43 protein-coding genes and 6 pseudogenes (2 of these 49 only partly in view) are annotated in these 57,671 nt (G+C 61.5%); 16 read left to right on the top strand and 33 right to left on the bottom strand.

Annotation, left to right across the window (positions count from 1 at the left end; all coding sequences use genetic code 11):
• Positions 1-1,763: the 3' portion of a cellulose binding domain-containing protein gene (locus ACD578_RS28800; protein WP_404294301.1), read on the top strand. The gene continues 733 nt to the left of window position 1, outside the view; 1,763 of the gene's 2,496 nt are visible here — the last part of the coding sequence; its start codon lies beyond the left edge, outside the window; the stop codon is at positions 1,761-1,763.
• Positions 1,764-1,972: 209 nt separating this feature from the next.
• A pseudogene (locus ACD578_RS28805) lies at positions 1,973-2,908 on the top strand (transposase); the annotation flags it as partial.
• A gap of 142 nt (positions 2,909-3,050) precedes the next feature.
• Here ACD578_RS28805 and ACD578_RS28810 read toward each other — a convergent pair.
• From ACD578_RS28810 to ACD578_RS28820, 3 genes and pseudogenes are all read right to left on the bottom strand, one after another.
• Entirely contained in the window at positions 3,051-3,719 is a 669-nt protein-coding gene (locus ACD578_RS28810; protein WP_404294303.1) for a peroxiredoxin-like family protein, read from the bottom strand.
• A 19-nt stretch (positions 3,720-3,738) separates the two neighbouring features.
• Positions 3,739-6,756: an ATP-binding protein gene (locus ACD578_RS28815; RefSeq protein WP_404295514.1), complete on the bottom strand. Its 3,018-nt coding sequence runs from the start codon at positions 6,754-6,756 to the stop codon at positions 3,739-3,741.
• 144 nt (positions 6,757-6,900) lie between these two features.
• Positions 6,901-7,026: pseudogene (locus ACD578_RS28820) on the bottom strand (zinc ribbon domain-containing protein); the annotation flags it as partial.
• Between the two features lie 424 nt (positions 7,027-7,450).
• Between ACD578_RS28820 and ACD578_RS28825 the strand changes: the two are divergent.
• The 3 genes from ACD578_RS28825 (at position 7,451) to ACD578_RS28835 (ending at position 11,509) form a co-directional block, all read left to right on the top strand.
• Complete coding sequence (locus ACD578_RS28825; protein WP_404294304.1) at positions 7,451-9,631, top strand: PAS domain S-box protein; 2,181 nt, start codon at positions 7,451-7,453, stop codon at positions 9,629-9,631.
• Between the two features lie 8 nt (positions 9,632-9,639).
• The gene (locus ACD578_RS28830; protein ID WP_404294305.1) at positions 9,640-10,005 is read left to right on the top strand and encodes a response regulator; all 366 of its coding nucleotides are present in this window, start codon (positions 9,640-9,642) and stop codon (positions 10,003-10,005) included.
• A gap of 1,219 nt (positions 10,006-11,224) precedes the next feature.
• Positions 11,225-11,509, top strand: a complete 285-nt coding sequence (locus ACD578_RS28835) for a DUF6894 family protein (RefSeq protein WP_404294306.1) — start codon at positions 11,225-11,227, stop codon at positions 11,507-11,509.
• Positions 11,510-11,726: 217 nt separating this feature from the next.
• Here ACD578_RS28835 and ACD578_RS28840 read toward each other — a convergent pair whose 3' ends face one another.
• The 19 genes and pseudogenes from ACD578_RS28840 to ACD578_RS28930 form a co-directional block, all read right to left on the bottom strand.
• Entirely contained in the window at positions 11,727-11,963 is a 237-nt protein-coding gene (locus ACD578_RS28840) for a hypothetical protein (protein WP_404294307.1), read from the bottom strand.
• Between the two features lie 24 nt (positions 11,964-11,987).
• Entirely contained in the window at positions 11,988-12,707 is a 720-nt protein-coding gene (locus tag ACD578_RS28845; RefSeq protein WP_404294308.1) for a Crp/Fnr family transcriptional regulator, read from the bottom strand.
• Positions 12,707-14,311, bottom strand: a complete 1,605-nt coding sequence (gene nikE, locus ACD578_RS28850) for a nickel ABC transporter ATP-binding protein NikE (protein WP_404294309.1) — start codon at positions 14,309-14,311, stop codon at positions 12,707-12,709. Before nikE ends, ACD578_RS28845 begins: the two co-directional genes overlap by 1 nt.
• Positions 14,308-15,177: an ABC transporter permease gene (locus ACD578_RS28855; protein ID WP_404294311.1), complete on the bottom strand. Its 870-nt coding sequence runs from the start codon at positions 15,175-15,177 to the stop codon at positions 14,308-14,310. Before ACD578_RS28855 ends, nikE begins: the two co-directional genes overlap by 4 nt.
• Before the next feature lie 3 nt (positions 15,178-15,180).
• Positions 15,181-16,143: an ABC transporter permease gene (locus ACD578_RS28860; protein WP_404294313.1), complete on the bottom strand. Its 963-nt coding sequence runs from the start codon at positions 16,141-16,143 to the stop codon at positions 15,181-15,183.
• The gene (locus ACD578_RS28865) at positions 16,130-17,596 is read right to left on the bottom strand and encodes an NAD(P)-binding domain-containing protein (protein WP_404294315.1); all 1,467 of its coding nucleotides are present in this window, start codon (positions 17,594-17,596) and stop codon (positions 16,130-16,132) included. Before ACD578_RS28865 ends, ACD578_RS28860 begins: the two co-directional genes overlap by 14 nt.
• A 23-nt stretch (positions 17,597-17,619) precedes the next feature.
• Entirely contained in the window at positions 17,620-18,864 is a 1,245-nt protein-coding gene (locus ACD578_RS28870) for an acyl-CoA dehydrogenase family protein (RefSeq protein ID WP_404294316.1), read from the bottom strand.
• Entirely contained in the window at positions 18,861-19,940 is a 1,080-nt protein-coding gene (locus ACD578_RS28875; protein WP_404294318.1) for an NtaA/DmoA family FMN-dependent monooxygenase, read from the bottom strand. Before ACD578_RS28875 ends, ACD578_RS28870 begins: the two co-directional genes overlap by 4 nt.
• A complete protein-coding gene (locus tag ACD578_RS28880) occupies positions 19,937-20,173 on the bottom strand; it encodes a hypothetical protein (protein ID WP_404294319.1) in 237 nt (78 codons plus the stop codon). The genes ACD578_RS28875 and ACD578_RS28880 overlap by 4 nt, the downstream gene beginning before the upstream one ends.
• A gap of 46 nt (positions 20,174-20,219) precedes the next feature.
• Entirely contained in the window at positions 20,220-20,504 is a 285-nt protein-coding gene (locus ACD578_RS28885) for a hypothetical protein (RefSeq protein ID WP_404294321.1), read from the bottom strand.
• Positions 20,505-20,599: 95 nt separating this feature from the next.
• Positions 20,600-21,955, bottom strand: coding sequence for an IS1380 family transposase (locus ACD578_RS28890; RefSeq protein WP_404294322.1), 1,356 nt, complete (start codon positions 21,953-21,955; stop codon positions 20,600-20,602).
• 76 nt (positions 21,956-22,031) lie between these two features.
• Complete coding sequence (locus tag ACD578_RS28895; RefSeq protein ID WP_404294324.1) at positions 22,032-23,483, bottom strand: ABC transporter substrate-binding protein; 1,452 nt, start codon at positions 23,481-23,483, stop codon at positions 22,032-22,034.
• A gap of 57 nt (positions 23,484-23,540) precedes the next feature.
• Positions 23,541-24,800, bottom strand: a complete 1,260-nt coding sequence (locus tag ACD578_RS28900) for an MFS transporter (protein WP_404294325.1) — start codon at positions 24,798-24,800, stop codon at positions 23,541-23,543.
• Between the two features lie 36 nt (positions 24,801-24,836).
• Complete coding sequence (locus tag ACD578_RS28905) at positions 24,837-25,082, bottom strand: hypothetical protein (RefSeq protein WP_404294326.1); 246 nt, start codon at positions 25,080-25,082, stop codon at positions 24,837-24,839.
• Positions 25,083-25,099: 17 nt separating this feature from the next.
• Complete coding sequence (locus tag ACD578_RS28910; protein WP_404295517.1) at positions 25,100-25,864, bottom strand: thioesterase domain-containing protein; 765 nt, start codon at positions 25,862-25,864, stop codon at positions 25,100-25,102.
• Between the two features lie 1,820 nt (positions 25,865-27,684).
• Positions 27,685-29,037: pseudogene (locus tag ACD578_RS28915) on the bottom strand (amino acid adenylation domain-containing protein); the annotation flags it as partial.
• Between the two features lie 178 nt (positions 29,038-29,215).
• Positions 29,216-29,965: a hypothetical protein gene (locus ACD578_RS28920; protein WP_404294328.1), complete on the bottom strand. Its 750-nt coding sequence runs from the start codon at positions 29,963-29,965 to the stop codon at positions 29,216-29,218.
• Positions 29,966-30,056: 91 nt separating this feature from the next.
• Positions 30,057-30,932, bottom strand: coding sequence for an NAD(P)-dependent oxidoreductase (locus ACD578_RS28925; RefSeq protein WP_404294331.1), 876 nt, complete (start codon positions 30,930-30,932; stop codon positions 30,057-30,059).
• Positions 30,933-31,059: 127 nt separating this feature from the next.
• Complete coding sequence (locus ACD578_RS28930) at positions 31,060-31,641, bottom strand: TetR/AcrR family transcriptional regulator (protein WP_404294333.1); 582 nt, start codon at positions 31,639-31,641, stop codon at positions 31,060-31,062.
• A gap of 116 nt (positions 31,642-31,757) precedes the next feature.
• Between ACD578_RS28930 and ACD578_RS28935 the strand changes: the two genes are divergently transcribed.
• Positions 31,758-31,940 (top strand): hypothetical protein, encoded by a 183-nt coding sequence (locus ACD578_RS28935; protein WP_404294335.1) that lies wholly within the window; start codon positions 31,758-31,760, stop codon positions 31,938-31,940.
• Between the two features lie 769 nt (positions 31,941-32,709).
• On the opposite strand, the gene ACD578_RS28940 is transcribed toward ACD578_RS28935, so the two are convergent.
• From ACD578_RS28940 to ACD578_RS28960, 5 genes are all read right to left on the bottom strand, one after another.
• Complete coding sequence (locus tag ACD578_RS28940; protein WP_404294336.1) at positions 32,710-33,288, bottom strand: RBBP9/YdeN family alpha/beta hydrolase; 579 nt, start codon at positions 33,286-33,288, stop codon at positions 32,710-32,712.
• A gap of 200 nt (positions 33,289-33,488) precedes the next feature.
• Positions 33,489-34,582, bottom strand: a protein-coding gene (locus tag ACD578_RS28945; RefSeq protein WP_404294337.1) for an IS630 family transposase whose coding sequence is annotated in 2 segments (ribosomal slippage) — positions 33,489-34,057 and positions 34,057-34,582 — 1,095 coding nt in all. Because the reading frame shifts where the segments join, the coding sequence is not laid out codon by codon here.
• Between the two features lie 244 nt (positions 34,583-34,826).
• Positions 34,827-35,993, bottom strand: coding sequence for an acyl-CoA dehydrogenase family protein (locus ACD578_RS28950; protein WP_404294338.1), 1,167 nt, complete (start codon positions 35,991-35,993; stop codon positions 34,827-34,829).
• Positions 35,994-36,003: 10 nt separating this feature from the next.
• Positions 36,004-37,038, bottom strand: coding sequence for an ABC transporter substrate-binding protein (locus ACD578_RS28955; RefSeq protein WP_404294340.1), 1,035 nt, complete (start codon positions 37,036-37,038; stop codon positions 36,004-36,006).
• 60 nt (positions 37,039-37,098) lie between these two features.
• Entirely contained in the window at positions 37,099-38,703 is a 1,605-nt protein-coding gene (locus tag ACD578_RS28960) for an ABC transporter substrate-binding protein (protein ID WP_404294341.1), read from the bottom strand.
• 289 nt (positions 38,704-38,992) lie between these two features.
• Between ACD578_RS28960 and ACD578_RS28965 the strand changes: the two are divergent.
• The 7 genes and pseudogenes from ACD578_RS28965 to ACD578_RS28995 all read left to right on the top strand — a co-directional run bounded on the left by ACD578_RS28965 (position 38,993) and on the right by ACD578_RS28995 (position 45,178).
• Positions 38,993-39,980, top strand: a pseudogene (locus tag ACD578_RS28965) (ABC transporter permease).
• Positions 39,977-40,972, top strand: coding sequence for an ABC transporter permease (locus ACD578_RS28970; protein WP_404294342.1), 996 nt, complete (start codon positions 39,977-39,979; stop codon positions 40,970-40,972). The pseudogene ACD578_RS28965 and the gene ACD578_RS28970 overlap by 4 nt, the downstream one beginning before the upstream one ends.
• Entirely contained in the window at positions 40,969-41,964 is a 996-nt protein-coding gene (locus ACD578_RS28975) for an ABC transporter ATP-binding protein (RefSeq protein ID WP_404295520.1), read from the top strand. Before ACD578_RS28970 ends, ACD578_RS28975 begins: the two co-directional genes overlap by 4 nt.
• Positions 41,942-42,892 carry an ABC transporter ATP-binding protein gene (locus ACD578_RS28980; protein ID WP_404294344.1) on the top strand — a complete coding sequence of 317 codons (951 nt, stop codon included), beginning with the start codon at positions 41,942-41,944 and terminating at the stop codon, positions 42,890-42,892. The genes ACD578_RS28975 and ACD578_RS28980 overlap by 23 nt, the downstream gene beginning before the upstream one ends.
• Positions 42,893-42,911: 19 nt before the next feature.
• Positions 42,912-43,969: pseudogene (locus ACD578_RS28985) on the top strand (aldo/keto reductase).
• A 44-nt stretch (positions 43,970-44,013) separates the two neighbouring features.
• Positions 44,014-44,631, top strand: a complete 618-nt coding sequence (locus ACD578_RS28990) for an NAD(P)H-dependent oxidoreductase (RefSeq protein ID WP_404294345.1) — start codon at positions 44,014-44,016, stop codon at positions 44,629-44,631.
• 70 nt (positions 44,632-44,701) lie between these two features.
• Positions 44,702-45,178, top strand: coding sequence for an RrF2 family transcriptional regulator (locus ACD578_RS28995; RefSeq protein ID WP_404294348.1), 477 nt, complete (start codon positions 44,702-44,704; stop codon positions 45,176-45,178).
• Between the two features lie 71 nt (positions 45,179-45,249).
• Here ACD578_RS28995 and ACD578_RS29000 read toward each other — a convergent pair whose 3' ends face one another.
• From ACD578_RS29000 to ACD578_RS29010, 3 genes are all read right to left on the bottom strand, one after another.
• Complete coding sequence (locus tag ACD578_RS29000; protein WP_404294351.1) at positions 45,250-46,203, bottom strand: amidohydrolase family protein; 954 nt, start codon at positions 46,201-46,203, stop codon at positions 45,250-45,252.
• The gene (locus ACD578_RS29005) at positions 46,200-47,297 is read right to left on the bottom strand and encodes an LLM class flavin-dependent oxidoreductase (RefSeq protein ID WP_404294353.1); all 1,098 of its coding nucleotides are present in this window, start codon (positions 47,295-47,297) and stop codon (positions 46,200-46,202) included. Before ACD578_RS29005 ends, ACD578_RS29000 begins: the two co-directional genes overlap by 4 nt.
• A 103-nt stretch (positions 47,298-47,400) precedes the next feature.
• Positions 47,401-48,642, bottom strand: coding sequence for an acyl-CoA dehydrogenase family protein (locus ACD578_RS29010; protein ID WP_404294356.1), 1,242 nt, complete (start codon positions 48,640-48,642; stop codon positions 47,401-47,403).
• Between the two features lie 154 nt (positions 48,643-48,796).
• Between ACD578_RS29010 and katG the strand changes: the two are divergent.
• The 3 genes and pseudogenes from katG to dapA all read left to right on the top strand — a co-directional run bounded on the left by katG (position 48,797) and on the right by dapA (position 54,497).
• Positions 48,797-50,996: pseudogene (gene katG / locus ACD578_RS29015) on the top strand (catalase/peroxidase HPI).
• Between the two features lie 904 nt (positions 50,997-51,900).
• A complete protein-coding gene (locus tag ACD578_RS29020; RefSeq protein WP_404294262.1) occupies positions 51,901-53,256 on the top strand; it encodes an IS1380 family transposase in 1,356 nt (451 codons plus the stop codon).
• Between the two features lie 341 nt (positions 53,257-53,597).
• Complete coding sequence (gene dapA, locus ACD578_RS29025) at positions 53,598-54,497, top strand: 4-hydroxy-tetrahydrodipicolinate synthase (protein ID WP_404294358.1); 900 nt, start codon at positions 53,598-53,600, stop codon at positions 54,495-54,497.
• Positions 54,498-54,667: 170 nt separating this feature from the next.
• Here the strand turns inward: dapA and ACD578_RS29030 are convergent, their stop codons facing one another.
• The 3 genes from ACD578_RS29030 to ACD578_RS29040 all read right to left on the bottom strand — a co-directional run.
• A complete protein-coding gene (locus tag ACD578_RS29030) occupies positions 54,668-55,033 on the bottom strand; it encodes a hypothetical protein (protein ID WP_404294360.1) in 366 nt (121 codons plus the stop codon).
• Positions 55,034-55,775: 742 nt separating this feature from the next.
• The gene (locus ACD578_RS29035; protein WP_404294363.1) at positions 55,776-56,801 is read right to left on the bottom strand and encodes an aliphatic sulfonate ABC transporter substrate-binding protein; all 1,026 of its coding nucleotides are present in this window, start codon (positions 56,799-56,801) and stop codon (positions 55,776-55,778) included.
• A gap of 49 nt (positions 56,802-56,850) precedes the next feature.
• Positions 56,851-57,671: the 3' portion of an ABC transporter permease gene (locus ACD578_RS29040; protein ID WP_404294366.1), read on the bottom strand. Its footprint extends 40 nt past the window's final position; only the last 821 of its 861 coding nucleotides appear in the window; the start codon falls outside the window, past its right edge — the gene reads right to left on this strand; its stop codon occupies positions 56,851-56,853.

A 57,671-nucleotide genomic window follows, 5' to 3' on the forward strand; every position in this document is an offset into this window, starting at 1 on the left:
GCAAGGACGACGGTCATCTCAGCTGGATCGATGGCGCCCTCGGGGTCACCATCGGCGACAATCTCTACGGCAACGATGGACTGGACACCTACCTTTACAAGAAGGGCGACGGCGTCGATCTGATCTGGGATTTTCAGCCGGGTCAGGACGTCATCAGGCTAACCGGCTACGCCCTCGCCGACGTGGATTCCTTCACATTCGTGCGCACGGTCGGCAACCGGATCCCGACCGACCCCCACGACAAGATTGCCATCATCCTCGACGACGGCGGCGATGCGCTCGTCTTCAATGATTTTCCGGGTCCGAGCGCCGACGATGTCGCCATAGTCTTCGCCGACGGCACAACCCTGTCCTCCGCGAGGCTTCTCGAGCTTGCGGCGGCCCATCCGACTGCAGGCGCGCCTGCGGGTGCTTCAGGATTGGCGACGAGGAGCAGCGCTGTCACCTCCTCCGCCAAGCCGCTCGACCTCTATGGCGGCAACGGCGACGATATCTTGATCGGCGGCCTCGGCCACGACCGGCTTTATGGCAACGAGGGCGCGAACGGCCTCAACGGGCGCGACGGCAACGATCAGCTCTTTGGCGGCAATGTGCGCGACACTCTCCTCGGGGATCAGGGCGACGACATCGGCTACGGCAACGGCGGCGACGATCTCATCATCGGTGGATCGGGAGCCGACAAGCTCTATGGCGCCGGCGGTGCCGATCTCATCTATGGCGACGACGGCGAGGGCGTGGACCTGCCGACGACGCTGACCTCCTACACGCCGGCGGTCCCGGGGGAGGAGGTCCATGCGGCGATCCGGATCACCAATAACTGGTGGGGCGGCTTCCAGGGCGAAATTACGGTCACGGCCAACGAGAGCGTTAACGACTGGGGCGTCTTTCTCAAGAGCAAGTTCAACATCGACAGCATCTGGGGCGCCAGGACCGTCGCGGAGGCGAACTGGGACCAGGGCGTGGTCTACGATCTGAACAATGCCGAGTGGAATGGTGCGCTGGCCGCCGGGCAGACCACGACCATCGGCTTCACGGCCCGCACCGGCTTCAACGGCGTCGTGGACGTGCAGACGCTCCTCGCCGGATTGGGGATCGAAAAGCGCATCTCCACCGACGCGCTGCCTAGTGAGAGCCTGCTCAGCGCCCTTGGCAATACCATGCGCGGCTATGCGGGTGCCGATCTCCTGGTCGGCACCATGGGCAATGATACCTACTATGTCGACAATGCCGGAGATCAGGTGATCGAGGCCTATGCGGCTGGCGCAAACGACAAGGTGGTTACGACGGTCGACTACACCCTATCCCAGAACGTCGAGGTGCTCTCGGCGGAAGGCGCCGCTTCGGGCCTCAGCCTCACGGGCAACGGGCTCGACAACGAGGTCACCGGCAGCGCGGGAGCTGACAAGATCAACGGCGGCGGCGGAAAGGACCTGCTCACCGGCGGCAGGGGCAAGGATGCTTTCGTGTTCGACAAGAAGTTCGGCAAGTCCAATGTCGACAGAGTCGCCGACTTCAACGTGAAGGACGACACGGTCCGGCTCGACAATGCGGTGTTCAAGAAGCTCGGCAAGGCCGGCAAGCTGAAGAAGGATTTCTTCAAGATCGGCACCAAAGCGGCCGATGCCGACGATCACGTCATCTACAACAGCAAGAAGGGCATGCTCTATTACGATGCCGACGGCAACGGGAAAGGCGCGGCTGTTCACTTTGCAACGCTTTCCAAGAACCTCAAGCTCACGCAGGCGGACGTCATCGTCATCTGAGGCTTCGGCCTTGAGCCATCGCTCCGCGCCTCCGGCTGGCGGCCCGCTCGGGTTGATAGCAGCGGTATTGAAGCGGTCGAGCGCCACGGAAGAGTAGCGGACGATCCAGTGAAGAATCGTAGCATGATTCACAGCGATGTCTCGCCTAGCCATCATCCCTTCCAGATTCCAGAGTCTCAGCTGCAGGCCAGCTTACTACTGCACGCAAAGCCAGCCTGATCCAGGCTGATGCCAACAAACAGCGTTCCCTCCCTTCCCCGGGGTGAGTGGGTCGCGCAGGACTACACTGAGGCAGCGCCGTGGACCGTACAGGAGTATCTCGCCACCTTGGACGAGGCCGCCTTCGGTGCGGCCACTGATGTTGAGCCGAAGTTCGTCTCGCCCTCTGATCCGGCCGCCCAGTGGACCGGCGCAATGCGCGGTCCGGCGTTCTTGCCTACACGGACAACTACCTCATTGACCTTAAGTCAGCCGTGATCGTGGATGCCGAAGCCTCTCGCGCGGTGCGTCAGGCGGAAGTGGGGGCTGCCCGCACCATGCTCGAGCGCATGGCTGAACGCTTCCGTCTCAAGCCGAAGCGGCTGGCGGGCGACAGCGCCTATGGCGAGGCCGAGATGCTGCACTGGCTCATGGAGGAGCAGAAGATCGAGCCGCATGTTCCGGTGATCGACAGATCCACTCGCCAGGACGGCACCTTCTCACGAGCAGAGTTCACCTATGGCGCTGGGGCCGACACCTACACGTGCCCTGAGGGCAAGACCCTGACCACCAGCGGCCGGATCGTGAACGAGGGCACGAGCAGGCTCTATCTGCGCAGCACCTTTGACTGTGATCCCTGTCCGTTGAAGGAACAGTGCTGTCCTAACACGCCGGCCCGCAGGATCACGCGCAGCATCTATGAGCAGGCCCGGGAGGTCGCCCGAGCTTCGGCCGGTACGCCGGTATTCGAACGATCGCGGCGGGACCGCACGCGCATTGAGATACTGATTGCCCACGTCAAGCGAATCTTGAAGATGGGCCGCCTGCGGCTGCGGGGTCCGTTTGGAGCTCAGGATGAGTTTCTGCTGGCAGCTCCCGCCCAGAACCTGAGAAAGCTTGCCAAGCTGATCACTTCATCAGGGCCTCAGAGGGCCCAGGTGGCCTGAGGCAAGCCCAAACGCTCAGCTCATCGTGGTCCTGACCTCAGCAAACAAAGCCCCGTCGCTGTCTCAGCCAGTCTGAGCGCCGACTTTTTCAACGAAACCCGCCAGGAGCTGACATTCCGCTATGGACTATCCGTCGCAACGTTCAGCTTGGCTCCGCATTCACCAAGGTCCGTGCCGCAGCTAGGATGTCATTGCTCGAGGGAAACTTCCCCACGCCGGCCAAGCCCTCTGTGGCGCATTCGATGTTAGCCCAGCGGACGATGCCATCACGGTCGATCAGGAACTGCCCTTTTAGCTGGGGCCATTGTCGCTCCATATCGGTGTGATCGGTGTCGTTCTCCGTATAGCCGTCAAGCTTTGCCACGGCGGCAGCAGCCTCCATGATCGGCAGAGGCTCCGGCAAAATTCCGTCGGGATTGATGCGGATCTCGCCGAGCGCCTTCATGAGCTCAGGAATCGGGGTAGGCTTCGGAATGCCAAATGCCCGGTGCGTGGTGAGCTCGGGGTCAGCAGCCAAGCGGAATCGGGTTGGCCGAAATTTGAAATAGAGCCGAGCGTTCTCGGGTGGCGTGGCCACGATTCCGAGTGTTTCAATTCCTGACGCTTTGAGCGCCGGTTCGGACATTCCGACCTGGGCGATGGCCCGCCGGCAGAAGGGACACCACAGCCCGACGAACAAAGCGAGGAACAACGGGGTTCTTCCTCGATAGTCCGCCAGCGACACGGTGCCGGACCCGTCCACTGCTGGCAGCGTGAAGTCAGGCGCCCGCTGGCCTGGGGAAATTGTGGGGTGCGCTTCTGAGATGCTCATGGCCTAACTCCTCCCTCTGTTAGGAGAGAAACGGCAGTATCAGAAGGGCGTCGGGCTCGAGGCCGGCCCGCTCGCACACCTCCTGCGACTTCGCCAGATAAACCTCGGCCATCGCTGTATTCCCGGCATCGAGATTGAGCGTGGCGAGCCCATCGTAGCACGGAACGAGGAGCTGCGGATCTCCGATCCGCTCGGCCAGACTTAAAGCCTCCTTGTAAGCAGCGAGGGCCGAGACATGATCTCCATGGCATTGGTGGATCTGGCCCAGGACGATCAGGGGAACCGCCAGATGATCGAGAAGCCCGAGCCTGCGATCGAGGTTGATCGCCGATTGCGCCGCCTCGATTCCCTCCACCTCACAGCGGTCCGTCAGCGCGCAATAGGCGACGGCAAGGTTCGCATGGAGGCGCGACTGAAAGCTGAGATCGCCCACCTTCTTCGCAGTCTCGAGCCCTAGGAGGCAGGTCGCGATGCTCCGGCGCGGGTCGAGTGAGCTGTAGAGTACGCCGAGATTGGCATACCCGCGGCAGGCCGCCTGCAGCAGGTCGTATGACTCGGCGAGCCGGATGCTCTGCTCGATCTGATTGACCGCGTCGTTGAGGCGGCCCGTGTGCGCAAGCGCCACGCCCAACGTATTGTAGGCCTGCACCCGCGTTGCCGCCGTCTGACGGGCGTACTCGGGATCGGCTTTGGTCTCTTCCCCTCTCGCCGTCTCAGTGAGCGCACGCTCGGCCCAGGCGATAGCGCCCGCGTTGTCGCCGCTCCGAAATGCAAGTCGGCCGAGCTCCTGGAAGAGCTGCGCCCGCTCAATGGGGCTGCCGTCCTCGCCCAACTGCTCGAGGCCCGACGCAAAGCAGGCCGCAGCGCTCTCCCGATCGCCGGCCTCCCAGTGGAGGGCCCCAATCTTGCGATGTAGGCGGGCAGCGCCTGCGCGATCTGCTGCCATCTCGAGCGCCTGCCGCACCGCCTCATAGTGCGTGAGAGCCTCGGCCCGCTGTCCAGTGAGCGCCAAAAGCTCTCCGAGCCGCTCGCGCACCGCCTGCACCTGACTGTCGCAGGCCTGGCAACCGGCGAGGGTCTGCAGAGCGCGCTGGTAATGGCGGATGGCGTCATCGTTGGCGTAGACCTCGCGCGCCCGGTCGCCCGCAGCCATAAGGTAGCGTGCACCCTTGGGCTTCTCCCGAGCGAGGCTCCAGTGATGGCCTAGCGCTTCGAGGTCGCTCAGTTGCGAAGGATGAGGACCGACGACGCGCTCGAGTGCGCGGCCCGCCCGCTCATGCAGCTCACTCCGGCGGGACAGGAGCAGGTTCTCGTAGACGACCTCGTGTACGAGCGCATGCGTGAATCGGTACCGCCTGCCCGCGCGGCTTTCTCCGATTTCCTGGATCATCTCGAACGCGCCGAGCCGGTCGAGGGCGGTTCCGGTGCTCGCCCTGTCGGTCGCAATAGCATGGAGCAGCGCTTCGTCGAACACCATCCCCAGTACGGCAGCGTCTTGGAGCAGTCGCCGGGCATTGGCAGGAAGCCGATCGACGCGGGAGAGAAGGAGCCCGTGCAGCGTGGGCGGAATGTTTACTGCGTCGCAGGCTCCGGTACACGTCCACCATTCGCCTTGGCGGACGAGCACTCCCGTGCTCACCAGGTTCCGGACGATCTCCTCAACAAACAGCGGATTACCCCCGGCCCGCGTCGTGATCAAATGCTGGACCCGAGCGAGAGCGGCCTCGTCGAGCCGGCCGAAAAGACCCGTCACGAGGGCCCGGATCTCTTCAGGAGAAAGGGCCGTGAGCCGGATAATGCTCTGAGATGCCTGGGCGACAAGGAGCGGGGGTGCGTCGGGGCGATGCGAGACCAGCATCATCAAAGGCTGATCGGCCAAGTAGTCGGCAATGTCTCGAAGCAGGTCCACCGAGGCTGCGTCGGCCCAGTGGAGATCTTCCACGATCATCAGGACCGGCGTTTGCTGAAGGCGCCGCTCGACCAGCGTGCGCGCGGCCAGCGCAATCTGGCGCTTGAGCTGCTCGGGATTTAAGTCGTGGGGGAGCCCCTCCTTGACCCCGAGCAGATAACTCAGCACCGGAACGATGGCCTCTGTTACGTCGGTCGGTGCTCCGAGCGAGCGGAGACCTATTGCCAACTTCTGCCGTGCAACATCGAGCGAGTCACCCGGTTTCACTTGGTAGCCCTCGCGGAACAGCGCCGCGAAGACACCGTAGGGTGGCTCACCAAGGGACGAGCAGTCGGCCCGGCGGAGGGCCGTGCAGGCCAGCCGGCCAGCATCCTCAAGCCGCCTCAGGAACTCTGTGATCAGCCGCGACTTGCCGGTGCCGGCCTCGCCAATGAGGCTGACGACCTGTGCCCGGCTCCGCTGCATCTGGTCGAAGGCCGCGAGGAGCTGCTCCAGCTCTTCGGTCCGCCCGACCATCGCAGAGACAAGCCCGTAAGCGGCAAGCCCGCGCGCCGATTGCGGTTCGGCGAGCACGCCGAGCAGGCGGTGAACCACCACGGGTCCGGCCTTGCCGCGCAGAGCCAGTTCGCCGGCCGGCTCGAACGCGAAGCAATGCCTGGTGAGGGCATGGGTGGCGTGCGATACCAGGATTGTCCCCGGCGCTGCCGCCCCAACAAGACGGGAGGCCGTGTTCACAGCATCGCCTGTCACGTCATAGGCTGCACTGGCGGCATCGCCGAGGCTGCCGGCCACGACTGGCCCGGTATGCACGGCGATGTGCAGGGTCACCGGCTGGCCGAGGCGCTCCTCCCACTGATTGCTCAGCACCGCACCGCGGGCCAGCATATCGAGCGCCGCGTGGAGCGCCCGCGCTGGATCGTCCTCGTGCGCGGTCGGGGCCCCGAAGAAGGCAAGGACGGCATCGCCGAGGAATTTCGCGACAAAGCCGTCATAGCGGGCGATTGCCTGGCTGAGGGACTCAAATAGCGCGTTCTGAAACGCGCGCACCTCCTCAGGATCGAGGCGCTCGGACAGGGTGGTGAATCCCGAGAGGTCGCCGAACAGCACGGTCACCTGGCGGCGGTCCACTTCCCGGCACGGGGTATCCGTTCTCGCTGCCGGAAAGGTTTCCGTCGGCTCGACTGTGGTCGGCGCGCAGCCCACGGGTGCTACTTTAGCTCTCCCAGAAGCCGCTGGGTCGGAGCCCGTATCTCTGGCCGCCCCGCAACGAGGACAGAATGCGAAATCAGGCTCGCACGAGAAGCCACACGCCGCGCAGGGCGTTAGCTGTCGGCGGCCGCACCGCGGGCAGAAGGCGAACTCGGATAATAGCTCGAAACCACAGCCGACGCACGTCATCGAAAGACCCGTAGCTTGGAAGGCGGCCCTTACCGCAGCAGTCAGGTGTCGGACGTCTCCAGGTGCTCGATGTTAGCACGTGGGCTGGCCAATCGTATGCACTGAGCCCACGAGAAGGGCGGCTTTGGATCAGACTCTGAAGATCCCCTGCCCTTCAGGAGGGGCAGCTTAGGCACGGAGAGCGGACCAAAGCGTTACTTCCGTGACATGCCAATTCCAGCACTTACTGTTCCAGAGTCAATAATCTTGGCGGGCTGTCGAAATCGGCCGAGAACGCCCTACCTGTAGATGTTCGCCGCCGGCCTGAGGACAAGATTCCGATGGCCCCTCCTCGCGGGTGGAGCTGTGTTTCTGCCGAGGCGTCGCGGTGGTAGCCCGGATTGCCGCTGCGAGAGGCGGCTGGCGCAAAGGAAGATGAACTCCGATGACGGTTGCCGCTCTTCCCTCCAGCAGTCCCTTGCTCCGGTCCAGCTTTCAGGAACTCGCCACCGTCACTCAGGCCATCCTGGATGCCATGCCCACTGCCGTGTACGTCTGCTCGGCGGACGGGGTCATCCTGCGCTATAACCACCGGGCCGCCGAGCTGTGGGGGCGCACGCCTCGCCTGGGCGAGACGGATGAACGTTACTGCGGCTCCTTTCGCCTCTATCATCTGGACGGACGTCCGCTGGCTCATGCCGACACGCCGATGGCGCAGGTCCTGCGCACCGGCCAACCCGCCCATGGACTTGAGGTCCTGATTGAGCGGCCGGATGGAAGCCGCCGCACCGTGCTGGTGCACATCGAGCCGCTGCTGGACGATCAGGGCGGCGTTCTTGGCGCGATCAATGGCTTCCAGGACATCTCCGACCGCAAAGCCCTGGAACTCGAACTGCGCCGAAGCCGCCAGGATCTTGAGGACTTCTTCGAGAACGGCGCCGTGGGTCTTCACCTGGTGGCCGCGGACGGCACCATCCTGCGCGCCAACCGCGCCGAGCTTGATCTCCTCGGCTATACGGCGGACGAGTACATCGGCCGGCCCATCGCCGACTTCCATGCCGATGCTCCGGTGATCCGAGATATCCTCCGTCGCCTCGCTCGAGGCGAGACGCTGGACCGCTATCCGGCCCGCCTGAAGGCCAAGGACGGCTCGATCCGCCATGTTCTGATCACGTCCAACGTGCACTTCCGCAATGGGGAATTCCACAACACCCGCTGCTTTACGGTTGATGTGACCGACCAGCACCGAGCCGACGAGGCCCTGCGGGAGAGCCAGCAGCGGCTGGCCGTCACCTACGAGAAGGCTCCCATCGGCATTGCCGAAGTCGATCCCGCCGGGCGGTTTGTCCGCATCAACGCGGCTCTCTCGGCCATCATCGGCTACGCGCCCGAGGAGCTTGTGGGGCGCTCCTTCATCGATCTGACCCACCCTGAGGACAGGGACGATGATGCCGAGCAGTACGCGCGCCAGGTGCGCGGTGAGATCGCCCACTACTCGACGCAGAAGCGCTTCCTGCGCCGGGATGGTGGCATTGTCTTCGTGAATGTTCTCAGCTCGTCCGTGCGCGATCCGCAGGGGCAGTTCCGCTACGGCGTGCGCGTGGTCCAGGACATAACGGAGCAGCTCCAGGCCGAGGAGCGACTGCGCGAGAGCGAGCGCCACGTTCGAGAGCTCCTGGAGGCGTTGCCGGCCGCGATCTACACCACCGATGCGGCAGGCCGGATCACCTACTACAACCAAGCCGCTGTCGACTTCTCCGGGAGGAAGCCCATCCTGGGCAGCGATGAGTGGTGCGTGACCTGGCGTCTCTTCACGCCGGACGGCACCCCGCTGCCGCACGATCAATGCCCCATGGCTGTCGCCTTGAGGGAAGGCCGCGCAGTTCGCGGTGCCGAAGCGATCGCCGAGCGCCCCGATGGCACCCGCGTTCCGTTCATTCCCTTTCCCACGCCGCTGCGCGATGCCTCCGGCAGGATCATTGGCGCAATCAACATGCTGGTGGACATCACGGAGCGCAAGCAGGCGGAGGAGCATCAGAGGGTGCTGATCGACGAGCTGAACCACCGCGTGAAGAACACGCTCGCCACCGTGCAATCGATCGCGATTCAAACCATCCGGACCTCACCTGACCTGGCGACCTTCTCCGAGAATTTTGAGGCGCGGCTGCTGTCCTTGAGCAAGGCGCACGAGCTGCTGACCCGTCGGGCCTGGACCGGCGTCAACCTGCGCGACATTATCTGTCAGGAGCTGGAGCCGTACGATGATGGCTCCACCACGCGTGTTCGGCTGGAAGGTCCCGATCTCACACTGGAGCCTCGGGTGGGCCTCGCCCTCAGCCTGGTGCTGCACGAGCTCACCACCAACGCCGCCAAGTACGGCGCTCTGTCGACGGAGCAGGGTCTCGTCACCGTGCGGTGGAGCGCCTCAGGGTCCGGCGCTTCCGATATCCTAAGGATTGACTGGATCGAAAGCGGTGGGCCCGCAGTGATTCCGCCAGCCAGACGCAGCTTCGGCACCCGCTTGATCGAGCGCAGCATGACCAAGGACCTTCAAGGCATGGCCACGCTCGATTTCGATCTCGCAGGCCTGCGTTGCATCCTCGAGTTGCCGCTCAATCAGCTCTGAGGCCGTCGATGTCCATGCTGAGTGGACTGCGCCTTCTCCTGGTGGAGGATGAAAGCCATGTGGCCATGCTGATTGAGGACATGCTGGCCGACATGGGCTGCGATGTGGTGGCAAGTGCGGCCAGAGTTTCAGAGGCCTTAAGGCTGATTGACGCGACGGACATCGATGCCGCCGTGCTGGATGTCAATGTGGCCGGCGAGAAAGTCTTTCCAGTGGCTGAGAAGCTCCGGGAGCGGGCGATCCCTTTCGTATTTGCAACTGGCTACGGAGCTGAAGGGGTGCGCGAGGATTTGCGTGCTCAGCCTGTCATCGCCAAGCCGTTTCCGCAGTCACAACTCGAAAAGGCCTTGATTAAGGTGGTCAAGCAGCGATGACGGGAACACGCCTGCTCCTCCCGTGAGCGACATCCGTTCCAGTGACCCGTGAGGTTGCTGCCGGCGCGCTCTGTCTCGTCATGCGGGAACTTGGACACCCATTTCAGGTCGATGATCGAGGACGTAGCGCACCGCAGGCCCGGCACGCTACCGGAAAATATGACCGTCCCGACGGCTCTGTCGCGCCTCCGCGACGGTCAGGAGAGTTCCGGCGGGGTGCCGGGAGTGTCGACTAGTACGACGCCAGCATCTCGTCCAACCAGTCTTTGCTGGCATCGTAGATATCCGCGGCGTGCTTGCGGGTGGTCTCGATGTCCTCCATGCCGCCGATGGTGCAGTGCTCCCGGGCGCGATGGCAACCGCGAAGTCGCAGCTGTTATCTGGGCCTCGAGCTCCCGCAGGGTGTAGCGCATCGCGCGGAACACGCCGTCGGTCCAGAGGATCGGCAGGAAGTTGTCATGCGCGAACGCCTCCTGGATCTCCCAAGCGATCAGCATGGTCTCGGCCTAGGAGATGATGAAGACGCGGATTCGGTGGATTCATTGCAAGTCAATGAGACGTGTGGACGTATCTGAGACGATCCCCAGCAGGTTGCTACAGCCATCGGCACAGGATGATTGAGCGGCCGCAAAGGGCTTATTCAATACCCGCAGTCACCCACCTCAGCGGCTGAGGTATGCTTCCCGAAGTGAGATCAGGCGCCGTAAGACACCTACCTGACCTCTCGCCTCATTGGATTAGTTCCATAGCGTTCCGTTCTTGGAATTATGCCGAGTGTTCACGACGCTTCACCTGCGCGCCAGGAGCAGTCAGAGTCCCTTTTGGAAAGTAGCGGAATGGATCAGTTCGCCCGCCCCTGCCACGTCGCACGATCCGGCGCCTCCTCAGCAGGGATCGACAGGCATTGCTGATCTGCTGGGGATAGCTTGCGTCACCGAACAGAGCCGCCGCTATCTCGGCCTCCGTCAGGCCCGGATTACGAGTAACAAGCACCTCGATCTCGTCAGCAACTGGCATTTTAGACCCCTAATCGGCTCGCGACAGAATAGGATTATAGTGCTCACGACAGTTCCATAAATGGCTCATCGGAATTTATGGATAGTATCCTCCTTATGCGCACGGGTCTGAGCTTCAGAGTCTCGTGTCTATTATTGTGAAAATGCAAAATCAGAGGAGAATTATCGAGGGGGGCTGAAGGGGGTCTGCAGGGGGTCTGCCCATGCCCCGTTACTTCTTTCATATCCACACAGAACACCGGATGATTTGGGACAGAACCGGGCTCGATCTGCCGGATATCCGGGGTGCGCCGGCTTCACAAATGGCGATGACCCTTTGGAGCGTAGGCCCTCGATCGAGAGCTTCAGATCGGCCAAATCCTGATGATCACCGACGAGAGGGGCCAAGTCGTGTTCGTAACTGCCGCCTGACTTTTAAAAACGGCGCGACAGACGCATTCCATAGAGGAATCCTGCGAAATTCGTGCGGTAGAACCGGGGTGCCGTGATCATCCCGGTTCTACCGGCTCTTGAGAAATTCGCCACGATAACTGTGCCGAGGCACGCTCCGCGCCCTCCTTGGCCTGCATACTATCTCAGTATAGTGCGCAAATTGCGAGAGTGTCTCACGTTGCTGTGGCTGAAAAGTTCGCTGACCCGGTGGCCATATAGGGTTGAGGCCAAGGCTCCTGTCTCACATCCTATGGATTTTCTCACTCGCTCGCGCTAGGCGCCGATGAGCGCGTTCCGCTGCATGAGCCGGCGGGCCAGCACCTGGGCGATGGTTCGGTACATTTCAGGGTGGCGCGAGGCCAAGTCCGCGAAGTCCGGTTCCGACAGGAAGGCCGCCACGCCATCCTCGGCGGCGAGCACCGAGGCCAACCGCTTGTGCGCCGGCGGGATCGTCGCCATCTCACCGAGATGGTTGCCCTGACTGCGCTTGCCGACCTTCCGGCCGTTCACCACGACGTCGCATGTGCCGGCTAATTAGCTGCGGGGCAGAAGGTGCTCGAAGGTGCGGCGGATGCGGCCGTAGCACTCGCAGGCCCTGCGCTCGAGCCCGGCCCGATTGCGGGCCGTGATTCCGCCCCGGCCCTGCGCAATCAGTCCGGCCCGATGGAGCGCCCGCGTGATGGTGCTGACGGTGGAGCGCTGCACGCCCATCATCTCGGCCAGAAGCTCGTGCGTCAGCGGCAGGGTGTCCCGGTCAACCCGGTCGTGCGTGCTCAGGAGCCAGCGGCAGCACCGGGCCTCGACGTCATGAACCGCGTTGCAGGCGACCGTCAGCAGCGTCTGGCTGATCAGCGCTTCGCTGGCGCACAGGAAGGTGTGCCGCAGGGCCGGACGGGTGGCGATCGCCTCGTGCATGCGCGCGGTGGTGATGCGGGAGGCGGTGCCCGGAAGCAGGACGATGTAGCGCCCCAAGGCTTTGCGGGTGACCACTGCGGTCACGATGCCCACCAGAGCCTCGCGGCCGAACACCCCCATCTCGACCGAGTGGCCGTCCGCCATGACGGTGACCAGCGACACGATGCTGTCATGCGGGAAATAGGTGTGGATGAGCGGAGCTCCTGTGTCATAGAGAACGGTCCCGCGCGCGAGGTCGACGCTCTCGAGATGAGCCTCCAGAGCGGCATAGTCGTCGGGATCCAGGGCCGCGAGAAAGCGGTTGGCCCGGTGGTCGGAGGACGTCGCGCCAGAGATCATCAGGCAACCCGTTCGAGTCCTTGAGCGGTCTCACATTCAACAATCCCGCCGTGAAGCATGATCAACACGCGATTACTAATGTGATCCACGACACCAAGATCATGGGAAATGAACAAATATGCGATGTGGGTCCGCGCCTGCAATTCCCATAGCAGGTCCAAGATCTGCGCCTGAATCGAGACGTCGAGAGCGGATACGGGTTCGTCGCAAACGAGAAGACGCGGTTTGGTGGCTAGCGCCCGCGCTATGGCAACTCTTTGGCGTTCCCCGCCTGAGAGTTCTCGCAATGGCTTGTCCAGATGCTTCTTTGGCAGGCCGACCCAGTCGAGGAGGTTCGCGATTTCCGCAACGCGATGTTCAGGCGTCAGATCGCGGGTTTCCTCAAGCGCTTCATTCAAGCTGCTCCGGACAGAATAACGGGGATCGAAAACGCCGAGCGTGTCCTGTGTCACGATCTGTATGTCTGAGCGTCTTGAGCGGCGTTCCGCTTCCGGAACACCCGACCAGCGTTTGCCCTCAAGCAGGATCTCGCCTTGATCCGGACGCGACAACCCCATGATAAGTCGGGCTAAAGTGCTCTTGCCGGACCCGGATTCCCCGACCAACCCAACCGTCTCACCACGACGAATGTCAAATGACACATCATTGACGACGCGTCTGCGCGTTCCGTCGGCATTGACGTAAGACTTGTCAATCCCGCTCACCTTGAGAACCACTTCTCCGGCTGATACGCGGCGCTCCGGCAACTTGCCCGCCTCTAGCGGAGCCGCCTCTAATTCCAAAGGAAGCGACAACCGAAAGCCGCGGGACCTTTCGGACGGGATCGCGCGCAAAAGCCGGCGGGTATAGGGGTGAGACGGACGACCAAGGATTTCAGTCGTCGCTCCGGCCTCGACAACCTCACCGTCCTTCATAACGATGACCCTGTCCGCGATCTGGCCGACGACGCCGATGTCGTGGCTGATGAGAATCATCCCGGCGCCGCTCTTGACCCGGCTCTTGAGCAAGGCGAGGATCTGCGCCTGCACGCCGACATCGAGAGCGGTTGTCGGCTCGTCGGCTAGGATCAGGTCCGGATTTGCCGCGATAGCCGATGCGATCAAGGTGCGCTGACGGAGTCCTCCAGACAATTCGTGGGAATATTGGCGCGCTCGGAGCTCCGGATCTGAGACGCCGACATCCCGCAGTAATTCGATGGCAAGGCGCTGAGCCATCGTCCTGCGAACGTCCCCGTGTGCGCGGAGCGCCTCGACCACCTCCGCGCCAACAGTTCTCAGCGGATCGAGTGAAACAAGCGCGTCCTGAAGAACAAGTCCGACTTCACGGCCACGGATCGCACGCCAGTCGCGGTCGCCGAGGGGCAGCAAGTCCCGCCCCTTGACCATAAGTCTGTTTGCCGCGACCTTCGCTCCACGCCCCGCAAGACCCACCAGCGAACGGACGGTCACCGATTTACCGGATCCGGACTCGCCTACAATGCCGAGGATTTCGCCACGATGGACATGCAACGAGACGCTTTTGACGGCTTGGACTGTCTGGCCGTTGCTCTCGAAGGAGACGGACAGATTTCTGATCTCCGCCAGAGGTTCCGGTGAAGTGCTCATGGCAGACCCCGCTTCTCGAAGATGGATTGCAGCCGTGTTCCGACGACCGTCAGAGCGATCACCAGCATGGTGATCAAGGCGCCAGGAAAAACACCTGCCCACCAGGCGATACGCAGATTGCTGATGGCTTCCGACAGCATCAGCCCCCATTCCGGCGTGGGCGGCTGCGGGCCAAGCCCCAGGAAGCTCAGCCCTGCGGCGCCCATGATGGCGTAGCCGAGACCCATGGTAGCAAGCACCGGCAGCGACCCCACTGCATTTGGGAGCACGTGACGGAGGATCGTACGGGACCGCTTCTGTCCCAGCGTGCGGACATGCTCGACATAACCGGAAACCATCACGGTGCGGGTTTGCGCACGAGTGACGCGGGCAAACTTTGGCACTGACGCCACGCCGATCGCGACGATGAGGTTCAACAGGCCCGGACCGAGCAAGGCGACGACCAGGATCGCCAGAAGCAACTCAGGAAAGGCGCCGATCACATCGAGGATACGCACGATCGCTCCATCGACTCCGCGCCGGCTGATGCCCGATAGAATGCCGAGCGGCACGGCGAGAAGCAACGCCAATGCCACGCTGCCGGTCCCGATCAGAACCGAGTAGCGGGCCCCATAAATGGCGCGCGCGAACAGGTCGCGGCCGAGCGAGTCGGTGCCGAACGGATAGGTTAAGCTCGGCGGCTTCAGCATCGCGGCGAAATTGGTGGCCGCGGGACTCCGCCGCGCCACCAGCTCCGGGAAGAGCACGACCAGAACGATGAAGGCTAGGAAACCCAATGCGATAATCAATGGTGCATCACCGTACCACGAGCGGATGCGGGACGAGGGACCGGCATCCGGCGAGGTCCTGTCTAGGATCGTCATCATTGATCAATGTTTCCCAAAATCCGGCGCATGACGCAGCCGTGGGTCGATGAATGTGCAGAGCACATCGACGATGCTGCTGACGCCGACGTAGGCAGCGGCGGCGAGCAGCGAGACGCCCATGACCACCGGCATGTCGCGCGACAGTACAGCCTTCACGGTCAACGTGCCGATACCGGGTCGTCCGAAGAGCTGCTCTACGACGAATGTCCCGGTCAGAAGGCTTCCCACGATCCATCCCGCAACCGTGATCGCGGGAATCGCCGCGTGGCGCAAACCATGTCGCAGGCTGAATCCGATGTCGGAAATGCCTCTCGCTTTCGCCGAGAGCGCAAACGGTTCCTCCAGCGCCCGATCGATGGCGCCGCGCATGATCTGGATAAGTTCACCCGCAACTTTGAGCCCAAGGGTCGCGCCCGGCAACAGAAGCGTCAAAAAGCCGTTCGACCCCACGACCGGCAGCAAGCCCAGCTGGAAGGACACAATGAACATCAGAACGATGCCGAGCCAGAATCCCGGCGTCGATACGAGGATGAGCTCGAGCAACGACGAAATGCGCGCGATCACCGGCCGGCCGGTGCCTGTGAGAACGATGACTGTAACCGCGACTGCAACCGCGATGACGGCTGCCGTGAGCGTCAGTTCGAGCGTCGGGCCAATACGGTCGCTGATGACCTTCGTCACGGATTGGGAGAGGATGTAGGAACGCCCGAGATCGCCATGCGCGAGCCTCGCGAGATAGTTCGCATATTGCTCGTGGAGCGGCTTATCCAGGCCCCATTCCGCTGTGGCCGCCTCGCGGGATACATCCGACGCCGCATCGCCGACGAGGGCATCGATGACATTGCCCGGAGCAAGCTGCAGGGAAAAGAAGATCAAAGTGGTCGCCGCAAAGAGGATCGTGGCGCCGGACACGACCTTGCGTGCCAGCAGCGCGACGGCCCCCAGGACGAAGCTATGCGTGCTCATGAGAGTTTTCCCCTAAGAGACCTGTTTTGAAAGCAGTCGGCCTCCAAATGCGGTGCAGGAAATGGTCTTCCGCCAATCCCTCCGGCGGCAAATCCGTTTGCAGCCGAACCACATGGGCTTGACGGTCCTGCTGGAACAGGTCGGCGGCGAGGGCTTCGGAAAGACGCGGCAGCAATCGGCGGATGCTCAAGACATCCCCGAGAATGCGGCCGAAGCTGACGAAGCCGGCGCCGTTGAAGACATGGATGTTGTGGAGATGAGGCGCCCCTCCCGGCATCTTCTCCTCCAGGCTGAAGCTTGGCCGCAGATAGGGGGCCTTCAGCAAGTGCGCGAAAGAGACGTCGGGCGGGCTGTAGCGGTCGCCCCATGTCGCGGCTTCTCCGATGATGGAGCTTAGCTCGGGCCTGCGGTCGAGATTGATCTCGAAGCCGGTCGCCGCCACAAGATAATCGAGCTCGAACTGCTCTCGCCCTGTCGTCAGCATGATGACGCCCCTATCATGCCTGACGCCGTCGACAGGTGCGCCGAGGTGCAGATGGAAGTTCTCATGTCCGGTCGACCGCACCACGGAATCAATCGGCGGCGGCGACCCGCGTTCCAGATAGCGTGTGGCGAGTTCCCAGCGCTCGCGGTCCGAAAGGGTGACGAAATAATCGCCGCCGGGATAGGCCGCCGACATGAAGCGTGCGACGCGCACCAGGTCCTTGCCACGGCTGAACAGGCGGACTTCCTTCGCGCCGTTTTCCAGCGCGGCTCCCGAATGGTCGAAGGCCGATGCTGATGCGCCGACGATGCCCACGCGCTTCCCCTTGAACCGAGCCGGATCGATAAGGTCGATACTGTGCGCATAAAGACCGGACGGCAGGCTCTCTGCGATGACGGCCGGCACGAACGGACGTCCTCCGCCAGCGAAGCCATTCGCCAGCACCAGCTTCCGCGATACGATTTCGCGGCGGCCGTCGGGACCGTCCAGGGTCAGTCGCAAGAATTGGTTTTCCGGCCGAACATCGGAGAGCTGGGTTTCGAAGTCGACGTCAATGGCGAGTGCCTTGCGATACCAGGTCAGGTACTTCGACCAGTCGGACGTGGATGGCCGAACAAGGTCGGCAAAGCTTTCAGGCTCATATTCGCGCTCATACCAGGCTTGGAACCCCAGTTCGCCGATGCCCAGCTCCGGGCCGGGATTGATTTTCGGCGTTCTCAACGTCGGCATGCGGGCACGGGTGGACCAGATGCCTTCATGGCCTTCCCGCGCGGCATCGATGATCCTCACCTTTCCGACGCCGATGCGGCGCAGCGAGAAGGCGAGCGCGAGGCCGCTCTGACCGGCCCCGACGATGGTGACGTTGGCATCGGCGTCCGGCCGACTGGTGACCCAATCGGCATGGAATGGGCCAAGTAATGCCAGTGCTCGCTGCACCGCGGCGGCGTGGATGTCGGATTTATCTGTCATGGATTTAAGTTCGCCAGATGTCGTCAAAAGAAGAACTTCGGAAGCGCCGCGGCGTTGACGAGATGGTCTCCGATGCTCCTCGCCTTGAATACACGCGGATTGTGCGACGCTATCGTGCGCGCATTTCGCCAATGGCGATCGAGGCCGAGACTCGTACTTGTCGCCGATGCCCCGCCGACGTCGAACAGCAAGGCTCCTGCCTTGAAGGCGATCTCGTCTACGGCGAGCTTGGCATGGCCTGCTTCCAGCGCACCGATCTGGTAGGCCGCATGGAAATCGCCGCCGTCGTGAAAGACGTGGCCAACTCTCGCAACGGACGGAGCGGCTGCCGTGACAATGGCCTTTGCGGCATAGGCATAGGAGGAAAGGTAGCCGATCTGCTCGAGGAGAAGCGGGTCTTCCTGGGGCACTTGTGCGGATGCGTGTTGATATGTCCGCTTTCGGGCCCGCAGGAGGTCGACTCCATCCTGCGCGATATCGCCGACAATGCCGGCAGCGACCGTGGTCATATAAAGCTGGGCGAAGGCGCTTTGCTTCGGGCTCATGTCGCCGGTCGAAAGATCCTCTGCGCTGATTTCATCAGGGTAAACGACAACGTTCTCGAAACTCGTCGTCCCGCTGCCGGTCAGCCTTTGCCCAAAGCCATCCCAGTCGTCGACAAGCGTGATCCCTTCGCGATCGGCCGGAATGTGCAGCCAGCGCCGCTTGCCCTCGATGGAGGTGGCGGACACCGCCAGATAATCGGCGAAGATCGCGCCGGTGCTGTAGAATTTCCGACCGTTCAGCACGTACCGGTCGCCGTCCGGCAAGATGGTCGTCCCGATCGCTCCCATTTGGGTTTCATTCCGTTCGGAATTGGCCCCGCCGATCAGCGCGCCTTCGACGATCTGGCGGACTTTTGTTTCTGTTTCAGACGCGTCGGCCGCATGGAGGAAATGTTCAACGTTCAGGTAGTGGTTCCGGAGCGCATGAGCCAGATTGGCATCGGCGAAACCCAGGGTGTAGATGAAGCGCAGCAGATCCTCCAGCCGCCAGCCATGGCCGCCGCACGCCTTCGGCACACGCACTGCGCCGAGACCAAGGTCCGCCAGGGCACGGGCTCCGGCTTTCGGGAGGGTTCGCGTCCGTTCGCGCTCAGCCGCTCCTGCGCGTAAGTGTTCCAAAAACTGAACCACATCGGGATGCGTCTCGAAATCCGGCGAGATCAGGCGTCCGCCGGCCGGCTGGACCACCCGATGATCGCGGGAAATGGTGGAGGCTATGCTCAATCGTCTACTCCCAAACCGTAGTGCCCGCGTAACGTGGTCGTTTCGTATTCGTGCCTGAACAGACCGCGCCTGCGCAGAATGGGCAGCACGTGATCGACGAAGTCCGCAGCACCTTTCGGAAGCTCCGCCGGCATGACGTTGAAGCCGTCGACGGCGCCTTCCTCGAACCAATGTTGAACCTTATCGGCGATCCGCTCGGGAGATCCGACCGCTGTCGCGTGAACGGTAACGGCGGACATCTGCGCGATGAGTTGGCGAACCGTCAGCTTGTGCTCCTTCGCGCGGCGCAACAAGGTCGGCGTGTGGCTGACGCCCTGCAGGGATTCCGCGGGGACGATTTCCCATGGCAGCTCGCGATCCAGCTCGCTGAGGGCCTCCTTCGGCAACCGCACATAATCCGACAGCAGGCTGACACCCGCTTCGGCAGGAATGAGGCTCAGCAGATAGTCGGACCGCGCCTTCGCCTCGGCTTCGGTGGAGCCGACCACAGTCACCAGCCCCGGCAGCAGCTTGATGGTGTCGGGATCGCGTCCGTAGGCTTGCGCCCTTCCTTTCAGCTCCGCGCGATAACGTCTGGCACCCTCGAGCTCCGGCTGCGTCGAGTATACCGCGTGCGCAAAACGGGCGGCAAGATCCGCGCCTCCTTCCGAGCCGCCGGCCTGAACGATGACGGGACTTCCCTGGGGGCTTCGCGGCGTGGCGAGCGGCCCCCTGACCTTGAAGTGCTCGCCGACATAATCGATCGGATGCACCTTCGACGGATCGATGTAACGTCCGCTTTCGGCATCGGCCAGGACACCGCCTGGCTCCCAGCTTGCCCAGAGCGCCTTCACGATCTCGACGAATTCCCGCGCCCTGGCATATCGCTGGTCTTTGGACAGAGCCTGATCGAGCGAGAAATTGCGCGCCGCGTCGTCGCCGGCCGTCACGACGACGTTCCAGGCCGCACGCCCCCTGCTGACCTGGTCGAGCGATAATATGCGGCGCGCAAGATTGTAGGGGGTATCGTAGCTGCTGGAGACTGTTGCGATCAGACCGAGCCTCGACGTAACCGCCGCGACATGGGACAGGATCACCGCGGGATCAAGCGGGCGAAACGGCTTGTACTCCGTGTTCGAAGAATGAGCCCCCCGTTGTCGGCGAGGAACAGGGCGTCCAACTTGCCGCGTTCGGCGATTTCAGCAAGTTCGTTGAAATGCTCGATGGAGATGAAGGATTCCGGCGGTCTTTCACCGGTTCTCCATGCCCCTGCATAGATGCCGCCCGGTATCGGGTTGAGGTTCAGAATGAGATGTCGCGGCTTCGTCATGTTTTTACGGCGTTTAGAGTTGGATGAATGCCCAGCATAAGACCCGTTATTTCAGCCAGATCTCATAGGCATAGGGGCCGGTATAGTTCCGGATGGGGGCGAAGCTGGTTTCAACATTGTGAACCTTGGCGCTCGCCGCCACGTTGGCCAGCGGCTCGACGATCGGCAGGACAAGCTTTTTCTCGTTCACAAGATAATCTTCGATCTTGGCGATGTACCCAGCCCGATCCTCGGCGGTGAGCGCTTCGTTCTGTTCGGCGAGGAGATCGTCTAGCCGATCGTATTCACTGAGTTTGTTGCAGTGACCTGATAGATGGCCCGGGCGCGCCAATCCGTTGCGTCTGTTTCACCGCGGCGAGGTTTGGAACGTGGGGAACGCGTTGCAGAGACGAAATGAGGTGAGCGGGGCGATGGCGGCCCCGTCGCTTATGGCGAGGCCGCCCGGGGCTGGGGTGCCAGAGCGCTCGCAAGACGGCGGACGAGATCCGCTTCCGGACAGCACGAGGCAAAGGCCAGTCGGATGCGGCTGGTGCTTTCCTGCACCCGCACGGCGATCTTGAGCAGGCGCAGCCGCAGCGTTGCGAACTCCGCCCGGGCGAGATCGCGAGTGGCTGGGATGGCCTCCCGCACTGCCAGCATCAGCCAATAGGCGGCCGTGTGCAGCACGAGGCGAACCTGATTGGCCACCGCGCGCCGGCACGAGGTCCGGTCGGAGGCAAGCTGTGCCTTGTGGAACTTGATCCAGTTCTCCGCCTGACCGCGGGCACAGTACAGGCTCTCGTAGATGACTCGCGGGCTGGTTCTGATCAGGTTGGTGACCACAAAGCGGATGTCGAGCCCGAGGCGGGTCGCCTCAATGCGGGCCACCACCCGTCGCTCGCACGACCAGCTTTTGGCCCGGTGCATCGTCTCGGCAAAGCCGCGAACGACCTCGCGATCCTCCAGTGCCCTGTGGGTGCGCACCGCATCCGCCACATCCTGGACTTTGGCGGTGAGCGGCCTCGTGCCGGCCAGCCCAAAGAGGTAGCTGAGGCCGTTCTGCTCGCAGAACTCCATGGCCTCGGGACGGGCATAGTGACTGTCGCCGCGGATGGTGATGCGTGTCGTCGGCCAACGGGTGCGGATGCGCCGCACCAACCGGCGTAGATGCGCCCGCACCTCGATGCCAGACGGCGTCTTGCCCGGCCGCAGCACGATGGCGACGGGGCGGCCGGTGGCGCTGTCGTAGACGTGGATCGGCAGAAAGCAGCGCTCGTCATAATGGGCGTTGAACAGTGACAGCTGCTGATGTCCGTGCACCACGTCACAGGTGTCATCGACGTCCAGCACCGCCCCGTCGGGCGGAGTGGGATAGCTGTCCATCCATTGATCCACCAGAGCATAGGTCAGCCGGATCGCATCGCGCAGGCTCGGGGCGTTCTCCAGGCGCGAGAGGGTCGGCTGCGAGGCCAGATCGGCCCCGGTCTCCGGCAAGTGGCCGCAGGCGAGCTTGAACGCCGGATCCGAGCGCAGCGGGCCGAAGTCGTTGCAATCCTCATAGCCGCACGCGATGGCGAAGATGCGGGCGCGGATCATGTCGGTGATCGCGTGTGTCACGCGGCTCGGATCGCGCCGATCGGGGATGAGGCGCGCCAGCCGCTCGGCGATCCCGAGCTGGTGCTCGGCCTGGGCCAGGAGCATGACGCCGCCGTCCGACGACAGGCGCCCACCGTCAAAGGCGGCGGTGATCTTCTTGCGGGATACGGCTGGAAACGAGAACGTCGGGGTTGTATCGTCCGTCATGGCGGGTGTGGCAGCCTTGAAGGGGTTGCAGGATCGGCTTCAGCAACCAAATCCTACGCTGCTTCAAGCGCTTAAGCTACATCCGCCAGCCTTCTCCAGCCCTCTCGTGCATAAGAACGGTTAGCACCCGGTCGGAGACCTTGGCGAAGTTCATTACGCCGTGGGATGAGAAGAGATTGATTAGGCTCTCGCCGAGGTCGTAGCCGCCGATCTGAGTATGGAAGAGCGAATATTTGTTTTCGGAGCGCTTGGCGAAGCCCTGCGCCATGTCGACCGTGTCGAAGGTGAGCTTGATGCCGGCATTTTCCCGAAGCACCTGCTGGGCGGCTTCGCCGAACAGCTTGTTGCGTCCGAAAAGACCACGGTCGAGCAAGACAAGTTCAAGCGCCTGACCCTTGTCATTGGTGCGGATGCCCTCCGCATTGCGCCCCGTCCAGCCTGCCTCGTCCAGCAGTGCATTGGCGCGTTCCACATTGTTGGAGTATGTGCCTTCGATCCCCTTGTTGTAGTATGTCGAGCCGGATGCGATCTGCGACCATGCGCGCTTCCCCGTCGACTGGTAGATGCCCGACACGAGCGCACCGAGATCAAGTGCTTCGCGGAAAGCCTCCCTCACTCGGATGTCGTTCGTGGCAAAGCCGTTCACGTTGAAGTACCAGGTCCACGGAACGCTGTTGTCCGGGCGGGAAATGAACTGGAAATCGGCGTTGTCCTGAAACAGCGGAATATCGTTTAGTCCGACCGCGGTGACGAAGTCCACTTGACCGGATGAAAGCAATCCTGCACGCACCGCCGCATCGGGGACGTAATCGATGACGAGGCTGTCGAGATAGGCGGGCCCATTATGCTTGGCGTCCGCCGCCGCCCAGTTGTATTTGTCAAAGCGCTTGTAGACCAGACGCTGATCCGGGATGAACCTTACCAGTTCGAACGGCCCCGTTCCCTTCAGTGAGTCGCCCAGGTTTTCCGGTTTCAGCGCCTTGATCGAAGAGGGCGACACAATCGCTCCAACCAGCGTGCCGATACGTGTCAGGAAGGAGGCATCAGGTTTGGCCAACTCGATCCGAACGGTGTAGTCGTCCAGCACGCGTGCTTCCTTGTAATGGTAAAGAAGGCTCGCCTTGTAGGACTGGATGCGCTGGAGCTTACTCTCGTAAAGGGAGTCGAAGTTGAATTTCACGGCCTGCGCATTGAACTTGTCTCCGTCCTGGAAGACGACATCGTCCCGCAGCTTGAACGTATAGACCTTTCCGTCATCGGAAATGTCCCACGATTTCGCCAGCCACGGATGGAATTGGCCCTTGTCGTCAACCCGCACCAGGGCCTCGAACTGATTCAGGAACGTTCCAATCCACGTGTTGTCGTGTGGGATGAGGTTATACGAGGTCAGGCGGTCGACAGCCACCCGGAGGGTCCCACCGGATACTGCGCCCGGCTCCGCGCGGGGGAGCGCCAGCGATTGCGCGGCAACCGGCACAGACAGTGCGAGAAATGAGGCCGCGACGAATGAAAGCAGTTTCTGACGCATGATGAGGTTTCCTGTGCGTGGCGGGCGGATCACCCGGCATAACGATGTTGATGAAATTTAAGCTCTGATGCGTTCGGGCTTCGTTCGGGCGGCACCCGGCGGGCGTTGAAGACGGAGAGCGTCCCGAAAGCGAAGATAACTGTCCGGTGAGAAGCGCGCGGCGACGGCGATCATGACAATGCTGCCGATAGCCATCAGGGTCCAGACGTGCGTGAGATCGGCGAAGACGTCACGGAACCCACCGGCGATCAGCGGTACGAAGCTTGCGATGATGTAGCCGCCGCCCTGGACGATGGACGTGAAATTGCCCGCGATCGTTGGGTCGTCGATATGGTCGATTGCGACGATGATCGATAACGGGAACAGAATGCCGATGCCCACCCCCAGCAGCACCATCGCGGGGATGGCCAACGCGACCGGTGACACGGTGAGGACGGCAAACCCGGCGGCCACCGTGATTAGGGAGAAGATCAGGGGGCCGCGCCGATCCGGGAAGTGATGAACGAAAGCCGCGACGCCGAGGGCCGTTGCGGCCTCGACAACAGTCAGGATCGACAGCAACAGACCGGCTCTTTCGGCGGGCTGCTGAAGGCCGAGGTAGAAGGGAGGGATCCAGGCCATCGCCAGCATGAAGGCGCCCGTTCCGACGCCGAAGAAGATCACGAGCGACCAGCAACGTGGGTTCCTCCATAATTGCGGTGAGTTCGAGGCACTGACCGACGCGACCGTGTCGACGCCGCCTTCGCTCCTCGCGCCACGGGACGCCAGAAGCCAGACGATCGTGGCGATCAGCGCCGGCAGTGACCAGGCCGCTAATGTTCCTTGCCAGCCGAGGTGGCTCGCGAGGTAGGCAGCCAATCCTGCGGCTACGGCGGCGCCGACCACGATGCCGGTGGAATAGACCCCGATCACGCGACCCGTTCCGGCCCCGTAATTGCGCTTGGCGAAGCTTGGGGTCAAAGCTTGGATGATCGCGATTCCGATCCCCGCCCCGGCGGCGGTGAGGATCAGGCCGGCGGCGCCATTGAACCAGTACCGCAGAAGGCAGGAACCCGCGATGACGAGGCCGCCGAGCGCGACGCCCCGCGTTTCGCCCAGCAATGCTCGGATCTGCCGGACATAGATCGCGCCGAGTCCCATCAGAAAGACGGGTATCGTCGTCAACAATCCAAGACCGAGCGAACCAATTGGGGTCGTCCCGAGTATAGGCGTGGCAAGGGGTCCAATGGCGGCGACGGCCGGGCGCAGGTTCAGTGAAAGCAGGAAGATGGCAAACAATAGAAGCGAGTGGTTCTTCGTTTCATCTCTTGTCGACATGGGTTTGGCTCCGAAGGGTTCGGGGTTAAGCCGGGTTCAACCGTTGGATGACCGACTTTGATAATCGGGCGATTTGAGCAGGCGGCCGATATGCGGCTGGATGTCCGGTTCGTAGACCGCTTCGTGCCATCGATCCGGAGGAACGTCCTGCAGGGCAATCGAAATGGCGCCGGGATCGCAGCGGAACGCACCTCGAATCGCCTCGGCGATGGCACTTTTCAGTCTCTCGCGCGCCCCCCGATCGAGGTTTGCCGGAAAATGCTTGATGATGACGTGAGGCACGGTCGATCTCCCTCGAATTAGGCCGATATCCGCACCGGGACCTCGCCCGGTTCGCTTCCGGCGGCTGCGATTGTCGTTAGGGCGGCGATCACATGCGGCAGTCCCGCCGGTTTCAGCACCGTGTAATGATCCGGCTCCAGATCGAGGATCCGCACCGTGCTGGAAAGGCTGACCGATGCCGCTTCGACGAATGACCGGCTGTCTCCTTGAGCCCTCAGAATCGTTGCTGGTGTCTTCAATGGCCGCTCGCGGGGTTCCGGGCCGTAGGTCGGTCCGTAAGTCGCCGTCACAAGCCGGACGATGCGTTCGATCAATCCTCTGTCGAGCGCCGGATAGGAGGTCGCCACATGTTCGATGAAGCTGGCCTCGTCCTTGGCCGTCCGCACACATGCCTCGACAAGCGGGGGGTCTATCGAATGGGCGAACACAGAATATAGAATGGTGAGGAAGGAGCGATCGCGGAAAAGCGTATTGCTATCGCCCCGCACGGGCTGCCCGCTTTCGAGTTCCGGAGAGCCCGGGGCCAGGAAAACCAGTTCCTGCACGGTCTCACCGGCCTCTTCGAGCTGAGCAGCGACTTCGTAAGCGACACGGGCGCCGAATGAATAACCCCAGAGGCTGTAGGGGCCTTGCGGCTGGATACTGCGAATGATCGCGACATCCGCAGCGGCCATCTCTTCGATCGAACCGGAAATCTCCTCGCCGGGATTGACCCCTGATGCCTGCACACCCATCACCGGCCGTTTTGTCTCCGGGGCTTGGGCGAGAGGCCGGAGGTTCATTGGATAGCCGCCGAGGCCGGGCCACAGGAAGATCGGCGTGTCGATCCCGGACCGAAGCGTGACCACCCGGGCAATGTCGTGCTGGCGTCCTTGAGCGATGCGCCGAGCGAGCTTTTCGATCGTGGCGTCCTCGAACAGCACCTGGATGGGCAGATCCACTCCCAGCGTCTGGTTGATTTCCAGTACGACTGTGACCGCTTGCAGCGATCTCCGCCGATCTCGAAGAAGTCATCCCGTACGGAAACGTCATCGAGTTTCATTTCCCGCCGCCAGATCGTGCTGATCGCCTCTTCGATGGCGTTGCGCGCCGGCACGAACTCCCGTTCGGAATGGTGTTCGTCGAAGACGTTCGATTGCTTGAGCGCGACGACATCCACCTTGCCGGATGCGCTATAGGGGAGCTGGTCGATCACCACGATGCGGCTCGGGACCATATAGTCGGGCAGGATGTTTTGAAGGTCCTTACGCACGAGTTCGGCGGGCCCATCCATGTGCACCGTATCCTCCCGCATACCCTCGTGAAAGATCTGATTGGCGCTGATCTTACCCGCCAGAGCGAAATAGACAGCAGGCTCCGGCTCGTCCGGCTCGTGCAGGATATCGAATATCCTCCGGGCGGCGACCAGGTCCTTGCCGGTCTTCGAGCTGTATCCCGACGACATCAGGCCAATCTGAATGTCGTTCATCTGCAGGGTTTGGAGACCCCGCCCAAGATCGATGTATCGACGCCACGCATCGGTCGTTCGGTTAACGAATGTGACACCGGCACTGGACCGTTCATAGACCTGCTGGTTGATGGCGATCACGTGTTTCTGTTGAACCACATGCTTTGAAAATGGCTCAAATCGTGCATCCCGGTACCGATAGGTTCCAGAAGGCAGGCCGTCGACCTTATCGCTATGGGCCTGAACGTAAATTTCAAGCGCTTCGGCTTCTTCGCGTTCTGAAAACGGGACAATGTCGAACGACCCGAGATACGCATGGTCCTCATCCAGGCGAAGCAACGCACCACCGTCGTTCACAAACGCGCCGCGTCCGAGCGCCAAGCCATATTCCGGCAGAACGGCATCGAGCAAGCCGAGGATATGCCCCGTCTCCATCTCGAGCACTTCGAGGATGTTGTTCTTATAGACAGGCCGAATAGCCGCGACATTGCCGGTGAAGTGCAGCGTCGCGGAAGGAGCCGAGACTTCATCGCGCTCTGCCCGGATCAGGACAAGACGATGGTCGGCGGGATGATAATAATAATGCCCGGACGGGATGCCCGCTATGTTGCGAAGCTCGATATAAACTTGCGTCGCGTAGAGTGCGCCCGGCGAAGCATAGGCATATTTCGGCAAAAGCCGTTCACGGCTCCGGAACTGCCCAAGGTTTCGCATGAGTGCCCCGAGGGTCTTCAGATCCAGGGCCGAAAGGCTTGACGACGGGCCTGTAACCACTGGGCGTTCCAGCAACTTGAGGAGGTCGGTTGACGACAGCCGGCCGCCGTCAAAGAAGCGGTAGGTTTTCCGCGCAAAGGCCCGCCGACGTTGAACCACCGTTTCCTCCCGGCCAGGAAGATCGACCGACGAACGGCCTATGAGGTCGTCGGCCCGCCGCAACCCGGCATCGGAAAGCTGCGCCCTCACTTGCACGCGACTTTTCTTGGTCTGGTGGTGCGCTCCGTGGTCGCCCTGGTCCATGACTGATGCGTCTCGGGGATTGAGCTCGACTCCTGCAAGCAGGACCAGCTGGCCCGTCCGGGCATGCGGTTTGACAAAGACTGCCGCCGATTTCACCCAGTCATGGTTTTCGATTGCCATGCGGACCTCATCCAGCTCGATCCGATAGCCTCTGAATTTGACCTGATTATCCGCACGGCCGACGAAGTGCAGGGTGCCGTCCGGGTTGAGCCTGACAAGGTCGCCGGATTTATACATGCGGACCGGCTCCTGGCCGGGCGCCGGCGACAGTTTGACAAACCGCTCGCTTGTCTGCTCGGGCCGGTTCAAGTACCCCTCGGCGACCTGGACCCCGGAAATATAAAGTTCTCCGGTCTCTCCTGGCGACACTGGCCGGTGCTCTTCATCCAGGATATGGCACCCCGTCCTGGCGGCCGGCAAGCCGAGCGGAACGGTCTCATCCAGATGCTCCAAACCTTCACGCGTAACAGTAAAGGAAGTGGCATTGATCGTGCATTCGGTTGGGCCGTAGAGGTTGACCAGCGTGACATCCGGCTTGACCTCGAGAAGTCGCAACGCGAGCTTTCGGCTTAATGCCTCACCACCACTGAAGATGCTTTTCAGCGTGCCTAGCTGCCCGAGCTCCGGATCGTCCGCCAAGGCCTGCAGCAAAGTCGGCACGGCCTGCAGCATCGTGACGTCGTGAGCCTTGATCATCTGAACGATGCCGGCGGGATCACGGTGTATGCCCGGATATCCCATCACGACCGTGGCCCCGCAGCAGACGGCCAGCAACTCCCATTGCGCGGCATCGAAACTGATCGGCGTCTTCTGCAAGATCTTCTGGCCGCTGATGAGGTGATGCTCCGTTTGCAGCCATGTGAGTTGGCTGACGATCGCCCGGTGCGAGATCGATACGCCCTTCGGCGTCCCCGTCGTTCCCGAGGTGAAAATCACATAAGCGAGATCGCTGCCGGTCAGTTCGTTCACCCGGAGATCGGGGTCCAGCGTCTTGATGGCTGAATTCTCCCCGACGGACTCGACGTCGATAACCTCGACGCCGGGCAGCAGGAAGTTCGAGAGCGCAGCATGGCCTTTGGAATGGCTGACGATGACGGAGACGCCGCCATCCCGCGCCATGAGCGCTAGACGCTCCTCCGGATAGTCCGTTGCGAGCGGGAGATATGCGCCGCCTGCCAGAAGCACTGACCAGACACCCACCAGCAGATCCACGGAAGGCTCGATGAAAACCCCTACCCTGTCGCTTGGGCCGATGCCGCGCTCGCGCAGGGCGTGGGCCACCGTCAGGCATCGTTCGACGAATTCGGCATAGGAAAGTGAGTTTTTCCCGTCGGTGACGGCGATCTCCCATGGCCGGCTTCTGGCCTGGGCCAGCAACATTTCGGCCAAGGTCATTCTCGTGCTGAGCACGTTCAGACTTGAGATAGCGCGTCGCCCCTGGAAAGCGGGAGTCGGGGGAGGATTCGTCAAGATGTGGCGTTCGACAGACATTCCAGTGCTCCTTTGCACCACTTTTGGATCAAACGGTACAGAACAAGTGCTAAGCGAACCGCGCTACGCTGCTTCGTTGAAAGCTTCCTCTCTGTTCTGATTAAGCAGGGAAGTGACCGGGTCCAAAGATCACTTCCGGATATCCCGGAGTATTTTTTTATTGCTGGATCTCACCGGCTCAATGAGTCGAGAACAGCGATCCGGCTCGCTCGACGGAATCGGCGATCCCGCTGTGTCTCAATGCATGCCAATAGAGAACGGCGTTGTTGGCGATGACAGGCTTACCAACCCGGTTTTCCGCGAGCGCCGCAAAGGCCGCCATTGGCACGTTCGTGCCAACCTGCACGATCACCTCGACCTCGGGCCGGTTCACCGCCTCGACCGCGGCCCGAAGCTTTGCCGTCGTCACGTCCGCAATCCGAGACGGGCTCTTGCCGCCGAGGCCATGGAGCGCGACAACCTCGTATCCTCGCTCGACGAAAAAGCGGCTTGCCGGATCGTCTCCGATTTCGGCATAGGGACTGATCAGGCCAATCCGGCGCAACCCGCCGAGTTTCTCCAAAGCCGCCTCGATCGCGTCCGCGCTGGTTGTAATCTCGGCGCCGCCGGCAGCCTCACGAAACTGCGCCACAAGTGACCGGTGATGCTCCGCGCCTTCCCAATAGCTATCCGGCGATACGGCTACGATGACGCGTTGCAATCCGCAATTGCTCAAGCTCTTCAAGGCGTCGCCAGTCGACCTGCGTATTCTGTCGATCACGCTGTTGAAGCCGGCTTCCTCTTCAAGGGACTCGTCATCAATGATGATGCGGGCAAGATGATTGGTGACGCCGGCAGGTCGCAAAGCATCCATTTCCGGCTGTACCGACGTATTGGTCGACGGAACCGCCACACCAAGTTTCAACCGATATCCAAGAAGATCAGGCATCCAAACCTCGCGGAAGAAGGCACAAGCGAACAGGAGGCGAAGTCAGGCCGATGGCTAACTTCGCAGAGTCGGATACTTACGCTTCTGTGGATCAGGCGAGGTAGGAAGCAGCGATGTCGAGTTTGCCAGCACCGCGTGCGGCGGCCCGTTTAAACCTGCTCTCGCCAGCCGTCACCAAGTCGAGCTTCAGGCCGGCTTCCTTAGCGGCGGCGTCGACAAGCTTGCTGTCTTTGATGGCGTTGTCGATCGAAAAGCTCGGCTCAAAATTCTCATTGAGGATTGCGGACGCTTTGGCTTGAAAGAATGGACTGTCAAGGGGCCCGCCCTTCACGACGTCGACCACAAGCGCGGGATCAACACCCAAGGCTTTGGCAAGTGAAAGGCTTTCTGCCGTCCCATGAGTGAGAGCAAGAACCAGGCTGTTCAGGGCGAGCTTCAGCCTCGTGGCATCGCCTGCCAGCTCGGAAACCCAGACAGAGCGGCTCCCGATTGCATCGAATATCGGCTGAACCCGCTCGCGCCCCTCGGTCGGCCCTGAAGCCAAGATGACGAGTTTGCCCGCTTCTGCCGGCTGACGAGTCCCCTGCACCGGGGCATCGAAGTACGTCCAGCCCTTCGCGGCCGCAAGCTCCTTCAAGCGCGCTGTGGGCTTGATGCCGACTGTGCTGAGCTGGATCCATATGGCGTGGCCGTTGTCGGGCCGGATTGAGGAAATCGCGCTCTCCACCGCCGGACCGTCCTTAAGGACTGTGATGACGATGTCGGCCCCTTGGACCGCCTCCGCCGGATCAGCCGCAACGGCAATTCCTTCTTCCGAAAGCGCATGCGCCTTTTGAGCACTTCGATTCCATACCCGGACTGCGAAGCCCTTCCTATGGAGATTGCGTGCGACCGGTGCGCCGATGATGCCGGTGCCAAGCACCGCGATGACGGCCGAGTTTTGACCGGTTTGCCCTTGGTGCGACATGTGAACCCCTTTTCAAGTATAACCACAGGAAGTACTCAACTATCGCTAGTTATGGACTGCTCGATACAAAACTGTCAAGGCACACAACTTGCTATAGATTTTGGGTTCTGGAGAAAAAATGACTGTATTAAAGAGCGTCTATAGTAATATTGACGATATCGAGTAAACGGCGTTGGCGGCCCTTTTCGGCGCTGCCCTTTCCCATCACTCTGAGACCCTGAACGGAGCTCAGGACAAATCGTGCCAAGGCCCGGCTATCCCGAGCGCTGCTCAACTCGTTTTTCTCCTGCCCGCGCTTGATCGCGGAAGTAAGAGCGTTCTCCAACCGAGTGAGGTGATCGGCGACCAGCGCCGCAATTTGGGGATCGTGCTGCGCGACATCCAAGCTGCTGTTGGCAACGAGGCAGCCTCGATCGTCCCGGCCGCTCATTTCATCGTTCACAACTGACATCAGCAGCTTGCGAACGATGTCCTTAACCGGCGCGTCCTGGGCTACGAGCATCACGTTCGCCGACGTAGTTTTGTGATATTGCTGCAAGGCGACTTGATACATCTGCTGCTTGCTGCCGAAGGCATTATAGATGCTGCTTCGCGACAATCCGGTTTCACGGGTAAGGTCGTCCATCGAGGTGGCAGCATAACCCTGCTTCAGGAAAACGCGCATGATCGCGTTTGCCGCAGCTTCCGAATCGAATTCCCGAGGTCGCATTTCTGGCCCCTTTTAGTCTGACCGGTCCAAATATCACCCCGACCAACAATGGGCAACGCGGAAGGAAACGCGGATTCTGCGCCTCAACGATGCCTGATCTGATTGTGAGCTTGTCGTTGCCAGCCTGGCCAACGACATCCGGCGAGGCTCAAGCCGCGGCGGTCGTGTTCCGAGCCCGTGATCTCCCGGTGAAGCAGCGCACCCAGATCGGCAATACCTTGCGCGGGCATTTGCCGGAATTTGGGATCGTGGTGACCGAAGGGCCGGCTTACGTGCCGCATCCCATGCAGGCTACCTAGGATTGAGCCGAGCCAATCCTGAAGATCGCCCGACGGATCCTCCAGACGCTGATTGAGATACGCCATCGGCTGGACGAGCAGATTGCCCGTTTGGATCGCGAGACCGTCGTGAGGGCAAAGACGGCTGAGACGGCGCGTCGGCTGATGACCATTCCCGGTGTCGGCCCGGTCACCGCGGCGGCCCTCGCGCCTCCAGCCGAGACCCTCAAGTGCGGCGGGACATCGCCGCATGGGCCGGGCTGCCCTCACTGCAGCATTCGCCCCCAGCAAGCAGAAACTCGGGGCCACCTCGAAATCCTCAGCCCTGCGTTTGCGCCACTTGCGGAAGGTTTCCGTACTCACGCCGAAACGTATCGCCAATACGCATATGGGCTCAAGGAATCAGGCAGTCTCGATCCGGGCGGCTAGGGTGGTGTGGGCTTGGGGTGGATGGACAGCATTCGGTTCTCCCTCGATGCGGAGAAGGAGGTCCCATGCCAGAGCGTCGGACATACTGCTCAATCGCCCAACGTACCCGCTTCCAACAACGTTCCGCCACCAGATGACTCAGCAAAATGCGTCCTGAAGAATACCGCGTATATGACCTATCTTCTTGATAAAATGACAATTCTCCGGTGCACCAGAAAAACATCATTTCATTAAGAAGCTAGAGCGAGTTCCCCACACATCTGGTGCGGTTGACCGCAAATGACAGTCCTATGTCAGCGTATCCCTTTATTTGGCGAAGTCTTCATCGTGGAGCACTTCTGAGCAGTCCATATAGCTCAAGCTAAGCGCCAATTAGACATTTCCCGCGAGGATAGTTCTGAAGATCTGCCTGCCAGACACGAAGATGATCAAGCCAACGCCGGCCTTCCGGCCAAGCGCCGTGGCCGCTGGCGACATTGATATGGCCAGCATCCCCGACATCAACGAAAGCGGCCTCCCAGGCGTTCGCAAGGACACGAGCACGATCCGGGGCCATATAAGGATCAGTGCGGCTCGCAATCACGAATGCAGGGAAGTGAAAGGGATCGAGAGGCAGCGGTCCAAACGAGGCGAGTTCGGGAACGGGTGGACGCGTCAACTCAGGATCAGCCGGCGCGACCAGCAAGGCACCACCGATATCCAAATTGGGATGTTGAGCGGCCAAGTGGGCAACCAATGTCGCCCCAAGACTATGGCCGACGAGAATGGCTCCAGGCTTCTCTCTTATGTGACGAACCAGCGTCGCCAACCAAACGTTAAAATCAGGAGAACTCCAGTTTTCCTGCTGGACGCGTTCCGCATTGTACAATTCAGCTTCCCAATGGCTCTGCCAATGGTCCGGCTCTGAGCCATGCAGCCCTGGAACAATGAGTATGGTCATAGTTCATTCCTCATGAATAAAGCTTAATTTAATTAAAAACTGGGTCAAGAAACGAAGTGCCCAAATAACGTCGGCAAGGTGGAACATAAATTCTCAAGTCAATGAATAGAAAGAATTTTTATTTGCAGAACAAGCACGAGAACAATTCCGTAATGGGCGCAAAGAATCGCTCACGCTGAACTCATACCAAGTCTTGGTGATCAGAACCCGTGTGCCCAGTCGCGCAGGCCGATCGACATGATGGTCCACGGCTGCTCGGTGAGCTTGTTCCACGCCGCGCAGCAGTGATCGAGGATGTCCGTGTAGGACGTGAAGACCCGGTTGGAGATCCAGTTCTCGCGCATGTATTGCCAGATGTTCTCGACCGGGTTCAGCTCAGGGGCTTTCGCCGGCAGCGGCACCAGGGTGATGTTGGGTGGCACCCGCAGTTTGCACGACACATGCCAGCCCGCCCGGTCCAACAGCAAGACGGCGTGAGCCCCCGGCGCCACCGCCTGCGCGATCTCCTTCAGATGTTCATTCATGGCCTGTGTGGTGCAGCGGGGCAGCACCAGGCCGGCTCCCTTGCCGTGCGCCGGGCAGATGGCCCCGAAGATGTAGGTGGAGGCGGTGCGCAGATCCCGCGCGGCCGAGGGACGGGTGCCGCGCCTGGCCCAACGCCGCGTGATCTTGTTCTTCTGGCCGATGCGCGCCTCGTCGGCAAACCAGATCTCTAGCGGCTTGCCGTGAGCCTCGTGGGTCGCGATTTCCGCCACACGCGCGGGGAAGTCTTTTTAAAAGCGGCCACGGCGGCATCGCTCTTGGCGTGATGACGCGGGCGGGCCGACAGCTTGCGATAGCCCAGCGCGCGCACTTCCCGGCTCAGGGTCTGCTTCGAGATCGGCAGGCGGTGCTCATCCCAGAGCCACTGGATCAGGTCGGCCAGGCGCCAGCGCACCACCCCGTGCACTGCCGGGATCGGGCCGGCCTCGATCATCTGCACCAGCAGCTGACGATGCTGATCGGTGAGCCGTGAGGGCTGGCCCGGAGGCTTGCGGTCGATCAGCCCCTCAGGGCCCTCAGCGTTGAACTTGAGCACCCAGTCGCGCACGATCTGCAGCGTCACCCCGCCAATCCGCGCCGCCTCGGTGCGCGCGGCACCCTCATAGATCGCCGCCAGTGCCAGAAGCCGCCGCGCCTGGGCGGCGTTCTTCGTCTTGCGGGCGAGTGCGCGAAGCTGAGATGCATCAAAGTCAGACCGGAGTGGGATAGGCATGGCGAACCTCCCTGATTCGCCAAACTGAATCACACTCATCCCAGTCCGGGAAATCACGAACGAGTCAGCTCTTCAGGGACTTGGTATCACTCAAGATGCGCACTCATCGCGCGTGATCGGTGCGTCCCAATTTGGGTCATCATCACCTTGCCCCTGTGAGCCTGCTGGACTGGGTTAGGAATCGAGTCTGCATGTGGGAGGCGGGATTGAAGCGGGCGCTTCGCACTCCAGTGGAATGCTGATGTGCTCGGTGCCACCTGTGTGACGACGTTTTCCAAGGTCCTTAGGGGGGCGAGCCGACTGCACGGGCAGATAAAGCGGCCCTGGCGGCCATTTCCCGTATCAAATTATTCTGCGGAGCATGGGCCCGCCCGCAAAGAGCATCCCGGTGATGACGCTCGAGCGGATGGCTACGCCTCAGGCCAGGATTGCCGCCGAGTTCCAGGGCCAGCGTTGTGATTGCTACGGCGTTCTCAATGACTTGGTGTTTTACAAGGCCTGGCTGTATCCCAAGTCTTTGCTTCGCATCGGCATCTTCCGCAGTCGTCCTCAGCAATCGTTCATTAATGGCGAGCCGGTATTCGATTTCTCCGATTCCGTCGCGAATGCGGGGAACGGTCGAGAGCGGCTGCCCCAGGCTGCCTGGGGCACGTGTGATGGCAAAGTCGAGGATCCAATTGCCGGCTGCACGGGCGATGCCCTGATAAACCGCCGCAATGAGAAGGAAGTACCATGCTGACGCGTTCTCATCACGCTTCAAACCTTCCGAAGCCGGCTGAGGATCGATGATGTCGGCGATGGGAACCTCAACATCCTCGAGGATGAGGTCATGGCTCGCTGTCGCCCGCATGCCTGTGGCGTTCCACGTTTCGACGATCGTCAGGCCCGGCGCGTCGGCTTCCACCAGAAAGGACGCGAGGCGCGGCACCAGCTCGTCCGTCACGGCCAGGACGCTCACATATCTGAGCCCGGGGATACCGGTGGCATAGGTCTTGTGGCCGGTGATCCGCCAGACATTGCTGTCTCGCCGGGCGATGGTGTCAGGCAGAGCTCCGTGCGAAGGCGAGCCAATACGGGGTTCCACCTGGGCGGAGTTGATCAAGGCCGCTCCCTGAAGATTTGCCGTGCTGATCCGCTCCACGAGGTGCTTCGGCCATTTGCCGCTGCGTGAGATTGCATTGTGGTGGCTATAGTGCATCGCAAGCACGAGTGCCGTCGAAGGCTCGCCTCTGGCTATTTCCGCCACGATCGCTTGGGCTTCCGCGAGCCCTCCGCCATGGCCCTGATTCTCAAGGCTTGCCGTCAGACGCAAGAGATCCGCTCGGTAGAGTTGATCCACATTCGAGAATGGAAAAGCCCCGGTCTCATCATGGTGGGCGGCACTGACCGAAAAGCGGTCAGCCAGAACTTGCGCCCTGTCCAGAAGCACCGGGAACTCAACGATGGTCATTTGACAGCTCTCAAGCAGCTTTCTTGCCGAGCGTGGCATAGGGTCGATGATCGGCCCATTGCTCGACGGTAAAATCGCCCGCAAGGAAGCCCCAATCCCTCAGGAAGTCCTTGTAGCAGCTGACAGCGTCCAATAGCTCCGGATCAAGTGAAAGGCCCAGACGGCGATGCACGTCAGGGCCATGGGCGGCGAGCACCTGTTCTTCGGTCGCGCCGCTCTCCCGGGCGATGAAGCGGCGCGTGTCTTCGGGATGGGCCGCGGCCCAGACAGCGGCGCGATGGACGGCTTCGATCAGGCGGCTGACCAGATCGGGGCGCTCCTCCGCAAGAAGCTCGTCGACAGTAAGGAGACGCGGCGATCCCGAATTGATGCGAACCTTCGGGTCTGGATGGAAGCCGAACTCTGCCACTTGGATCGCGCCGATGAGGTTGGCAACATTGATGCCTGCAGTTCCCTTGACGAAGATCGCGTCGACGTCACCTCGGATCAATGCCGTGATGTCCTCGCCATAGGCCTGACGTCGCTTCAGCCCGAACAGAGAAGGTCCTTCCTGCTCGTCCAGGACAGAATCGGAAAGTGGGATGTCGACGATCTCAATATCCTGAGGGGTCAATCCTTCTAGGGAGAGCGCCGAAACAAGACCTTTGAGGGCCGTCGCGCGCATGAAGTCGACGATCCCCTCGGGGCGCCGGGCAATACCGAAGCGGCGGTCTTTCAAACCCTTGACGGTGCGGATGCCGGTCGCAGGAAGGGTGATGACGGCCTGGAATTCGTCAGTCCAGGTGATCCAGACCAAGCGGGTCTTGCGACCTTCCGAACGGGCGCGGATCGGCGGCACGTTCCCGCCGTGCCTGAATGACCAGCTTAAGGTGTGATTGAAGTGACTCTGGCGGATGTCCCGGTTCGGCGAGTCGATGATCGACCTGAGCGCAATGCCCTCCGCCTCAAAGGCTTCTTCAAGGTATCCGAGCTGTGCCGCCAGCCCCAAGGGCGTTGGCACCGGGCAGCGTGTGTACCAGATTTCGGAAGGATTGGTTGTGGTCATGGTCGATCCGTGTCGGGAGAACAGGGCTGCAGCCGCGGATCGTGCCACGGCCGCGGTTTGTCAGGCGACGATGTAGGCGTCCGCGAGCGAGCCGCCGGTTCCCTCAGCGCCTGTCGTGTGGTTCGCGATGCGTTTGTTGAAGATTGTCGTGTCGGGCGACGTACCGATCCCAATCTCCGGCAGGTCTTCGACGATCTGCCGTTGAATGGCTGTCCATTGCTGGACGCGCTTGGCGTCGTCGAGCTCGATAGCTGCGGCCTCCAGCAGTTCGTCCACCTTCGGGTTGCTGTATTTCGAGCCGTTGGAGAATGGCACGCCCGGTTTGAAATTCTTGCTCCAGAATAGCCGCTGCACGCCAACGGTGGGATCAAACAGGTTGCTCATTCCCTCGAACGCGAAGTCGAAGCTCCTGTCGGTGTAGATGCGCTTGGTGTAGGTCGCGAAGTCCTGGGTTCTTACGGTGACGTCGACGCCGATCTTGGCGAGTGCCTGGCGCACATACTCCGCGCTGCGCTTCGATGAATCCGTCGATGGCACGTAGTCGTGAAAGAGCTTGATGCGGATGCCGTCCGCGCCGCGCCGATATCCCGCCTCGTCCAGAAGGGCCTCCGCCTTCTTGGCGTCGGTGGCGTACGTCTTCAGGTCTGGCACATACCATTTCGCGAGATTGGGATTGATCGGTCCGGCAATTGCCGCTCCGTACCCGTAGTTCACTGTGTCGCGAATGACGGTCCGGTCGATGGTATGGGCGAAAGCCTGACGTACTCTGAGGTCCTGGAAGAACGGCTTCTCGAGGTTGAACTCGATGCGTGTTATCCCGTTCTGGTACTGATACCCGCGCGGGTCGAAGCCGATATGGGGCAGTTGCTCGAATCGCGACAACTCGTGCAACGGGATCGGCGTTGACGGCGCCACATCGATCTCTCCTGTTTCGATCGCGATGGCGCGAGCCGCAGGATCGGGAATGAACCGGACTACCAGGCGGTCTAGGTAGGGTTTCGGCTGATCCCAATAATCGGGGTTGCGTTCGTATACGATATGGCTGCCGCGGACCCATTCCTTGAATCTGAAGGGGCCTGTCCCGACCGGAGCAAGACTGACCGGGTTCTCTGCAGCCTTCGTGCCTTCGTAGAGGTGCTTCGGCACGATCGGCGTCTCCTGCGCCGCAAGGGCCGTAATCAAATAGGGCGCAGGTTTCGACAGCCTGAAGACTGCCGTCAGCGGATCGGGCGTCTGTACCTCAATCAGATTGAGGAAAGTGTTGCGGCCACGTGGATGCACTTCCTTGATGGTTTGGATCGAGTAAGCGACGTCCGCGGATGTGAAAGGCCGGCCGTCGTGCCATTTCACATTCTCCCTCAGCTTGAACGTGTACGTCAGTCCATCTTCGCTGATTGCCCAATCGGTCGCCAGCAGAGGCTTCGGGTTGAGGTTAAAATCATACGTGAGAAGACCCTCCGTGACTTTAGCCGATACGAAGACGGAGTTGTAGGCGGTATGTGCGATTGTGGTCAGCACCGGAGGTTCTGCAGAAAGCAGGAAGACCGCTGTGCCCCCTCGCTTTGGAGCCGCCCAAGCATATGAGCCGGGATTCGCCGTTGTTCCCAGCAATGCTGCCGACATCCCGAGGAATCCGCGACGGGTCGGTTTAATGATGGATGCCATTGTGATGTCTCCAGGGGTGGTGGCAAGGCAAGATTCGCCTCGACTGCCATGGTTGACGGGGTTGACTGCCTGCCAGCGATTGGAAGCCGATTATCGCCAAGAGGCAGCAATGTAGAAAATGTTTCTCGCAAGTCGCCCCTTATCGCGTCACTCGTCCTGGTATGTCCGCTCAGTGAGGCACCATAGAGAAGATTTTGCCAAGGGAATTTGACAAAGTCTATAATAATAGTCAACTTACTTGCAGATAAGGACACCACTTCGCGGATGCAACTAGGAGATCCTACTGCCGATGAGCGGGCTATTCCGAATTGGAAGGACACTGCGCCGCATCCTCGTGCGAGCCGTGCCGTCTGTCGCTGGTGTCGTGATCATCAATTTCTTTCTTCTGCAGCTTGCTCCTGGCGATGCTGCCGATGTCATGGCGGCAGAGGCGGGCTCTGCGACAGTCGAAACCATGGCGATGATGCGCGAGCGCTTCGGACTGGATGCTCCAGTGCTTCTGCAACTCGTCCGCTACCTCAACAACCTCGCGCACTTCAGCCTCGGCTTTTCGCCTCGCTACGGTGTGCCCGTCGCCGATTTGATCGGTCAGCGCCTTCCTGGAACGCTCGCCTTGATGGCTGCTGCGCTCCTGACCGCCGTTGTAACCGGATTGGCCTTGGGATCGCTGATGTCGATCTTTGCGGGACGGCTGCCCGACCGGCTGATCTCCGTCGTGTCGCTGCTCTTTTACTCGATTCCGGGCTTCTGGATCGGCTTGATGCTGATCGTCCTTTTCTCGGTGAAGCTGGGGTGGTTGCCGAGCGGCGGCTCCGAGAGCATTGGCGGGGCGAAGTTCGGTCTTGATGCGGTCGTCGATCAGGCTCGCTACATGATTCTCCCGGCGATCTCACTCGCGCTGTTTTATGTCGCCATCTATGCACGGCTGACCACGCGCCGCCATGCTGGAGGTGAAATCACAGGATTTCGTGCGAACGGCCGAGGCCAAAGGTGTATCGCCCTTCGCCGTCACGGTTCGGCACGTGCTCCGCAACGCACTCATTCCGATCACCACGCTCGCGGGCATGCACATCGGCGGCATGCTGGGTGGAGCCGTCGTGGTGGAGACGGTCTACAGCTGGCCCGGGCTTGGCCGCCTCGCCTTTGAGGCGGTCATGGCACGCGACTTCACCGTGCTGCTCGGCATTCTCCTGCTGTCGTCGTTGCTCGTCGTCGCCGCCAACGCCGCAGTGGACGTGCTGCATGCCTGGCTTGATCCACGAATTGGAGTGACATGATGGCTATCGAGGCTGCTAGCGTGTGCATTGAGGTCAAAAGTGCCACGGCACCTGAGCGCCAGCCTGCAAAGGCACCGGCACCCGAGCCCCAGTGGCGGAATGTCTGGGCTCCTGATGCAAAGTCAGTTCCGGCAGCGTCGGTTCCGGTACGGGCCGGACGCCGGGAGCTGCGCCGCTTTCTGTCGAATCCCAATGCACTCTTTGGACTGGCCTTCCTCGTCCTGGTGGCGATGACAGGGTTCGTGGCGCCACTGCTGTTTCCCGGAGATCCGTTGGCGATGGTGGCAAGGCCGTTCCTGTGGCCCGGCCAGGTCCCTGCTTACCCCTTGGGGACGGACTCGATGGGCCGCGACGTGCTCGCCGGGATCGTCCATGGAGCGCGCGTGTCCCTTTTCATTGGTCTGTCGGCCACTGCCCTGGGCTTGAGCTTTGGCGGCGCCGTCGGTGCGACTGCTGGCTATTTTGGCGGTTGGATCGACGACGTGCTGGTGCGTTTCATTGAACTCTTCCAAACCCTGCCGAACTTCGTCCTGCTGGTTGTCCTCGTCGCAATCGTCCAGCCTTCGATGCTGACCGTGACCGTTGCCATCGCACTGGTCAGCTGGCCGACGATTGCGCGTCTTGCCCGCGCCGAGTTTCGCTCGATCCGCGAGAAGGATTATGTGATGGCGGCGCGCAGTCTCGGATACGGACATGCGCGGATCATCTTGCGCGAGATCCTTCCGAACGCCCTTCCGCCGTTGATCGTCACATCCTCGGTGATGGTGGCATCGGCGATCCTGATGGAATCGGCCATATCCTTCATGGGACTCGGCGACCCGAACGTGGTCTCCTGGGGCTCGATGATCGGAGCTGGGCGCGAACTGATCCGCACTGCCTGGTACCTCACGGCTCTGCCGGGCCTTGCCATCGTCCTGACCGTATTGGCCCTGAACCTCATCGGGGATGCACTCAACGACGCGCTCAATCCTCGTTTTTCGGAGGATCGCTGATGCCACTCCTTGAGGTCGAGAACCTCTCGATCGGCTTTTCGCATGCGCAACCCGTGCGATCCCTGAGCTTCACGGTCGAAGCGGGTGAGACGGTGGCGATCGTTGGCGAGTCCGGTTCCGGCAAGTCACTGACGGCTTTGGCCTTGATGCGTCTCCTGCCGCGCAACGCACAGCCGTCGGGAGCGATGCGCTTCCAAGGGCGGGAGTTGCTCCAGCTGCCGCTGTCCAAGATGCGCGCGGTGCGTGGTCGGGACATCGCCATGATCTTTCAGGAGCCCATGACGAGCCTGAATCCGGTCGTTTCGATCGGCAATCAGATCTCGGAGGTCCTGCGCATACACCAGAGGCTTGGCAGCAGGGCAGCTCGGGCGCGGGCCATTGAACTGCTCGACCTCGTTCGCATCCCCGATCCGGCTAAACGGATCGACAATTTCCCCCACCAGCTTTCCGGCGGCATGCGGCAACGGGTGATGATCGCGATCGCCGTTGCATGCGGGCCGAAGCTTCTCATCGCCGACGAGCCGACCACGGCACTGGACGTGACGATCCAAGCCCAGATTCTCGAGTTGCTGGACCGGCTGCGTCGTGATCTCGACATGGCCTTGATCCTGATCACCCATGATTTGGGTGTCGTTGCCCAATGGGCCGACAGGGTCGTGGTCATGTATGCGGGCCGAAAGGTGGAGGAAGCGCTCCCTGGGCATCTGTTCGAGGATCCCCTGCATCCTTACACCCGCGGCCTCCTCGCCGCCTCTCCGCGCCTCAAGGCGGATTACCATTATCGCCAGGGTCCGCTCCTGGAAATTCCCGGATCTATCGTCTCGGCTGCCGGGGAACCAGGCTGTCCCTTCCGTCCCCGCTGCCGTGAGGCGCGTGCCATCTGCGGCCAGGCTGAACCGACGCTGCACTCCACCGCCGATGGCCGGCTTGTGGCCTGCCCCATTACTCTCGCGCACCTGGAGCACGCCCGTGGCATTGCTGTCGGTCTCTGACCTCTCGACATACTATGGATCCGGTGCCACGGTGGTGCGCGCCGTCGACAAAGTCTCGCTCGAGGTCGACGCAGGCGACACCGTGGCTCTCGTCGGAGAATCAGGCTGCGGCAAATCGAGCCTGGGCAAAACGCTGCTCCGGCTGCTCCGGCCCGCCAACGGCACGATCCTCTTCAAGGGACAGGATATCTCCCGCCTGGATGGCAGGACATTGAAAGAGGCCCGCCGGAGCATCCAGATGATCTTTCAGGATCCCTTCGCGAGCCTGAATCCGCGGCATACGATCCGGGACATTCTCACCGTGCCGTTGAAGGTGCACGGCATCGGCCGAAAGGAAGAGTGGTCCCGGCGGGTCGAGGAAATGACCGGCCGGGTGGGTCTGCCGCGCGACGCGCTCGAACGTTACCCGCATGAGTTCTCGGGCGGCCAGCGCCAGCGCATTGGTATTGCGCGGGCTTTGATCCTGAACCCCGAACTCATCGTTTGTGATGAGCCCGTATCAGCCCTGGACCTCTCGATCCAGGCGCAGATCCTCAATCTTCTCGTCAGCATGAAGAAGGATTTCGGGCTGTCCTACCTGTTCATCAGCCACGACCTTTCGGTGGTGCGTTACTTCGCCGACCGCGTCCTGGTGATGTATCTGGGCCGGATTGTCGAAAGTGCCGGCAATGCTGAACTCTGGGCGCGCCCGCGGCATCCCTACACCCGCGCCCTGATGGATGCGGTGCCTGATCCCTCGCGGCGCAAACAGGCGCCCGCAATCAGCGGCGACTTGCCGAACCCGTCGAGCCTGCCGACGGGCTGCCGATTCCACCCGCGCTGCCCGCTCGCCACAGACCTGTGCCGCTCGGATGAGCCCCGTTTCCGGCCTGTCGGGCCCGACCACCAAGTTGCCTGCCATTATGCCGAACTGGCGATGGGGCACTGAAGAACGGAGATTAGACTTCATGGTTGACTATCGTTATCTCGGCCGCTCGGCCCTCAAGGTTTCACCGCTCGCCCTTGGAACAATGATGTTCGGCAGCAAACGCCTGATCCGGAAGCGTTCCGCATCATCGACAAGGCGCGAGATCAGGGCACCAACTTCATCGACACGGCCGATGTCTATGGGGATGGTGCCAGTGAAAATGTGGTGGGCCAGGGCATCAAGGCGCACCGAGGTCACTGGGTGCTGGCCACCAAGTTCGTCAATTCCCACAAAAAGGGCCCCAACCTGGGAGGCCATTCGCGCAAGTGGGTGATCGAGACGGTGGAGAATTCACTGCGCAGGCTGGGCACCGACTATATCGACATCCTCTATTTCCACCGCGCCGCGTTCGATGCTCCCCTTGAGGAACCGGTGAGAGCGATTGCGGATCTGATCCGTGCGGGCAAGCTCAGGTACTTTGGTGTCTCAAACTTCCGGGGCTGGCGCATCGCCGAGGTGGCGCATATTGCCGATCAGCTGGGAATCGACAGGCCGGTTGCCAGCCAGCCGCTCTACAATATCGTGAACCGCACGGCGGAGGCGGAGCAGTTGCCGGCGGCGCATCATTATGGACTGGGCGTCGTATCCTACTCGCCGCTCGCACGGGGCGTGCTGACAGGCAAATACGTCCCGTGTCAACAACCGGCGAGCGATACGCGTGCGGGACGGGGCGACAAGCGCATCCTGGAGACCGAATGGCGGCCGTAATCCATCGCCATTGCGCAGGAGGTCGCAGCCCATGCCGAAGGAAAAGGCATCTCGGCAGCGCATTTCGCGCTTGCCTGGGTGCTGAATAACCAGTTGGTCACGGCTGCCATTGCGGGCCCTCGCACGGAAGCGCATTGGGACAATTACGTCAGGGCGCTCGATATCAAGCTCGACGCCGAGGACGAAGCACTGGTCGATAGGCTTGTCACCACCGGCCATGCCTCCACCCATGGGTTCAACGATCCCAGCCACCCTGTCGAAGGTCGTGTGCCTCGCCATTCAGATTCGTCGGCCCTGCGTACGACGCCTCTCGTGCGGGCTGTCGCCTGATCACCCCATAATGGCCGCCGAGGCGGCACTCGGAGATACAAGCCATGACTTCGTCCATTGCTAAGCCCCGCATCGTCGCCTTCACTGGATCGACCCGGCGGCCGTCCAAATCCCGCACGCTGGCAGAAACTATCGGACGCGCTGTCGCGAACCATATCGATGCCCGCATCGACTGTTTCGACGTTGCCGATGCAAGGCCAGGGCTCGGAGCGGCGTTCAACCGCCACCAGCTATCAGCCGAGGCCTCTGTAATCGTCGAGGCTGTCGAGCGGGCCGATGCCCTGATCGCCATCACTCCGGTCTATAAGGGATCGTATACCGGCCTGTTCAAGCATCTGTTCGACTTCGTCGACCAGGAAGCGCTTGCAAACCTACCTGTGTTGATCGGTGCGACGGGTGGCGGGCATCGGCACGCGCTTATTGTCGAGCATCAGCTCAGGCCTCTATTCGGGTTCTTCTCCTCTCAGGTGGTGTCGACGGCTATCTACGCCTCTGATCACGAGTTCCTTGACGGGCGTTTGGTGGATCCGGGCGTCATCGAAAGGGTCGAGACGGCGGCGCTGCAGTTGGCCGCCCTCCTGGAGGCCCGGCGCCCCTCGGAACTTCTCGCGGGGCGACAGGATCGGCTTGACCGTCTCCACGCCGTGCATGCGGTCTCTTGAGGCTTCTTGTATATTATCTTTATAGAAATTATATCTCGGGCAAAGCTCTTGCCCGAGATTTTCTTTTACAATGCTGACCGCCAAGGGAAAATACGGCCTCAAGGCCCTTATCCACCTCGCTGAGATCCCAACCGGCGAACTGGTGCAGGTGCCAGACTTGGCCAAGGCCAACAACATCCCCAAGAAGTTTCTCGACGCGATCCTTGGGGACCTTCGGAATGCCGGGATCGTGCAAAGCCGGAAAGGCAAGAGTGGCGGCTATCGTCTCGCCAGGCCCCCTGAGGAGATCAAGGTGGGCTCAATCGTTCGGGTCCTGGACGGCCCGCTCGCTCCTATTCCGTGTGCAAGCCATACGCGCTACCACCCGTGCGACGACTGCGACGTGATCACCTGCCAAGTGCGCCACATCATGTTGAGAGTTCGCAACGCCATTGCCGAAGTGCTCGATCATACGACTCTGGCACAATTGCGCGACTCAGACGAGCAAGTGCTTCCGCTGGAGCTGCGTCAGCTTAACGAGGCGGCGGGTCGCCGCCGGCGCCCGTAGGTGACGCCGGCTGACGAACTGCTTGAGGGCGCTTCATCCCCGTCCCTATCGGAGCCTCTCTCAAGGATGTCTTATGCCGCCGCAGCGTCTCTCGCATGGCGCAGGGCGAGGAGCCGCCGGGCGTTCCCGCCTGCCACCAGCCTCTGTTCCGTGTCCGTCAAGCCGGCCTCAGAAAGACTCCTTGCCAGCTTTTCTTGCGACAGTGCGGCAAGGATCGGCCAGTCCGTGCCGGCGAGCACCCGGTCGGCACCGAAGAAATTGACCAAGGTGCGAACGATGCGCGGATCATCGCCCATCGTGTCGAAATAGATGTTCGGGCGTGATGCCTGACGCCAGGCATCACGCCCGAAGCTGCCGCCCCGCGCGGCCTGCACGATTCCCCCAAGACCGAGCGTTGCGAAGATAAGGTGCAGGTCCGGCAGTTCATCAAGCAGGCCGGCGCCAAGCACCGAGAGAAACGCGATACCATTCATCAGCCCGCGGCCGAGCGAGTTCCCCCAAGCTCCTGCACCGGCGACTAGAACGTCTGCGTTCGGGTGCGCAATCGGGTGGACGAAAACGGGGACTCGATGGCGAGCGGCGACATCCAATGTAGGCCGTACCGCAGGATCGGCCAAGAACTTGCCGGCTCGTGACGAGTCGATCACCAGCCCGGACAATCCGAGCTCGGCGATGGCTCGTTCGGCTTCGCGGGCCCCAGCCTCGCCGGCAAAGGCATCGGTGACTGCGAAGGCCGCCAGGGACGGGTTTCTTGCAGCCAGTTGGGCAAGCCAGTCATTCACACCGGGCAAGAGATCGAGATCGACGGGACCCTCTGGGCCAAAAAGACTCTCGATCGTGGTGGTGACGACCGCAAGGTTGACGCCGGCAGCGGAAAATTCCTCCACCAGCGCGTCCGGATTGATGATCTTGCTGTGGATCTCCGGAGAGAAGCCGTACGTCTTCTTATCGTATCGGCCGCCGGGTCCCCAGGCTGGTGGCCACAGGTGAGTGTGGATGTCGACGATGTCGAGCGTAGTCGTCATGCGGCAGCTACCTTTCGGGCTTCACGTTGATCGATACCAGCCTTGACGAGAGGAACGACGTCGCGGCCATAGGTGACGGTGTCGGCGGTGGGATAGAAGCCGCGGACGAGAAAATTGGATATGCCGATGTCATAGTAGTCGAGGATCGCTTCGGCGACCTGCTCGGGCGTCCCCACAAGCGCAGTGGAATTTCCGCCGGCACCACTCGCTTCGGCGACTTCGGTCCAGAGCCTTTTGTCGAGCACCTTGCCGCGGGTTGCAGCTTCGCGCAGGCGCACTGAGCCGACATTGGTTGGGAGCCGCTCACCATTGCCTCCGGCCCGGCCGACTTGTGCTTTGACCTTCTCCAGGATCTCGGCCGCCTTCCCCCAGGCCTTCGCTTCTGTATCTGCAACGATGGTCCTGAACGCCAGGGTGAAGCTCACGTCGCTGGCTTGACGGCCATTGGCGATCGCCGCCGCCTTGACCTTCTGAATCGTCTCCTTCGCGCCATCGAGCGGTTCGCCCCAGAGTGCATAGATATCGGCATGCTTGCCAGCCACTGCGATCGCGGCGTCGGACGAGCCTCCAAAGGAGATCGGTATCCGGGGCCTTTGGAAGGGCTTGACCTGGCTGAAAGCACCCCTGAACTTGTAGAAACGTCCTTCATGATCGAAAGGCTCCTCGCTCTCCCAGACCTTGCGTAGGACAGTGAGATACTCATCTGTGCGCTCATAGCGCTCGTCATGGGTCAGAAAGTCGCCGTCACGCGCTTGGTCGAGATCAGATCCGCCCGTGATGATGTGAACCCAGAGGCGGCCGCCGGAAAACTGATCGAGGGTCGCCAGTTGCCGAGCGCCCAATGTAGGCTGCATCAGGCCGGGGCGATGGGCAAGGAGCGCCCCGATACGCTCGGTCTGAGAGAACACGTAGGCGGCGATTTGGTTATTGTCGGGCCATTGAGCGAACTGGCCGATGAGGAGGCGGTCGATACCGGCATCCTCGGCCGCGCGAACATGACGCTGGATATACGCTTTATCGATGACCGGCCCTGATGGTGGAATGATGTCAGAACCTTCGCGGTTTGACGTATGGCCGATGAATTCGGATGGCATTGAGAAGTTCCTCCGGACGATGGCGCCGAGCTCATGGGCAGCGGCGATGAGAGCGAAGCGTGCGGCACACTCGTGCGAGAGGAGCCTTCAAGGACAAAACACGTCAGAAGACCTTGCCCTCCTCTAGGTGGGCTGTCGTACCGTTCAGGAAAAAGTCCCCGATGACCCGAGCCTTGTGCAGCAGCGGATTGTGATTGAGCACCGTTCGGATGTTTCGCCAGTGCCGGTCGAAATTGTACTTGCGCGATGTGGCTGACCCGCCGCCGAGCTCAAACATTTGCTCGGCCGCCTTCAAGGCGAGTTCCGCTACGATCACCTGTGTGCGGGCGGTCGAAAGGGAGCTCTTGATCAGTGCGTCTTCCAGCTCGTGCGGGTCGCCATCGGCGAACGTCGCTGCGCTGCGGTCGAGGGCGCGTGCGCTTTCTGCAAGAAGCGCATCGATGGTGAAGGAGCGCGAGGCAATTTCACCGACGACTTTTTGGACGAAATGATCCTCCCTGGCCGTCTCGGCCGGGCTATGAGCCGCAGAGCGGGCCTGCTTCCGCACATAATCAAGGCCTTCGCGGAGCACGGCTCGGACCGCCCCGCCTGCAGCTGCTGCCAGATGGAGCTGGCGCAGAGTCGAGCAGTGCCGTCCAACAAGTCCATTCAGAGCACGCGGGACCAACTCGTGATCAAAAACTTCGACGTCCTCGAGCAGAACGCCACCTGAGGCCGTCAGCCTCTGGCCCATGCCATCCCAGTCGTCCAGAATGGTGATGCCTTTACGGTCGACAGGAAGCAGGGCAGTGACGAGTTCATCGTCCTCGGTTTTCGCACTGAAGGAAGCAATGTCCGCGAAAGCGGTGCCCGTGGCGTACCACTTGCGACCGTTCAGGCGCAGGCCCCTGTCAGTGCGCGTAAGGCGGGTGTTGATATCACCAGGCCGTTTCGTACCTTGTTCCGTATGGGCGCCGCCGAAGAGCTTGCCGTCAATCACGTCTTCAAGATGTCGGAGGACGCGAGGCGCATCAGGTTTGAGGATCAGGCTCTCAGTGAAGTTGAAATGCGAACGAAGAGCGTGGGCGACATTGGAGTCGGCTTCTCCAAGGACCGTGATCACCTCGATCAGATCAGCAACAGATCCGCCCGGACCACCGAGATGCACCGGAATCCGAAGAGCGCCGAGGCCAGAGGCCTTGAAGGCCGCGAATGCGGCGAAAGGCAGCTCTCGGTCAAGATCGCGCTGCGCCGCTCCGGCAGCGATCTGATCCGCTAGCGGTTGAACACGCCCGCGCAACTCGGCGAGCGTCGAGCGGGGTTTCACGGCGAAATCGGGCCTTGTCGCAAGAGATGACGGGCTCATGGGATGACACCTTACACACCTCGAAACTAGAGGTTCGCGTGCATTAGTCAAGTTAGTCTATTAAATTAGTATAGTTTGTTTTAATCTGGCATTAGAGCGGTTTCTGTAGGAAGCACGAGCGACGAAAGCTGCCGCCACGGAATTGGAGAGAAAGATGGACACGAAAGCCGACGACAGGAACGCGGGCGAATGCCCGTTCAGCGGCCGCCGGGGGCGAACGAGCCGCGAGTGGTGGCCGAGCCACCTTGACATTCAGGTGCTCCATCGGAACTCCCCGCTGTCCGATCCGATGGGTCAGGAGTTCGATTACGCGAGGGAATTCACGAGCCTCGACCTGAACGCCGTCATCAAGGACCTGCATGCGGTGATCACGGACTCGCAGGAGTGGTGGCCCGCCGACTTCGGCCATTACGGCGGGCTGATGATCCGCATAGCGTGGCACAGCGCGGGGACCTACCGCACCACCGACGGCCGGGGCGGCGCCGGGGCCGGCCAGCAGCGTTTCGCGCCGCTCAACAGCTGGCCGGACAACGCCAACCTCGACAAGGCGCGCCGGCTGCTGTGGCCGGTCAAGCAGAAGTATGGCCGGAAGATTTCCTGGGCCGATCTAATGGTTCTCGCCGGCAACGTGGCGCTCGAGTCGATGGGCTTCAAGACGTTTGGCTTCGCCGGCGGACGCGCCGACGTGTGGGAGCCCGAAGAACTCTACTGGGGTCCCGAGGGAACGTGGTTGGGGGACGAACGCTACAGCGGCGAGCGCCAGCTCCAACATCCGCTCGCCGCGGTGCAGATGGGCCTGATCTACGTCAATCCGGAAGGGCCGAACGGCAAGCCGGACCCGGTCGCGGCGGCCAAGGACATCCGCGAAACCTTCTCCCGCATGGCGATGAACGACGAGGAGACCGTCGCGCTGATCGCCGGCGGCCACACCTTCGGCAAGACCCATGGCGCCGGCGATCCCTCGCTGGTCGGTCCGGACCCGGAAGGCGCGGCCATCGAGGATCAGGGTCTTGGCTGGAAGAGCGGACATGGCACCGGCTTCGGCGCCGACGCCATTACCGGCGGCCCGGAAGTCACCTGGTCGCAGACGCCGACGCGGTGGAGCAATCACTTCTTCGACAACCTGTTCCAGTACGAGTGGGAGCTGACCAAGAGCCCGGCCGGAGCCTGGCAGTGGAAGGCAAAAGACGCCGAGCCCTCGGTTCCGGATGCACACGACACGTCCAAGAAGCATGTGCCGACCATGCTGACCACGGACCTGTCGCTGCGGTTCGACCCGGCCTACGAGACAATCTCGCGGCGCTTCTATGAGAACCCGGAGCACTTCGCGGATGCGTTCGCCCGCGCCTGGTTCAAGCTCACGCACCGTGACATGGGCCCGATCGTGCGCTATCTCGGCCCGCTCGTGCCAAAGGAAACGCTGATCTGGCAGGATCCGATCCCGGCTGTCGATCATCCGCTCATCGATGACAAGGACGCCGAGGGTCTGAAGACAAAAATCCTCGCCTCGGGCCTGTCGGTGCCCGAGCTGGTCTCGACGGCGTGGGCGTCGGCCTCGACCTTCCGCGGCTCCGATAAGCGCGGTGGCGCCAACGGCGCCCGCATCCGCCTCAGCCCCCAGAAGGACTGGGAGGTTAACGAGCCCAAACAGCTCGCCAACGTCCTGGGTGTCCTCGAGACGATCCAGCAGGACTTCAACAAGGTCCAGTCTGGTGGCAAAAAGATCTCGCTTGCCGATCTTATCGTTCTCGCCGGCTCGGCGACGATCGAGAAGGCTGCGAAGGATGCGGGCACCGACGTGAAGGTGCCCTTCACGCCGGGACGCATGGATGCGTCGCAGGAGCAGACCGATATCGAGTCCTTCGCTCCCCTCGAGCCGCGTGCCGACGGCTTCCGCAACTATCTCAGCGGCGAGCAGTTCATGCTGCCCGAGGAGGCTCTGGTGGACCAAGCGCAATTGCTGACGCTGACGGCACCGGAGATGACGGGTGCTTCTCGGTGGTCTGCGCGTTCTCGGAGCGAACGCCGGAGGGTCCGAGCATGGTGTCCTTACCGACAGGCCCGGTGTCTTGACGAACGACTTCTTCGTCAATCTGCTCACCATGAAGACGCAGTGGCATCCGGTCGCCGACGGCTCGTACGAAGGACGCGACCGCAACACCAACGAGCTGAAGTGGAGGGCGACGCGTGTCGACCTGATCTTCGGGGCGCACTCGCAGCTCCGCGCGCTTGCGGAGGTCTATGCCTGCATCGACTCGCAGGACAAGTTCGTGCGGGACTTTGTTGCTGCGTGGACCAAGGTGATGAACGCGGATCGGTTCGATCTTGCCTCATCCCGGCAGGCTGCCGCATAACCACATCTGCATAAGCTAATTGCAACCGGCCGGGGATTTTCCCCGGCCGGTTCTCATATGAGAAGTGTATGAACGACGGCCTGGACCTGGAAGTCTTCTACCCTGCCTGACGCCAGCGAAGGGTGGGCGGAGCGCAGGGCGTCGCCATGAGGCGGAGCCTGAAGCAATCGTGGAGCAGAGCCGCGGCCTGAACCTCACCAGATAGCGCGCCGACGCTCACATCCGGCGGCCGTCGCATGGCCGCAAGCACCGGTGTTTCCAGGGCTTTGGCTCACCTTTGCGTCTACGGCCTGTTGGAGAATGGTTCTGGTTCTCTCGCGGCTTGCCGCCCACAGAGGCAGTCAATCTCGACCACGCCATCGACGGCCCGCTCGCGCCCGATCATCGGGCGGAGAACATGGCCCATGCGCCAAGCCGTCGGCCGGCTCACGCCGAGCGCGCCGGCCGACCGGGTTAACGGGATACCCTTGTCCGATTGCATCATCAGCCACAGGCCTGCCAGCCACAATCGAGCGGCAAGTTCGTCGCGTGCAGGGGTGTGTGGGTGATGACCGTGAACTGGAAGCGGCCGGGGGCACTTGAGCATTGATAGAATCCGGTCCGTGCTCGCTTCCCATTCTCCTGGCTGGTCAAAGCGATGATGCGGCGACAACCGCAGACCAGATGTTGTGCACCCCATCAGTAAATGACAATGTCCCTGTCGCGATACATAATCCAAGAGGCCTGCATCGTCGGTGCGCCAACGATCGACGCCCGCCTCTCCTAACTTGACAAAATGTCTAGCCGCTCTTATGCACGAGGTGGCTGGAGAAGGCTGGCGGGTGTAGCTTAAGCACTTGAAGCAGCGTAGGATTTGGTTGCTGAGACTAACCCCTGCCACCCCTTCAAGGCTGCCACACCCGCCATGCAGGACGATACAACTGCGACGTTCCCGTTTCCAGCCGTGTCCCGCAAGAAGATCACCGCTGCTTTCGACGGCGGGCGCTTGTCGTCGGACGGCGGCGTCATGCTCCTGGCCCAGGCCGAGCGCCGGCTTGGAATCGCCGAGCGGCTGGCGCGCTTCATCCCCGATCGCCGAGATCCAGGCCGCGTGACGCACGTGATCCCAGACATGATCCGCGCCCGCATCTTCGCCATCGCGTGCGGCTATGAGGACTGCAACGACTTCGGCCCGCTGCGCTCCGATCCGGCGTTCAAGCTCGCCTGCGGGCACTTGCCGGAGAGCGGAGCCGACCTCGCCTCGCAGCCGACCCTCTCGCGCCTGGAGAACGCTCCGACGATCCGCGATGCCATCCGGTTGACCTATGCTCTGGTGGATCAGTGGATGGAAAGCTATGCCACCGTGCCGGATGGGGTCGTGCTGGACGTCGACGACACCTGCGACGTGGTGCATGGGCACCAGCAGCTCTCGCTGTTCAACGCCCACTATGACGAGCGCTGCTTTCTGCCGATCCATGTCTACGACAGCGCCACCGGCCGTCCTGTTGCCATCGTGCTGCGGCCCGGCAAAACACCTTCGGGCCTGGAGGTGCGGGCTCATCTGCGCCGGCTGGTGCGGCGCATCCGCACCCGTTGGCCGACGACACGCATCACCATCCGGGGTGACAGTCACTATGCCCGTCCCGAAGTCATGGACTTCTGCGAGCAGAACGGCCTCAGCTATCTGTTCGGGCTGGCTGGCACGAAGCCGCTCACCGCCAAAGTTCAGGACGTGGCGGATGCGGTGCGCACTCAAAGGGCGGTGGAAGACTGCGAGGTTGTTCGTGGCTTTGCCGAGACGAAGCACCAAGCCAGGAGCTGGACGTGCGAGCGCCGGGTGGTCGCCCGCATCGAGGCCACCCGCCTGGGCCTCGACATCCGCTTTGTCGTCACCAACCTCAGGGGAACCAGCCCACGGGTGGTCTACGAGAGCCTGTATTGTGCCCGCGGCCAGGCGGAGAACTGGATCAAGTTCCACAAAGCGCAACTTGCTTCCGACCGGACCTCGTGCCGCCGGGCGGTGGCCAACCAGGTTCGGCTCGTGCTGCACACGGCCGCCTACTGGCTGATGCTGGCGGTGCGGGAGGCCATCCCGGCTGCGCGCGATCTCGCCAAAGCCGAGTTCGCGACCCTACGGCTTCGCCTGCTCAAGATCGCCGTGCGGGTGCAGGAAACGGCGAGCCGCATCCGCTTGGCCTACGCGTCCTGCTGCCCCGAAGCCGACCTCTTCGGCCGTCTTGTTTGGGCTCTCGCCCCTCGGCCGCGGACGGCGTCGCCATGAACGGCGGGGCCACGATCGCCCCATCAGCCCATCCATTTCCTGCCAACGCGTTCCCCATGTTCCAGACCTCATCGCGATGAAACAGACGCAACGAGCCCCTGCGATCGCAGTCCAGAACGGAAGACATCAACATGTCTCATGAATAGGGTGGGCTAGTGTGTGTGACCGATAGGCTATGAACGACCGCCGCGCCAAACTTACGATTGCGAAAAAAGCCCCGCACTAGGGGCATTTTGGTCTTTGCGCGCAGAAGATAGCAAGCACTCCGATCAGATTGACCCCGCCGGTTTGGACGGGGATCTTGCGCGCGCTCCGTCTCCGGCCTTGAGGAGATGGAATTCATGGAAGCGTCACCTTCAGTCTTGAGCGGCCTCTGGCTGCCACTCATTACTCCCTTTCGCGATGGCATGCTGGATGAGCGCTCCTTGCGCAGGCTTGTGACGCATTTCGCGGCGCAGCCAATCGACGGCCTCATCCTGGGTGCCACCACCGGAGAGGGCATGGCGCTCGACGACGAGGAGGCCAAGCGCCTGGTGTCGATCACAAATGAGGCTCTCAGCGCCGCGGGAAAGCACATCCCGCTCTATGTTGGCCTTTGTGGGAGCGATACGCGCAAGCTCGTCAAGGCGCTGGAGCGTACCGCATCGTGGCATATCACAGGTTACCTGATCGCTTGTCCCTATTACACAAGGCCCTCACAACGGGGGTTGTTCAGCCATTTTTCGGCGCTGGCCGACAGCACCGAAAGGCCGATCCTCCTCTACAACATCCCGTATCGCACCGGCGTCAATCTCTGCAATGAGACAATGCTGCAATTAGCAGAGCGCACCAACGTCGTTGGCGTCAAGGATTGCTCGGCCGATTCCGCGCAGTCGTTTGACCTCTTGCGTCACAAGCCGGCGCAGTTTGCAGTTTTCACCGGCGAAGACCATCTGTTCTACAGTGCCCTGGCTCATGGCGCCGATGGCGGCATTACGGCCTCGGCTCATGTGCAGACGCCGGCGTTCGCGGCGATCCGCAACAAGCTGCTCTCTGGCGATCACGTCGGAGCGCTAACAGACTGGAAGCTTCTTGCGGATGTGCCGCGCGTGCTGTTTGCCGAGCCGAGCCCCGGACCGGTTAAGCATTGGCTCTGGCGTGCAGGCTTGATCGATAGTCCTGAGATGCGTCTGCCAATGGTCCCTGTCACGGCTGAGCTGGCGTCGAGAATTGACCAGGCAAGGATACGTTGGGGATCATGAGAGAGTGTAGGGCGACTTATGCAGCTGCCGGTGGAACGAGGATCCTTTCAGATCAAATAGACATTGGCAGCTGTGGTCCACCACCCTTGCGGATCTCAGCCTGCCTATCAAATGTTGCGCAAAACCTCATGCTCTCCAAGGGAGTGAGGAGGCGCAGGGCGGGCTGAGATCTAAGTCCAGGCAGTACCAAGGATACGGGCTTCCTCGCTCGGCTGAGCGTCTCTGAGAGAGGCTGCCAGCATGGCAATGGCAGCTTCTGCGGCTGCGAGAGCTTTGGCAGCCTCTTCCTTCTGCGCCGGGTTTGCGGCGGAGGGCTGTCGCTCCAGCACCTGGAAGTACCGCATGGCTTCTTCACCCACCTGCGATGCTGCTGCCTCAATGCTTGGGGTGGCGACCACCCATGAGAGCACGTTGTTGATGTGCACACCGAGGTTGCGGGCCTGCATGGCTCGACTGACGGCGTTCCAGGAGGAATGAAGAGCTCTCCGAGCCATGTCGATTTCTGCTTGGAGGACGCCGGGGAGTTGGTTGGCCATGGAGAACTCTTGTGTCAGACGAGGCCCCGCAGAGTCGGCTTGTGCTTAACCCTCACTCTGTTTCTTGAGCGGCTCGATCAACTTGAAGGACGGAACTTCGGTATCATTCCGTTCCGCCACTACGTTATCGCAGCGCTCGCAGCAAGCATAGTCTGTCTCGGTCAACTGCGCGGGATTCATCTTTGTCCGCGACATCTCATCCCCTGGCAGATCGCATCAGCCGCCGGCAAGTCAATCCTGGATGTGAGCTGGTCCACGCTGTGCAACTTCCTTGAGTACAAATGCGATCACGCCGAAGTTGCCTTTGCAGAGTTAGATGATGCCTACGCAACGCAAACCTGTTTGGGATACGGTGCGCTCAGCGCCCTCCAAAGTCGAGAAGATCTTGCGGTCACGCAAGGGTGCCGGCAATTGCGGATCGTTCCACGACCGTGATCGGAACGCCGTGCTGAACATTGCCCGCCTCAGATGCGAGACGCTGGCGTGACAGGCGAGCCGCTTCACGTTGAAGTCAAGCATCCGCCTTGCCTCGGTAAGATAGGTGACGGCATTGCATAAAGAAGGTGACGGCAACGAAGACGGTCACACGTCTTGACAGATCCCGGCCACGTCTCGGGCTCGGCGGCCATAGACGAGATCACTTATAGAATGTCCCGCAGAGTGAAAACGAGTTTGGTCGGACTCGTTATAGAGAAAGGACTCGACTTTAGCGGGATCCTTGCCCCTTGAGCCCTGACGATGTCTACTGGAAGGCAGCAGCCTGTTTGTACGCAGCCTCCACGAAACTTTTGTCGACCCATTTGTCATAATCGACCTTTCCTTTCAGAAGGCCGGCGCTCGCCATGAAGGCCTCTTCCCCACGCAGGGAGGCAAGCGCTTCGTCGGTGAGGCGCGGATCCTGATAGAAAGGTCCGTCCCTGTAGGTTTGACGTACTGTCTTTTCCGAGGATTTCGTTGCGTCCACGAAGGTCTTGATCGTTTCCTCGGGATGGGTATCAGCCCAGCCGGCGATGGCGAGGTCGACCTTCAGGAGGCGCGTGACGATGTCAGGATACTTCCGCGCAAAGGCGCCATTCACGGAAATGACGTTTGGCACGCTCCATTCCGGATGCGTGCCGGTGTCATAGAGCACGCGGGCCTCGCCACTGTCGACCAGCTTCGCCGCGGTGATGTCGCTTTCAACAATCGCATCGATGTCTCCCCTCAGTAGTGCCGGGCCGGAAGCCTCGAAGGCAAGATTGAGGCCCTCGACGTCACTCACGGTGAGACCGATGCTTTTCAGCGCCTTGCTGAAGTTTGAATGCCGCACGGTTCCCGTTAAGTAGGCAACCTTCTTGCCCTTCAGATCCGCCAAGGTCTTCGGTGGCGAGTCCTTCTTAACCACTATCCAGGATCCGCCCGACCTGACGAAGCTCGAGAGCCCGATCAGCATGACGTCCGCGCCCGAAGCGGCAACCCGCAGAGCTGGGTTGCTGCCAGTATAGGCGACCTCGATCGCACCAGTTGCCAGGGCTGTAGTGGCCTCTGACCCGCCACCCGTGAAGGTGACCAATTCGACCTTGATCCCGTCCTTGGCAAATTCCTTGTCCAGCCACCTGTCCTGCTGGGCCAGGATGAACTTGAGGTGTCCTGGTGCAGTGCTGCCGATACGCAGGATCTTCGGTTTGGCCTGGGCGAAAGCTAACCCGGTGCCGGCACCCGTAATGGCAATTGCCGCGATGGCCTTGAAAAGAAATCGGCGCAGAGGAGAGAAACGAACAGTCAACATCGAGCGGATCCTTCCAGTGATTTTCGATGGATTGCGAGCAGCTTACGTGTCAGGTATCCGAGCCGTCGCTCCGACTCATCCAGACCGTAACGGAGCGCTCGAACCAGACGAGCAGGTAGTTGACGATCAGTCCGATAGCCGTGAGAGTGAGGATTCCCGCATACATATCGGCAGTTTCCATCATCAGCTGTGACTGCTGGATCAGGTAGCCGAGACCAGACTTGGCGGCGAGCATCTCGGCTCCGATGACTGCGAAAATGGAGGATTTCACCGCCAGTCGCGCCCCGGCGACAACGGATGGAACGCTGGCCGGCAGGATGACCTTCCGAAACAGACCGGGCTCGGACGTCCCCATGGAACGTGCGGCCTTGATGAGCAACGGATCGACCGATTTGACGCCGCTGATCGTGTTGATGAGCAGGAAGAACACGGACGAATAAAAAGTGATGGCGATCTTCGAGGCCTCGCCGATTCCAAGCAGCAGAATGAAGACTGGCAGAAGCGCGAACTGCGACGTGTTGCGCAGGGTCTGCACGAGCAAGTCCGAAATCTTCTCGAACATGCTGTAGCGGCCCATTAGGAAGCCGAGAGGAACGGCCACCAGCACCGCGAGTCCGAAGCCTATCGCGGCCCGCTGAAGGCTCATGCCGATGTGCTCGGCGAGGATGCCTGACGCCATCATGTTCCGCCAAGCCAGGATCACCTCGGATACGGGAGGAAAGAAGATCCGGTTGAGCCAGCCGAGCCGTGGAGCAATCTCCCACAGAAGGAAGAAAGCCAGAAGCAGCGGTACGCCGTAAGCAAGGCTGCCGCCCTCAGCTTTCGCACGCCGTGGCGTGCCGGCCGCACCCTCGCGGCCCGGAAGACGAA

This window comes from Microvirga sp. RSM25, assembly GCF_044784385.1.
GTDB lineage: Bacteria > Pseudomonadota > Alphaproteobacteria > Rhizobiales > Beijerinckiaceae > Microvirga > Microvirga tunisiensis.

Excerpts from the sequence above, each read along its gene's own strand:
- ACD578_RS28810 (WP_404294303.1), bottom strand. The coding sequence starts at position 3,719 with ATGAGCATCTCAGAAGCGCACCCCACAATTTCCCCAGGCCAGCGGGCG.
- ACD578_RS28825 (WP_404294304.1), top strand. The coding sequence starts at position 7,451 with ATGACGGTTGCCGCTCTTCCCTCCAGCAGTCCCTTGCTCCGGTCCAGC.
- ACD578_RS28830 (WP_404294305.1), top strand. The coding sequence starts at position 9,640 with ATGTCCATGCTGAGTGGACTGCGCCTTCTCCTGGTGGAGGATGAAAGC.
- ACD578_RS28835 (WP_404294306.1), top strand. The coding sequence starts at position 11,225 with ATGCCCCGTTACTTCTTTCATATCCACACAGAACACCGGATGATTTGG.
- ACD578_RS28845 (WP_404294308.1), bottom strand. The coding sequence starts at position 12,707 with ATGATCTCTGGCGCGACGTCCTCCGACCACCGGGCCAACCGCTTTCTC.
- nikE (WP_404294309.1), bottom strand. The coding sequence starts at position 14,311 with ATGAGCACTTCACCGGAACCTCTGGCGGAGATCAGAAATCTGTCCGTC.
- ACD578_RS28855 (WP_404294311.1), bottom strand. The coding sequence starts at position 15,177 with ATGATGACGATCCTAGACAGGACCTCGCCGGATGCCGGTCCCTCGTCC.
- ACD578_RS28860 (WP_404294313.1), bottom strand. The coding sequence starts at position 16,143 with ATGAGCACGCATAGCTTCGTCCTGGGGGCCGTCGCGCTGCTGGCACGC.
- ACD578_RS28865 (WP_404294315.1), bottom strand. The coding sequence starts at position 17,596 with ATGACAGATAAATCCGACATCCACGCCGCCGCGGTGCAGCGAGCACTG.
- ACD578_RS28880 (WP_404294319.1), bottom strand. The coding sequence starts at position 20,173 with ATGACGAAGCCGCGACATCTCATTCTGAACCTCAACCCGATACCGGGC.
- ACD578_RS28890 (WP_404294322.1), bottom strand. The coding sequence starts at position 21,955 with ATGACGGACGATACAACCCCGACGTTCTCGTTTCCAGCCGTATCCCGC.
- ACD578_RS28895 (WP_404294324.1), bottom strand. The coding sequence starts at position 23,483 with ATGCGTCAGAAACTGCTTTCATTCGTCGCGGCCTCATTTCTCGCACTG.
- ACD578_RS28900 (WP_404294325.1), bottom strand. The coding sequence starts at position 24,800 with ATGTCGACAAGAGATGAAACGAAGAACCACTCGCTTCTATTGTTTGCC.
- ACD578_RS28910 (WP_404295517.1), bottom strand. The coding sequence starts at position 25,864 with ATGAACCTCCGGCCTCTCGCCCAAGCCCCGGAGACAAAACGGCCGGTG.
- ACD578_RS28920 (WP_404294328.1), bottom strand. The coding sequence starts at position 29,965 with ATGCCTGATCTTCTTGGATATCGGTTGAAACTTGGTGTGGCGGTTCCG.
- ACD578_RS28925 (WP_404294331.1), bottom strand. The coding sequence starts at position 30,932 with ATGTCGCACCAAGGGCAAACCGGTCAAAACTCGGCCGTCATCGCGGTG.
- ACD578_RS28930 (WP_404294333.1), bottom strand. The coding sequence starts at position 31,641 with ATGCGACCTCGGGAATTCGATTCGGAAGCTGCGGCAAACGCGATCATG.
- ACD578_RS28940 (WP_404294336.1), bottom strand. The coding sequence starts at position 33,288 with ATGACCATACTCATTGTTCCAGGGCTGCATGGCTCAGAGCCGGACCAT.
- ACD578_RS28950 (WP_404294338.1), bottom strand. The coding sequence starts at position 35,993 with ATGACCATCGTTGAGTTCCCGGTGCTTCTGGACAGGGCGCAAGTTCTG.
- ACD578_RS28955 (WP_404294340.1), bottom strand. The coding sequence starts at position 37,038 with ATGACCACAACCAATCCTTCCGAAATCTGGTACACACGCTGCCCGGTG.
- ACD578_RS28960 (WP_404294341.1), bottom strand. The coding sequence starts at position 38,703 with ATGGCATCCATCATTAAACCGACCCGTCGCGGATTCCTCGGGATGTCG.
- ACD578_RS28970 (WP_404294342.1), top strand. The coding sequence starts at position 39,977 with ATGATGGCTATCGAGGCTGCTAGCGTGTGCATTGAGGTCAAAAGTGCC.
- ACD578_RS28990 (WP_404294345.1), top strand. The coding sequence starts at position 44,014 with ATGACTTCGTCCATTGCTAAGCCCCGCATCGTCGCCTTCACTGGATCG.
- ACD578_RS28995 (WP_404294348.1), top strand. The coding sequence starts at position 44,702 with ATGCTGACCGCCAAGGGAAAATACGGCCTCAAGGCCCTTATCCACCTC.
- ACD578_RS29000 (WP_404294351.1), bottom strand. The coding sequence starts at position 46,203 with ATGACGACTACGCTCGACATCGTCGACATCCACACTCACCTGTGGCCA.
- ACD578_RS29005 (WP_404294353.1), bottom strand. The coding sequence starts at position 47,297 with ATGCCATCCGAATTCATCGGCCATACGTCAAACCGCGAAGGTTCTGAC.
- ACD578_RS29010 (WP_404294356.1), bottom strand. The coding sequence starts at position 48,642 with ATGAGCCCGTCATCTCTTGCGACAAGGCCCGATTTCGCCGTGAAACCC.
- ACD578_RS29020 (WP_404294262.1), top strand. The coding sequence starts at position 51,901 with ATGCAGGACGATACAACTGCGACGTTCCCGTTTCCAGCCGTGTCCCGC.
- dapA (WP_404294358.1), top strand. The coding sequence starts at position 53,598 with ATGGAAGCGTCACCTTCAGTCTTGAGCGGCCTCTGGCTGCCACTCATT.
- ACD578_RS29030 (WP_404294360.1), bottom strand. The coding sequence starts at position 55,033 with ATGGCCAACCAACTCCCCGGCGTCCTCCAAGCAGAAATCGACATGGCT.
- ACD578_RS29035 (WP_404294363.1), bottom strand. The coding sequence starts at position 56,801 with ATGTTGACTGTTCGTTTCTCTCCTCTGCGCCGATTTCTTTTCAAGGCC.